Genomic DNA, 57,671 nt, shown 5'->3' on the forward strand with positions numbered 1-57,671 from the left:
AGCAGCAACGACTGACGGACACACCATCCAACGAGACTACGGATGGCCCACAACTGAAGCGCCGAAGCTGGCCTCATATTGAGCCGTCGCCGACAAGCGGCACCTCGCTCATCGGCGGAGTCAGCATCGATGATGAGCTCCAGGGGGCACCGCTGGACAGCGGCGATGATCGGGCTTCCAAAGGAGATCCCCTCGGGCGCTTCCAGCTTCGTTCGAACAGCATCTTGTGCAGTGCTCTGGCTTCATTGAGCGACGCGAACTTGGGACTCAGGGATTGTTCCGCCACACGCGAATCGTGGCAGGGCCCGCGCGAGGTCGGCGTAGTGACTTTGGCCGGGAGCTGCTTTGGCGCGAGTGATCATGGCCCCGTAAGCTTCCGGCGCGTCGGGCAGTCTGTGGACCTGCCCGGTGAAGCACGACGTTGGGGCCATGATCTTCGAGGCCCGCGCCAAAGTGGCTGGCTAAAGTGGCGGAGCCGACCGCCGCAGCCACAACGTGTTCTGACCTCATGCCCTGTGTGCCTGCCTCTTGGGCGGGAGCGGGCGGCCGGCGGTGCCGAGCGGGGCGGAGACATGAGCGCGGGCGCCGACGGCCGCCCGTGCCCGCCCGGAGGAGCGAAGCGACGACGGGTGCTTGATGTGGCAGGGAAAGTCACCGGCCTGCGCGGCCACGCGGAACCGACAACCGCTCCTTCCGGTCGCGGGGCTGGTGTCCCAGTCGTAGACCGGACGTATGGTGCTGCGGCCCCCGGTAGAACCGATGCTGGCGCAGGCCCGTGACCGGTTGCCTCCGCCCGGAGCGCTGCCCGGCGGCTTGGTCCTCCAGCCCAAGTTCGACGGCTACCGCGCCCTGCTTTTCACGCCGAGGGCATCGTCGGGGCGATCACCGGCACCCTGCCCCGCCCGCAAAGCCTCTTGGTGGGCCGCTACGACCAGGACGGAGCCTTGCATCTGGTCGCCCGTAGCACCCAGCTGCGCCCTGAGTCGGCCCGGCGTGTCGCCGGCAAGCTCACCGCTGCGAGGCCTGGGCACCCGTGGGAGGGCGTGCGATTCACCACGTCGTGGGCGTCTCGGACACCACTCGACGTCGTCCTCGTCGAGCCCGCACTGGTCGCGGAGATCGACGTGGACACTGCCCAGGACAGGGGAGCCTGGCGGCATCCTGTGCGGTTCATCCGCCTCCGTGAGGACATGGCGCCACAGGACGCTGCTGCCTCCGGCGAGGGCGCCGTGCCGGCCGCCGGGTGACCGCACGGTCGCAGCTGCCCTGTGCATCTCGAAGCAGCTTCAGGGCGTCGAGAGCGACCCTGGCTCGCGGTTACCTCTCCGCTCTGCCTGAACGGCCTGACGGTGCCCGGAGAACTTCTCCGCGTATTCACCGCAGCCACCCGCAGAAACCCGGTGACAGCCGGACAGCGCCGGACTCTCCGCCCGACCACCAGGAGCGGTCCGGCGCTCTTCTGTGTAGACCTACACCCACCCTGACCAGCAAAAAGCCCTCCCCAAAGGGAGGGCGGAAACGGGCGCCCCCGGCAGGACTCGAACCTGCGGCCAAGCGCTTAGAAGGCGCCTGCTCTATCCACTGAGCTACGGGGGCCGGTGTGGTGGCCTGTCGTGGTGCCCGGGTGCGGGCCGATCCGTGACCTTGCCGGGGACAAGGATAGGACTCCCGGGCCCTTGTCCCTGGCGCTTCCCCTCCGTGGCTCGATGTGGAGGTTCAGTGAAGCGGTCCCGATAATCGCAGGCAGGTGCGAATCGCGCATCGCTTTTGACGTCTCGCGCCCCGGGTGTTGTGCACTCGTTATGCCTGCGTCCCAGTCGCCCCTTCCGCCCCATGTGTCCTGTCGGCGCGCAGACATGCCCATATGCTTCAGAAAGCCTCCAAAATTGGGCATTCTTCGCATGTGCTGACCTTGGACGTACGGCCTCAGCTGCTCGACGCACTCTCCGCCCTGCGCGACCGTGTCGCCGCCGCACGCTTTCCGTTGCCCCTGGCGGGGGCTCCACGGGCGCGTGCCAACCGCGACGAGCTTCTCGCACAGCTCGACGACTATGTGGTGCCCCGGCTGAGAGAGCCCGAAGCACCGCTTCTGGCCGTCGTCGGAGGATCGACCGGCGCCGGAAAGTCGACCCTCGTCAACTCCCTCGTGGGCCGCAGGGTCAGCGAGGCGGGCGTGCTGCGGCCCACCACCCGTACGCCCGTACTCGTCTGCCACCCCGAGGACCACCACTGGTTCAGCGGAATGCGCGTCCTGCCCGACCTCACGCGCGTGTGGGTGCCCCACCAGGAGAGCCCCGACGATCTCGACCCCGTCGTGGAACGCGAGGAGCGGGTGCTGCGCATCGAGACCGCCGACACCCTGCCGCGCGGACTCGCCCTCCTCGACGCGCCCGACATCGACTCCCTGGTCGCCGACAACCGCGTCCTCGCGGCAGAGCTGATCTGCGCCGCCGACATCTGGATCCTGGTCACCACCGCGGCCCGGTACGCCGACGCCGTGCCCTGGCACCTGCTCCGGACCGCCAAGGAGAACCGGGCGACCCTGGTGACGGTGCTGGACCGGGTGCCCCATCAGGTCGTGTCCGAGGTGTCACGGCAGTACGGAGCCCTGCTCACCAAGGCCGGGCTCGGCCACGTCCCCCGCTTCACCGTGCCCGAGCTGCCCGAGTCCGCGTGGGGCGGAGGGCTGCTGCCCGCCACGGCCGTCGCACCGCTGCTGGCCTGGCTCACGTACCAGGTGCAGGATCCGGCCGCCCGAGAGACGGCCATGGCGCGTACGGCCTACGGCGTACTCGACTCGCTGAGGTCCCGTATGCCCCAGCTGGCGGGAGCGGCAGCCGCCCAGTACGCCGCCGCGCTGCGGCTGACGGCCGCCGTCGACACCGCGTACGACAGCGAGTACGCGCGCGTGCGGAACAGGCTGGAGGCCGGGGCCGTCCTCGCCGGCGACGCCCTGACGCGATGGCGCGGCTACCCCCGGGACTGCACCCCGGGGGAACTGCTGGACGCCCTCGTGGAGAGCCTCGGCACCCTGCTGCTGTGTGCCGTCACGGCCGCCGACGAACGCATCGACGAGGCCTGGCGGAGCGAGCCCGCGGCGGAGGCCCCCGGGCTGGCCAACCGGGATCCGACCCTGGACAGCGCCGAGCACCGTATCGGGATGACCGTACGGCGCTGGCGGCGCGAGCTCGAGGAGTACGCCGAGGAGGCGGTGGGCGACCTCGACCGGAGCGCGGCGGTGGACGCGGAGGCGGTGGCCGCGCTCGTCGCCACGGAACTGCTCGGCGGCCCCCGGGCCAAGGGAGCGGGGGAGGGGCTCGCCGAGCGGATCGGGGCGCGGACGGCCCTCCGGCTGCGCGAGCATGCCGCAGGACTGCTATCCGAGTACCTGGACCGGGCGCTGCGCGCGGAACGCGAGCGCCGTGTCGCCCCGCTGGACGCCCTCGACATCCAGGCCGACCCCCAGGCCGAACTCATCGCCGCGCTGTCCGTACTGCAGAAGGAGAGGTGTCCGCGGTGACTGCTGTCACTGACCGCACGGATCACGCCGAGCACCCGGAGGAGCGGGGGGAGTCGGGGGCGGCGAGGGAGCCGGGGGAGGCGGGGACTCCTGAGCGGCTTGCGCGGCCCGAGGGTGCCGACCGCCCTGAGCGGCAGCCGGAGAGCGCTGAGGAGGGGCTTCCGGAAGCCGGTGACGATGCAGCCGGGGACGTGGACGAGGGCGCGGACACAGAGGCCCAGAGCGGGAGCCCGGCCGCCCGCCCCCAGGAGAAGGTCCCGCACGCGCGCGTGGAGGACGACGCCCGCCACGCGCGCGTGCGACATGAGGACCCCGTGCAGCGCTCCGAGTCCGAGGCCGCCTGGGACGACGGGCTGATCGCCAGGCGCGTGCCCGAGGCGGGGGCGGGAGGTCCTCCGCAGACCGCCACGGTCGTGGAGCCGCGCGGCACGTCCGAACGGCAGCCCGCGCCGCTCGCGTACGACGGAGCCCTGCGCTCACGGCTGGACGCGCTGCGTGAGCTGGTGGCTCTGTCACGGACCCGGCTGGACGGCGACACGCTCGCCGAGGCGGGCCGCGTCCTCGACGAGTCGTCAGCACGTCGCAGACTCTCCGGGGAGCACACCGTGGTCGCCATCGCGGGTGCCACCGGCAGCGGGAAGTCGACACTCTTCAACGCGCTCGCCGGGGTGAACCTGTCGGAGACCGGGGTGCGCCGGCCCACCACGGCTGCGCCGCTCGTGTGCATGTGGAGCGACGGCGCCTCCGCCCTCGTCGACCGGCTCGGCATCCCCGGACGGCTGCGCCGACGCCCTCCGCAGAGCCCTGACGGCGACTCGCAGCTGAGCGGACTCGTCCTGATCGACCTGCCCGACCATGACTCCGCGGCCGTGGCGCACCGGGAGCAGGTCGACCGCGTCCTGGCGCTCGTCGACGCGGTCATCTGGGTGGTCGACCCCGAGAAGTACGCCGACGCGGTCCTCCACGAGCGCTATCTGAGGCCCCTCGCGGGGCACGCCGAGGTCATGTTCGTCGTTCTCAACCAGGTCGACCGGCTCCCCGGGGAGGCCGCCGAGCAGGTCCTCGACGATCTACGACGGCTGCTCGACGGGGACGGGATCGCGCTCGGCGAGTACGACGAACCGGGGGCGAGCGTGCTCGCGGTCTCCGCGCTCACCGGGGAGGGCGTGGGGGAACTGCGGGAGGTTCTCGGACAGTTCGTCGCCGAGCGGGGGGCCGCAGCGCGCCGGGTCTCCGCGGACGTGGACGCGGCCGCGGCCCGGCTGCGGACCGTCTACGGGACGGGTCGAGGCATCGGGCTCAGCGAGGAGGCGCGCGAGGAGTTCGCCGGGCGGCTCGCGGACGCGGTGGGCGCGACCGCTGCGGGTGAGGCCGCGGAGCGTGCCTGGCTGCGTAACGCCAACCGAGCCTGCGGCGCACCGTGGTTGCGTCTGTGGCGGTGGTCCCGGGAGCGGCGGCAGTCCGCCACGGGCGGGCCGACGCCGCCCGCGCCGACGGACGAGGAGGCGACCGCGCGGCAGAACGTCGAGCAGGCGGTACGGACGGTGGCCGACCAGGCGGCGGCCGGGCTGCCCGCCCCGTGGGCCCAGGCGGTACGCGAGGCCGCGGTGCGTGGTGCGCACGGGCTGCCCGAGACACTGGACCAGCTCGCCCTGAGCGGCGCCGAGCCGCCCGGACGGCCGCCCCGGCCCGGCTGGTGGCCGGCCGCCGTGATGGCCCAGGTGATGATGACGCTTCTTCAACTGCTCGCGGTGCTGTGGCTGCTGGGACAGGTCGTGGGGCTCATGTCGCTCCACCTCGGCGTGCCTGCGCTGCTGCTGGTGGCCGGCGTCGTGGGCGGTCCCGTCGTCGAATGGTGCTGCCGGGTGGCGGCGCGCGGACCGGCCCGCAGATACGGTCTGGAGGCGGAACGAATGCTGCGGGAGGCGGCGGCCGGGTGCGGGCGGGCCCAGGTGCTGGATCCCCTGGCGGCGGAGCTGCTGCGGTACCGGGAGGTGCGGGAGCAGTACGTGAAGGTCGTGGGGGACGGTGCGGTGGCGCGCTTGGGCTGAGTTCCCGGGGCCCACCGGGCGGAGGCGCTCGTTCGAGTGGCGGGGTTGTCCACAGCCGGTGAACGGTCCACAGCGCGCGGCGAGTTCGGGCCGACGGAGGCAGTCTGATCTCGCGGCGATCGCGACGGACGCGGTCACCGCACCGGCGGCGGCACGCCACAGGACGTGACCGCCGCATCAGACGCAGCCGTACGGGACAGGCCCGTACGCGCACAGTCCCGGCGCCGCAGGCCGGGACGGCGGAGGGGGATTTCATGAACGAGACGTTGGTGTGCGTGGTCGGCAACGTGGCCACGCAGCCGGTCTACCGGGAGTCGCCGGCGGGGCCTACGGCCCGTTTCCGGCTGGCGGTGACGGCGCGGTATCTGGACCGCGAGAAGAACGCCTGGACGGACGGGCACACGAACTTCTTCACGGTGTGGGCCCGGCGTTCACTGGCCACGAACGTCGCCGCGTCCGTGGCGGTGGGTGATCCGCTCGTCGTCCAGGGGAGGCTCAAGTTGCGCACCGAGCAGCGGGACGGACAGAGCTGGCTGTCGGCGGACCTGGACGCGGTGGCCGTCGGCCATGACCTGTCGCGCGGTACATCGGCCTTCCGGCGAGCCTCGAAGCCCGAGCCGCAGCCCGAGCCGGGGGCGCAGTCTGAGCCCACTTGGGAGACGGGACCACCGAGTCGGACCGAGGAGGCGGAGCAGTCCCGACCGCTTTCCCAACCCCGCCCCGAACCAGTAGGCGTGACATGACGTCAGTCGTCATTGGTCCCGCGGTGACCGGAGTGCCGTCCTTCACCGGACAAGTCGTCCGATGACCGAACAGTCCTGGTGGATTTGTCGATACGCACTGCTCATCGATGGTGTGAGCGATAACGATTCCGAGTCGGATCGGTTGTCGGACGCCATCACTGGGAAGAGGGGTGCGCCGCGTCCTTAGGATTCCGGGCATAGCTCCAGGGCTTCCGATTCTGCTGGTGGGACCGCACCCCCCACGTCAATGGGTCCCGCTCGAAGGGGAATTCTGTGTTTTCTTCGCTCTCTGCGTCGTCCGTGCGCAGGCGAGGGGCCGTCCGCCTCGCCGCCGTGACGCTGGTGTCCGGAATCGTCTCGGGTGGCCTGCTGGCCACCGCGGGGACGGCGGCTGCTGACGGGACGCCGCAGAGCGAAGGAGGCGCGACCGCGACCCTGGGCGCCCTCAAGACGTTCGGGACCGCGGTCGTCCACGACGACGGCAAGGACGAGCAGGTGGCCGCGGGACTGTTCGAGATGTCCGTCGACAACGGCGGCACCCTGCAGACCTACTGCATCGACATCCACAACCCGGCGCAGAAGGATGCCAGGTACCACGAGACGTCCTGGAGCGGCACGTCTCTGAACGGCAACAGGAACGCGGGCAAGATCCGCTGGATCCTCGGCAACTCCTACCCGCAGGTCAACGACCTGGCCGCGCTGGCGGCCGAGGCCGGCGCCAAGGGGCTCACCGAGCAGGACGCCGCCGCGGGCACGCAGGTGGCGATCTGGCGCTACTCGGACGGGGCCGACGTGGACGCGGTCGACCCGCAGGCGGAGAAGCTCGCGGACTACCTGGACAAGCACGCGCGGAACCTCCCGGAGCCCGCCGCCTCCCTGACCCTCGACCCGCCCGCCGTGTCCGGCCGCCCCGGTGCGCGGCTCGGCCCGGTGACGGTGCGCACGAACGCCGACAGTGTGTCCGTGACACCGCCGTCGGGCGCCGCGGCCGCCGGAGTGAAGGTCGTCGACAAGGACGGCAAGGCGGTCACGTCCGCGACCGACGGCAGCCGGCTCTACTTCCAGGTGCCGAAGAAGGCGCAGGACGGTGCGGCCGACCTGACCGTGCAGGCGTCGACCACCGTGCCGGTGGGCCGGGCCTTCGCCTCCGACACCCGCAGCCAGACCCAGATACTCGCCGGTTCCAGCGAGTCGACCGTCTCGGCGACGGCCACGGGGACCTGGGCGGCCAAGGGCGCGATACCGGCGCTGTCGGCCGAGAGGAACTGCGCCAAGAGCGCCGTGGACATCACCGCGGTGAACAAGGGCGACGAGCCGTTCACGTTCGAGCTGATGGGGACGGAGCACGCCATTCCGGCGGGACAGACCCAGACGGTGACGGTCCCGTTGCAGGAGGACCAGGCCTACGACTTCACGATCACGGGCCCGGGCGGCGACCGGAAGTGGGTCAAGGGCGTCCTCGACTGCAAGACGGAGAGCAGCACGGGCGGTCTGCGGACACAGACGCTCAGTGACCCCAGTCCCGCGACGGTGGGCGGTACGGGGGCCACGGACACCAACCTCGCCGAGACGGGCGGCACCAGCGCGACTCCCTTCATCGCGGGCACGGCCATAGCCCTGGTCGTCATCGGCGGCGCGGCCCTGGTCCTGATCCGGAAGAAGACCCCCGCCCAGGACTGACGGCGCCTGGGCCGCCCGGCACCGGCTGATCCCGGGCGACGGTGACGTCGACCCCCACAACCCGGTGCCACTTGTCGTGAGCGGGCATGAAAAGGCCCCTCAGCGGCGGGACTCCACCGATGAGGGGCACTCTCAGGGACTTGGCGCCTTCCCGACATGCGCTTCCGGGCAGAGGGAGGTCACCGGCGTTCGCGCGAGCTCGTCGCGGGCGGGACGCTCTGGTCGTACTGGAAGACGTTGTGGGGGTCGTACTTCGTCTTGATCTCGCGCAGTCGGTCGAAGTTGGGTCCCCAGTAGGCGGTTTCCCACTCCTGCATCCCGATGTTCGGCACGTTGACGTAGGCGCCGTTCACGTAGGGCCGCAGCGCCAGGCTGAACTCGGCGATCCAGGCCTGGGCGTCCGAGGTGAGCGGGTCGCAAACGCCCGGGTCTGTTCCACGCTTTCCCCAGCCGACGCCGGGCTCTGCGTAGAAAAGCGCGTCACGGTGCGGGAACGAAGTGCCGCCGCGGGGACTCTTCCTGACGTTTCCGCCGAAGGCCTGGACGAAGTAGTTGCTGTCATCCGTCGGGGCGTCCATCATGAAATCGTTGATGATGTCGATCGCCTTGCTCGGGAACGGCTTTCTGGTGAACTGCGAGTAGAACTTCCAGTTCGCGGGTTCGAGCGCGGTCGGAATCTGGAATCCCGCATATACGTCGCCCCAGTTACCGACCTGCGTAGTGACGCCGGGGCTGCCGATCGACAGGATCGGGTCCAGCAACTGCTTCGCCTCGCCCGGCGTCCCTTCGGGGAGAACCCCGAACAGGAAGATCTGGTTTCTGTGGATCTCGAGCTGGGTTCCGAGGCGGTGGTCGGTGGTCGGTGCCGTTCGCTGATATGCGTCGAAGATGTCGTGGAGGTTCCCGATGTCCGGCCACGTCGCCACCAGATAAGTGACGCTCTTCAGCGGTGCCACTTTGTAGGTGAGTGACGTGATGATCCCGTAGTTGCCGTTCCCCGCCCCGCGGAGCGCCCAGAGCAGGTCCGGGTTCTCGTGCAGATCCGCCCTGATCACCTTGGCGCACTCGGTACCCGACGGGACGACGACCTCAGCCCCCACCAGGCTGTCGCAGGCCATGCCGAGCCAGCGGGTGAGGAAGCCGAAGCCGCCGCCGAGCGTCGCGCCGGACAGACCGACGCTGCCCTCCGTTCCCGTCGTCACCGCGAAGTCCTGCTTCGCGAGCGTGGTCACCGCTTCCAACTGGTTGAGCCCGGCGCCGACCTTCGCGATACGGGAGGCTGCGTCGATGTGCACCGACTTCAGCTCGCTGATGTCGATCACGAGGCCGTTGTCCACGTTCGACCAGCCCTCAAGGCTGTGGCGGCCGCTTCGCACACGCAGTGAGACGTTGTTCTGCCGTGCCCAGGTGAGGGCGTTGACCACGTCCTGGGTGTTCTGGGCGAAGACGACGACCAGCGGGTAGTGGGAGAAGAGCTGGTCCCAGCCGAGGCGCGCATCCGTGTATGTGGGGTCCTTGGGGCGGACGATGCGGCCGGTCAGTTGCGCCGGCGCGCATTTGGTGCCGCCGTGTCCATTGCCCGCAGCGCTCGCCGGCGGGGCCTCCACGGCCGTAATGCCCGGGACGGCGACCGCGCCGGCGCCGGCGGCCGCTGTCGCCTTGAGCAGGCCGCGACGCGAAAAGTCCTGCATGGTCCGTATCCTCTCGACCGGAATACGCCAGTATTCGGCTACGGCAAATCTTGTCTGCCGGCCGGCGCGTTCAATCCGCTGTGGATGATTCCTGCGCCCCGGACAGTAACAGGGGCTGCTCGTTGCAGCGTTGCCCAACACGCTTATCCGGGTGACGGTGAGACATTCAAGAGCACTGTCTGTGGGTGCCTGTTAATCAGTTCGGCCGCGTGATTCCGTGGGCTTTATGTTCGTGCTGGCGGTGCGGCGGTAATTGCTCTGCAGTCGAAGTATTTTTATCCTCCTGATCTGAATTCGCCGCCGTCCTGCTGCTTCTTGGCTGTGTGGGGCCGACCGAGGGCACCCGACAGTGACCACCCGAGACGTCGGCGGGGCGGGAGGTGTCGCCGGAGTCCGCCATACGGACACCTCACGGTGAGTCACGAATCATTGCCTAAATGTTACGTTCCGCAATCGCCTGGGGGCGAGTCGATCAACGCGGCACTCGACGGCGACGGGCAGCGACAGACGGTCTCGGCCACCAGCAGCGAAGCCCCAGGTCAGCGCCCCCGGACCTAGCGGGTTTCCGCTCCGGGGTGGCGGTCAGGCAAGATGGGGTGTATCTGCCCACTGCCAGATTCAAGCTGCCGGACGGTTTCTCTTGGCTGAGTTCATTTACACCATGCGCAAGGCGCGCAAAGCGCACGGCGACAAGGTGATCCTCGACGACGTCACCCTGAGCTTCCTGCCGGGTGCCAAGATCGGCGTCGTCGGCCCGAACGGCGCCGGCAAGTCGACTGTCCTCAAGATCATGGCCGGTCTTGAGCAGCCGTCCAACGGTGACGCGTTCCTCACGCCCGGCTACACCGTCGGCATCCTCCTCCAGGAGCCTCCGCTCAACGAGGAGAAGACCGTCCTGGAGAACGTCCAGGAGGGTGTCGCCGAGATCAAGGGCAAGCTCGACCGGTTCAACGAGATCGCCGAGCAGATGGCGGTCGAGTACACCGACGAGCTGATGGAGGAGATGGGCAGGCTCCAGGAGGACCTCGACCACGCCAACGCGTGGGACCTGGACTCCCAGCTGGAGCAGGCCATGGACGCCCTGGGCTGCCCGCCCGGCGACTGGCCCGTCACCAACCTCTCCGGTGGTGAGAAGCGCCGCGTCGCGCTCTGCAAGCTCCTGCTGGAGCAGCCCGACCTGCTGCTGCTCGACGAGCCCACCAACCACCTCGACGCCGAGTCCGTGAACTGGCTGGAGCAGCACCTGGCCAAGTACGAGGGCACCGTCGTGGCGGTCACCCACGACCGCTACTTCCTGGACAACGTCGCCGGGTGGATCTGCGAGGTGGACCGCGGTCGCCTGCACGGCTACGAGGGCAACTACTCCAAGTACCTCGAGACCAAGGCCACCCGCCTCAAGGTCGAGGGCCAGAAGGACGCCAAGCGGCAGAAGCGCCTCAAGGAAGAGCTGGAGTGGGTCCGCTCCAACGCCAAGGGGCGGCAGGCCAAGTCCAAGGCGCGGCTGGCCCGCTACGAGGAGATGGCGGCCGAGGCCGACAAGATGCGGAAGCTGGACTTCGAGGAGATCCAGATCCCGCCGGGCCCGCGTCTGGGCAGCGTCGTGGTCGAGGTGGACAAGCTCAACAAGGCCTTCGGGGAGAAGGTCCTCGTCGACGGCCTCAGCTTCACGCTGCCGCGCAACGGCATCGTCGGTGTCATCGGTCCGAACGGCGCGGGCAAGACCACGCTGTTCAAGATGATCCAGGGGCTGGAGACGCCCGACGCCGGTTCGATCAAGGTCGGCGAGACCGTCAAGATCTCGTACGTCGACCAGAGCCGCGAGAACATCGACCCGAAGAAGACGCTGTGGGAGGTCGTGTCCGACGGGCTCGACTACATCAACGTCGGCCAGGTCGAGATGCCGTCGCGCGCGTATGTGTCCGCGTTCGGCTTCAAGGGCCCGGACCAGCAGAAGCCGGCCGGTGTGCTCTCCGGCGGTGAGCGCAACCGCCTCAACCTCGCACTCACCCTGAAGCAGGGCGGCAACCTGCTGCTCCTCGACGAGCCGACCAACGACCTGGACGTGGAGACGCTCTCCTCGCTGGAGAACGCGCTGCTGGAGTTCCCCGGCTGTGCCGTCGTCGTCTCCCACGACCGGTGGTTCCTGGACCGCGTGGCCACGCACATCCTCGCCTACGAGGGCGAGTCCAGGTGGTTCTGGTTCGAGGGCAACTTCGAGTCGTACGAGAAGAACAAGATCGAGCGGCTCGGCCCGGACGCGGCCCGTCCGCACCGTGCCACCTACAAGAAGCTGACCCGGGGCTGATCGATCTTGCGGTACCTCTACCGCTGCCCGCTGCGCTGGGCGGACATGGACGCATACGGTCACGTCAACAACGCCGTGTTCCTCCGCTACCTGGAGGAGGCCCGTATCGACTTCCTGCGGCGCCCGGACAAGCAGTTCCAGCAGGGGTCCGTGGTGGCGCGCCACGAGATCGACTACAAGCGGCAGCTGGTCCACCGGCATGAACCGGTGGACATCGAGATGTGGGTCACGGAGGTCAAGGCCGCGTCCTTCACCATCGCCTACGAGGTGAAGGACCCGGGCCAGATCTATGTCCGGGCCTCCACGGTGGTCGTGCCGTTCGACTTCGAACGGCAGCGGCCGCGCCGGATCACCGAGGAGGAACGCGAGTTCCTCCGGGAGTACCAGGACGACGAGGAGGAGGCCGTCGCCGCATGACGGTCCTCCAGCTCGTCGACGACGGGGAGGCGGCGGATCTCGCCGCCTTCCTGGCCAGGCTGCTCCACTACGACCGCGGCGCCGCGGTGCGTCTGCAGGCGACCGGGACGACGCTGGCCGTGTTCGGGCGGCCGCCCTCGTTCGAGGTACTCGCGGTCCGTGCGGTGCGGCTCGCCAAGCCGTACGAGAGCGGGCTGGACGACGGGCTCGACACGACCGTCTCGGCCGGGGAACTCCTGGAGTCCGTCGACGAGTCGGCGGCCACGCTCGCCGTGCCCGCCGCCGTCACCGGACCGCCGTGGGCCGGGGTCCTGCCGCCGCGCGGCGGCTGGCAGCCGGTGTCCGGACTGCCGGCGCCCGACGCGCTGCGGGGGACCGTGGCCGCGGCGGTGGCCGAGTTCCGGTCGCGTACGGAGGAGTTGGCCCCCGAGCAGCGCACACGCGCCGCGCTCGACCGGGTCGGCCGGGAGATCTGGTCCCGCACGGTGGGGGACACGGGTCTTCCGGTGCGGGCCGTGCACGCGGCCCAGTCACTCGGCTTTCTGCGGCCGGTGCCGCAGGCGCCGCGCGACGAGCCCGCGGCGCGGGCGCGGGGCGCCGAGGAGCCGTCGGTCCTGTTCTCGTCGGGGGCGTGGCTCAGGCTGCGGACGCCGTACGGGTCGGTCGCCGTGCGCCGGGCGGGACTGGGCGCCCTGGACGTCAGCGTCCGCTGACAGGGGGGCCGGGGGCGCCCGGAGCGCCCCGGACCGGGGAGCGAGGACGCCCGGAGCATCACTCCGGGGTGTTCACCATCGACGCCGCCGCGTACGTCAGGTAGTTCCACAGCGTGGTCGCGTGCTCCTCGGACAGACCGAGTTCGTCGACGGCCACACGCATACGCCTCAGCCAGGCGTCGTGGGCGGCCCGGTCCACGGTGAACGGGGCGTGCCGCATCCGCAGACGGGGGTGGCCGCGGGTCTCGCTGTACGTGCTCGGGCCGCCCCAGTACTGGATCAGGAAGAGGGTCATGCGCTCCTCGGCCGGGCCGAGGTCCTCCTCCGGGTACATGGGCCGCAGGATCGGGTCCTCGGCCACCCCCTCGTAGAAACGGTGCACGAGACGGCGGAAGGTCTCCTCCCCGCCGACCTGCTCGTAGAAGGTCTGCTCCTGAAGCGTGCCGCGCCGAATCTCTTTCACACGCTCCATGGTCTCAGACGCGGCGACCGAGGTCTCCAGGCTTAGGACCAGCCACCGGCCGGGCTCCCGGCGGACGGTCGCAGGGGAGGATGTTCGCCTCCGGGCCGCCTTCCGCAGCACAGTGGAGACATGGCCGCGCACGCCCTCGATCACGATCTTCAGGACCTCGCCGCCTCGGCGCGGGCGGAACTCGTACGGGAGATCGACGCGAGCGGAGCGTGGGCCGCGGATCCCGTCTGGCGGGAGGCGTTCGAGGCGGTGCCGCGTCATCTCTTCGTGCCGTACTACTACATCGGTGTCACAGGCGGCTACGAACGCAGACGGTGCGACGAGTCCGACCCGGAGCGGCGGGAGCAGTGGGTGCGCGGCGCCTACGAGGACGCGCCGCTGGCCACCCGGGTGCACGAGGGGGAGCTGCTCTCCTCCAGCAGCCAGCCCTCCCTGATGGCACAGATGCTGACCGAGCTGGAGATCGAGGACGGGAACGCCGTCCTGGAGATCGGCACCGGCACCGGGTACAACGCGGCGCTGCTCTGCCACCGCCTCGGTGACGGGCTGGTCACCACCGTCGACCTCGACCTGGAGATCACCGACGCCGCCCGGCGGCAGCTGGCGGACGCGGGGTACCACCCGACGGTGGTCACGGGCGACGGCGCGCGCGGCGTACCGGAGCGCGCTCCCTTCGACCGGATCATCGCCACCTGCGCGCTGCACACGATCCCGGCCGTCTGGCTCGCCCAGTGCCGCCCGGGTGCGCGCATCCTCGCGCCCCTGGCGACCGGGCTGATCGTGATGCGCGTGCGGGACCCCGGTCATGCCGAGGGGCGCTTTCTGCACACGCCCGCCTACTTCGTGCCGCTGCGCGACGGCACCAGGTCCGAGCCGGAGCCCCAGGACCTGGGTGGACTGCCGCGCCGGGCCCGTGGTCACGAGCTGTTCCGGTTCCTGCTGGCCCTGACGCGGCACAGTCTCACCGCGTACGAGGCGTACACACTGTGGGAGCAGGAGCGGCATCCCGGACGGGACCGGTTCGGGGTCACGATCAGCGGCGACCGCTCCTGGTCCTGGCTGGACGACCCGGAGGGGCCGTACGCCTGGCCGTTGTCCTGAAGACCGACCGGACCGACCGGACCGACCGGACCGACCGGACCGACCGGACCGACCGGACCGACCGGATCGACCGGATCGACCGGATCGACAGGACCGACCGGACCGACCGGACCGAAGGGACCGATGAGGCGGGGTCGCGTACGCCTACGAGGACTTCTCACACCCCCGTACGCGTACGGGGGTGTGACCTGTCCCGCACGCGTACGCGGACCGTGGTGCCGCTCAGCCCCGGCGGACCGTGATCGTCGTCCATGCGCCCACGTGCACCCGGTCCCCGTCCTGGAGGGGTACGGGCACGAAGGGCTGGATGGGCTCCTCGCCGCCGTTGACCGTGGTGCCGTTCGTCGAGTTCTGGTCGACGACCGCCCAGGAGCCGTCCGGCTGCTGGACCAGGATCGCGTGCTGGTGCGAGACGCCCGGGTCCTCCGGCGGCACCGACAGGTCGATGTCGGGGGTGTCGCCGGTGGAGTGGCGGCGACGGCCGATGGTGACCTGGTTGCCGGTGAGGGCGCGCTGCTGCTCCGGGGAGTACGCGGGCAGGTTCAGGCCCGCGGCCTCGGGGCCGGAGCGCTGCATCATCGCCATGAAGTACTCGCGGTCCGGACCGATGGTCGCGGTCCAGGTCATCGGCTGCTGCTCGTAGGGACCCGGCGGGGGCGGGGCCTGGGCGGAACCGGGCTGCGGGTAGCCGTAGCCACCGCCCTGGTTGCCGACGGGACCGGGGCCACCGGGAGCCTGGGAGGACGCGGGCGGGGAGATCACCCAGTCGTCGTCACCGCCGCCGAAGGACGGGCCGCCGGACTGCGGCGGGGCGGGCGGCGGGAAACCGCCCTGGGTCGGCGGCGGGCCCTGCGGGCCGGGCCGCTGGAACGCGGTGGGCGCCCCGCTCTGCTGATACGCCCCGGGGCCACTCTGACTGCCAGGGCCACCCGGACCACCGAAACCACCCGGACCACCCGGACCACCGGGACTGCTGGGACCACCCGGCCCACCGGGGCCGCTGGGGCCACCCGGCCCACCGGGGCCGCTGGGGCCACGGAGACCCCGGGGACCCCCGGACGTGGGCGCAGGCGGCGGCGGAACCGGACGTGACGGATCCGCGCCGAACGGGGACGGCCGCGAGGCGTCGTTCCCGAAACCGGACGGACGAGACGAATCGTTTCCGAAGCCCGACGGGCGCGACGGGTCCTGGCCGAAGCCCGTCGGGCCGGACGGCTCGCTGCCGAACGGCGGGCCCGGCGGTATCGGCTCAGCGGGCCGGTTCACCTGGGACGGCCGGGACCGCTCGTAGTCGAACGGGTCGGCCCCGGGGCCGGTCTGACCGCCCTGCTGGTAGCGCAGCCCCGGGTTCGGCGCCGACGGGCGCGGTGCGGCAGGGGTGTACGAGGTCGCCGTGTTGGTCAGGAAGTTCCACCGGCACTCCTCGCAGAAGGGCGCGCCGCCCTCGCGGGGCGTGCGGCACTGCGGGCAGAGTTCCGGCTCGGCGGACAGCGGGCGTCCTCCGGGCCGGCCGCCCGCACCCTGGGGCGGCGAGGCCGGTGGCGGATAGCCGTAACCGGTGGGTGGCGGTGGAGGCGGCGGGGGTACGGCACCGGCCATACGGTGACCGCAGACCTCGCACCAGTCGTCGGAACCCGACTGGTGTCCGTTCGGGCAGGTCGGCATGTCGGCGCTTCCCCCTCTCCTTCCCCGGTCCCCAGGACCGGTGTGGTTCTCCGGCCCCCGGGGGGCCGGGCTCGCTGTTGTCAGGACGTACTACTTCTTTACACGAACAGTCTTTGTGGACCGGGTCTCGAGTGTCATCTCGTCGGCCTCCGCGACCTTTGTCTTCAGTCGCACAGTACCTGTCGCGGCGTCGACCACGTCCACCACCTTCGCAAGCAGTTTCGCAGTATCCGCGTTCCCCGAGGCACTGGCGAGTTGAACCGCCCTGCCCAACTTGGCCGTTGCGCCATCGAAATCGCCCGCTTTGCGCAGGTCTATTCCCTGTTGGATGGCTTGCGCCAGTTCGGCCTGTCCTGTGTAGTGGGCGACTTGGGCGTTGATCGACGTGGAGGCCGTCATGTCGTCGGTCCACACGGCCCGTACGAGTCCCTGGGCGCCGAGGCTCTCCGCGGTGCCGTCGCTGCGCGGGATCACCAGGGACACCCGGGCGGCCAGCATCTCCTGGCCGATGTTCGCGGCCGGGACCTGGACGCACACGTGGTAGTCGCGGGACTCGTCGCCCCAGGACCCCGTGGGGTAGTCGCCGGCGCGCGGTCCAGCCTCCGTCCGCCGGTCCGTCAGGTCCTCGACGGTGGGTGCCACCTGCTTGACGAACTTGATCTCCGTGCCGACCGGTGTCCACAGCCGCAGCGAGACATCCGCCACCTCCTTGCCCATGGCCGTCTCCATCATCCCCGTGAAGTCGGCGGCCAGGCCGGCCGGATCGGCGACGATGTCGGCGGTGCCGAGCAGCGCGGAGGCGATCCCGGTGACCTCCTTGACCTCCCAGTCGGTGCCCACGCCCCGCGCGTCGCAGGTGAAACGGCCGGCGCAGGCGTCCAGTGCGGCCTTCAGGTCCTCGGGCGACTCGTGCTCGTTGCGGCCGTCGGTGAGCAGGATGCCGTGACGTATGGAGACGTCCGCCGAGGACAGCAGCCGGTCGGCCAGCCGCAGCCAGGTGCCGATCGCGGTGCCGCCGCCCGCGCCGAGCTTGCGCAGCGCCTGCTTGGCCTGGTCGCGGGTGGTCGGGCCGGCGACGGCGAGCCGCCCGCCGCCCGGATAGACCTCCTTGGCCACATGGGTGCCGCCGATCACCGCGAAGTGCACGCCGTCGCGCAGGGTGTCGATGGCCGCGGCCGTCGCGTCGCGCGCGTTGCGCATCTTGGTCGGCGGGTAGTCCATGGACCCCGAGCAGTCGACCATGATCGCCACGGCCGCACTCGGGCCCTGCCCCGCCGCCGCGTGCGGATGGGGCGCCCCGAGCGCGCCCGCGGCCGTGCCGCCGCCGGTCGCCGAGACCGTCACGATGGCGTTGACCTCGCGGCCGCCCTCCGGCAGGTACTCGTTCTGGTACACGTCCACCGAGAACTGCGGCACGTTCGACTTCGAGAAATTGGCCATGCCTACTCTGATCCCCCTCGAGGACCCCACCGGTGTGGGGCGATGACTGTTGCGGACCGGTCCCCTCCGGTCCTGCGCGGCCGGTCCGGCCGGCCGTGCGGGCGCCCGGGACACGGGACACCCGTCAGGCGGATCCTGCCCTCTGCGGCAGGGCGGGGAACGGGAGGACCGCCACTGTTACGTTGTCGTGGCCCCCGCCGTCCAGGGCGTGGCCCAGCAGCACCCGGGCGGCGTGCAGCGGCCGGTGCTCCGCGTCGGACGGCACCACCTCGGCCATCTCCTCGGCGGACTCCGCGTAGTTCCACAGACCGTCCGTGCACACGACCACCACACCCGGCCGGTCCGGCTTGAACGCGGCGGTGTGCGGCTCCAGTTCGTACGCGTCCGCGCCGAGCCAGCCCGTGATCGCGTGGGCGCGCTCGTCGGCGTAGGCCTCGGCCTCGCTCATCAGTCCCGCGGCGACCATCTGGGCGGCCCAGGAGTCGTCCTCGGTGAGGCGGGCCGGGGGAGCGCCGCGGTCCACCGGGACCCAGTAGGCGCGGCTGTCCCCGACCCAGCCGACGACGAGCAGGCTCGCGGTGACCACGACGCTGACGAGGGTGCAGGCGGGGGCGTTCTGGTGCGGGGTGTGCTCCTGGGCCGTCTCCGGCTCCGTGGCCAGCGCGTTGACGGCGTGCGAGGCGGCGACGATCGCGTCGTGCATGGCCTGCTGAGGGTGCGTGCCGAGGGGCAGGGCCGCGAGGAGCGACTCGTTCGCGGTCCGGGCGGCCGCGAGGGAGGCGTCGTCGGGGCGGGTCGCCGAGGACACACCGTCGCAGACGACCGCGACGAGCGCGGGCGAGCCGTCGGGCAGCGTGGACCGGGAGAGCGCGAAGGCGTCCTCGTTGCGGTGGTGGCGCAGGCCTCGGTCGCTGACCGCGGCGCCCGGGCCCGACTCCTCCTCCATGTGGTCCCGTTCGCGCGGCTGGGCGTGTCCGCAGTGCTCGCAGTAGCCGTCGCCGTCCACCCTGCCGGTGCGGCAGGCGACACAGAGCTTCGGCTCGGCGGCGGGGGCCGCGGAGGCCGCCGGGGGCGCCGTGCGCGGGTCGACCGGCTGGGGCGCCGCGAGCGGGTAGTCGTCCGGCTCCGACGGACGGTCGAACCGTACGCCCCGGGAGGCGCCCTGGGCCGGGGCCGGCGCGGGCAGATGCGAGTCGGCGGAGTCGGTGCCCGCGAGGTCCGTCGGCAGATGCACCGGGGCGGACGTCTCCGGGCCGCCCGCCGACGGCGCGCTGGGCCAGTCGACCGGGGCGGCCGGCGAGGCCGGGCGCGGCACCGTGCCGTTCATGGTCAGGGTCGGGGCGTCCGACGGCGGGGCGGGCACCACCGACAGGTCGTACCCACAGGCGCCGCAGTAGCGGTCGCCCGATTCGAGGGGCTCCTCACAACTGGGGCACCGTGAAAGGGCCTTCGGCTGGGGCATCTGGGACATCGATCACACCCACGTCCGGGGGCGGTAACAGTTTGCACGTTCCACCAGGTCGATCCTCTCCTCGCCGCCCTGGGCGAGCCTGGCCAGCGTCCGGTACGAGCGCTCCAGGCCGAAGCGGAGGCCGCGCTCGTCGAGATCACTGCCGAGCAGCGCCCGGCCGCCCGCCGCGGACGGCGCGGAACCCTGGCTACCGGAGAGTACCCAGTCCAGGGCGCAGCCGAGGACCTCTGTGGACAACTCCTCGCGGCGTACGGCGTCCAGGCCGTACGCCTCCAGTGCCTGGACCTGCCCCGCGGCGGCCACTAGGTCGTCCAGGAAGGCCGGGTCGGGCCCGTGGTTCGTGCGTTGCCGCAGCCGCGCACGTACGGCGGCGACCCGGGCCGCGGTGTAGTGAATGGACGCCTCCGGCACGGACTCCAGAGTGCGTACGGCCCCCTGGCGGTCACCGGAGGCGAGCTGGACGCGGGCCAGACCGAACGCCGAGCTGACATGGCTGGGGTCGGTGGCCCACACGAGCCCGTAGTACTCGGCCGCGTTGTCGAGCTGGCCGAGGACCTCCGCGCACAGACCGAGCGCCAGCTTCGGGGAGGGCTCGCCGGGGAAGGCGTCGTAGACCGCCTCGAAGGAGAGCGCGGCGGCCTCGTGGTCGCCGGTGACGAGCGCGGTGACCCCGCGGTACCAGACCACCCGCCAGTCGTCGGGGTGGTCCGCCTCCAGAGCCGTGAGCGCCCGCCCGGCGCTGTCCGTCTCGCCCATCTCCAGCCGGGCCCGCAGCTCGCGCAGCCGCAGCTCCGGGGAGGGCGCGGGCGCGGCCTTCAGCGCCGTGATCAGCTCCGCGGGTGCGGAGGTCATGAGACCGGCCAGGAAACCGGCGTTGGGGTCGCCGGCGTCGACCAGGGGCACCGGCAGGGCGAGCGCCGCGGCGGCGGTGTCGACGGCCTTGACGGCCACCGAGAATCCCGGATTCCGGGCACCCGGCGTGCCCGCGCCCGTGTCCCCTCTCGGAGAACCGGCGGGAGGGACGGCGGCAGGGGAGGCGACGGCCCCGGGGTCGACGGCGGCGGCCGGCGTCCCGGTGGTCCCCGCGACCGCGCCCCGGGCTCCGGTCTCCGGGTGCGCCACCGCGGTCCGCGCCGAGCCGCGGCGCCGCGCGGGCACCACCCGCGCCCCGAGCCGCGAGACGTCCCCGTCCAGCCGCGGGAACAACTCGGTGTCCGTGACCTTCAGTCCCGGCCCGAACAGTGTCGACAGGGCGGGCCGGGGGCGGCCCGTCTGGAGGGCGACGACCTCACGCAGCACTCCGGTCAGCTGTTCCGACATCTCCTGCGCGGAGGCGAACCGCCGGGCGGGGTCGGGGTCGGTGGCGCGGACCAGCAGCCGGTAGAAGGACTCGTAGCGGCGGAAGACCTCCACGCCGGCGGGGTCGGGCAGCGAGTCCACGTGGACGGTGGTGTAGCCCGGGAAGTCGAAGGTGAGCACCGCGAGGGTGCGCGCGACCGTGTAGAGGTCGCTCGCCACCGAGGGGCCGACCTCCGCGACCTCGGGCGCCTGGTAGCCCACCGTGCCGTAGATGGCCGACTCGTCGTCGTCCATCCGGCGCACCGCGCCCATGTCGATCAGCTTGAGCTGGTCCTCGGTCTGGATCGCGTTGTCGACCTTGAAGTCGCAGTACAGCAGGTTGCGGCTGTGCAGATGGCCGAGCGCCTCCAGCGCCTCGATGCCGTAGGCGCACGCCTGCTCCACCGGCAGCGGATCGCGTCGTCCGTCGGAGGCACGGCGCTCGTTGGCGATCTCCTTCAGCGACTTGCCGCCGACGTACTCCATGACGATGTAGCCGTCGAGCGAGCCGGTGCGCTGGTCGAGATGCTCCACGAAGTTGTAGATTCGCACGATGTTGGAGTGCTCGATCTCCGCCAGGAACCGCCGCTCGGAGATCGCGGCGGCCATCGCGTCCTGGTCGCCGGTGTCCAGCAGGCCCTTGAGGACGACCCACCGGTCGGAGACCGCGCGGTCCACCGCCAGATAGATCCAGCCGAGCCCGCCGTGCGCGAGACAGCCCACGACCTCGTACTGGCCGTGCACGATGTCCCCGGCGTGCAGCTTCGGCACGAACGAGTACGGGTGGCCGCACTTCGTGCAGAACCCTTCCGTGCGTCCCGCGCGGTCACCGCGTGAGCGCCCCACCGGCACCCCGCAGTCGGAGCGCGAGCAGAACCGCTTGCGCTCGGGCACCTCGGGGTTCTCCAGCACCATCGCCCGGGGGTCCGGCCGCGGCACGTCCGGGACCTGCACCAGGCCGAGACCGAGGCGGCTGCGCCCCGAACTCCCGCTCGTGGAACCGGAGCTGCGCACCGACACCGAGCGGCCGGTGGACCTGCCCGTGAGCCGTCCCGACACCGAGCGCCGGGACTGCGACGAGCGGGAGGACCTCGACGACGTACGGGAACTGGGCCGCGAGCCCTCGCCGCCCGGACCGCCGGAGTCCCGGCCGCCCGCGGAGACACCCGTGGCCACCGAGCCGACCGCGCCCTTCGCCGAGACGACCGGCGCCAGACCGCACGTGTCGCAGTACAGCTCGCCGCCGCCCACGTCCTCGTACGAGCCCTCGCAGCCGGGCCGCTGGCACGTCTGTCCTGCCTGACTCATGCTTCCCCCCTCCGGTCCACCGGTTCGCCCTGCCGGGGCACACGCTGGCCCAGCTGCTCCGCGGCGGCCTGCTGATAGCGCAGCACCGCCTGTTCGGCGACCCTGAGGTCGCAGGGCGCGCTCCACAGCATGCGGCGGGCGGCGTCGTACCGTTCGATCAGCAGCGGGTCCTCCGCGAGCCCGTGCCGGGCGATCTTCGCCTTGTACGCGTCCAGCCGGCCGCGCAGCTCGGCGCGGACCGCGAGCGGCGCGGTGACCGCCGTCAACGACTCGCGGGCGCGCAGCAGTTCGTCCTCGGCCCGCTGCTCCAGGGACTCCAGGAGTGGTGAGAGGCGGTGCCACTGGGCGTGTCTGCGGTACTCGGCCGCGGTCGCCAGCTGTTCCTGCAGCACGGTCGGCGGGCCGCTGACCACGGGCACCTCCGACGCGGCGATCTTCGCCAGCACCTCGCCGCGGGCACTGCGCGCCTCGGCGAGCGTGCGGTCCGCGCGGCTGAGCACATCGCGCAGCTTGACCAGCCTCGCCTCGGCGTCCTGACGCACCGTCAGTACGGCGTCGATCTCCCGGCGTACGTCCTCCAGGGCGCGCGCCTCACGGTCGTAGACCGCGGTGTCCGGCCGGCCGCCGCCGGGGGCCGAACTGCCCTGCGCGGGGGTCCAGTAGGCCAGCGGGTCGGAGACCACCTGCTCGCGCAGGCGCGTCAGGGTGCGGGTGATCCGCTCCAGGTCGTCGCCCGCCGGGTGCTCGCCGGGACGCACCCCGACGGAGTGTGCGAGCCGGCGGGTGCGTTGCAGTTCCGCGGCCAGTAAATCGATCCGGGCGGGCAGCGCCGACCACACCGCGTCGGCTGCGACGACCATGTCCAGCGAGGAGGCGTACAGCTCGTTCATCCGTTCCACGAGCTGGACCAGGGTGAACTGCTCGCTCAGCCTGCCGGTGCCGGCCACCGTCGGCGCGTGCGCCGCCGCCGTGGCGCTGCCCGCCACGGTGACGCTCGACCCGCGCAGCAGCTCGGTCAGTTCGGCCAGGTCCTCGCGGCTGGACCAGCGCCGGCGGGCGCGGATGTCGCGCGCGCTGCGCAGGGCGTCCGTGTAGGCGTCGAAGTACGCCCAGAGCAGGGTGATCGCCGCCTCCGTCGACGTCCAGCGCTCCTTGGTGACGCCGGTCAGTTCGGCGCCTTCGAGGAGTCTGCGGCCCGCGTGGTCCTGCAGGGCGAGGAGCGAGGTCTCTATGGCCTCGTGCTCCGCGCCGAGCCGCGCCAGCGCACGGTCCACCTCGTCCCGGTCCATCACCGGCCCGGTGGGTCCCGTGACGCCCATCGATCACCTCTCGCTCTCGTGGTGCCCGCGCGATGTCCGGTGCGCCGGCCCCGGGTCAACTGTCCAGTGGTACCAGGTCGGTCGGGTCGTCGGTCAGGAGGACGGCGGCCGGGAGGCCGCCGCGTCGGGACCCAGCGTCGCGGACAGCCACTTGGTGTACGAGGCCTGCCAGCCGTTCGTGAGGTAGCCCACGAGCACCTGGTTGACCCGCTGCACCAGGTCCTTGGCCTCCTTGTTCATCGCCACTCCGTAGTACTCGGTCGTGAAGGGCTTCCCCTTGAGTTCCACGGTCGGGTCCTGGGCGGCCTGGCTCGCGGCCAGCGCGCCGTCGGTGACGACCGCGTCGACCTCGCCCAGTTGGAGTTTGACCAGGCAGTCGAGCTGGTTGGGGACCGTGGTGGAGATGTCGGTGGACGCGGGCAGCCGACCGGACTTCCTGTCCTCGGTCAGCCTGGTGCCGGCCGTGGAGCCCGAGGCGGAGCAGATCCGCTTGCCCGCGAGGGACTTGTCGTAGCCGGTGATGCCGGAGGTCTTCGGCGCCAGGACCTGCTGGCCGGTGACGAAGTACGGGTCGGAGAAGCGGACTTCGTCCATCCGGTCACAGGTGATCGTCATGGTGCGCACCACCATGTCCACCTGCTTGCTCTGGATGGCGGGGATGCGCTGGTTGGTGGGAATGGCGTGGAAGCGGACGGCGTTCGGGCTGCCGAGGATCTGGCGTGCGATCTCGTGGGCGAGATCGATGTCGAAGCCCTCCAGGTCGCTGCCGCGGGTGTTGGGGTCGCGGTAGCCCCAGCGGTAGCTGTTCTGGTCGACGCCCACGGACAGATAGCCGCGCCGCTTGATGTCCTGGACCGTGGGGCCCGTGTCGTCGCCGGACGGCGGCAGGCTCATCCGCTCGGGGTGGCCGCCGCAGTCGTCCGCCTTGGCCTGGGTGGCCTCGGCGAGGCCCGGGCCGCCGGTGCCCGTGGAGCCGTCCCGGCTCGCGTGGGCGAGTGGCAGCGACAGCGCGAACGCCAGGGCGAGGGCGCAGGCGACGACCATCGCGCCCACCCCGCCCCAACCCCTCAGGCTCGCCCTCAGGCGGCGTACGGCCATCGCCGCTCCCCCTCTCACCGGTACTCCGAAAGCCTGCGCCCGATGCCCAGCACCGCGCCCGCCGCGCCCAGCACGGCGAGAACCGCGGCGCCCAGCGGGAGTCCGGTCATCGCGCCCCGGCCGCCGCCCGCCGCCCGCTCGAACTCGCTCTTCTCATGATCCAGCGCCTTCGCCAGGTTCGCGTCCACGCTGTCGAAGCACTCGCCGGTCGGCTGGTCCGCCTTCGAGCCGATGATCTTGTTCAGGGCCGCCTGGTAATTGCCGTCGTCGTCGGCGGACCGCGCCTGTGCGTGCCGCTGCTGCCAGACCTTCATATTGCCGGTGGCAGCCGTCACGGGCGCCCCGCCCGCCTGGTCGTCGGCGAGAGACCCGGCCTCGGTGAGCGTGGCGGACAGCGTCTTCATGTCCTGCTGGAAGGCGTAGTCGTAGGCGTCCTCGACCTTGCCGTCCGGCAGTTGTTTCGTCTCGGCGCCACGGCTGACCAGCGTCAGGTTCTCGTTGCCGCGCGCGTTCAGGGAGGCGATCCGCGCGTCGTGCAGCACGGTCAGCGAGCGGACACCGTGTTCGTAGGAGGAGTCGAGCCGGGCGCGGGCGACGCTGTGGCCGGCCACCAGCCACAGCAGCACGATCGCGGCGGCGGCGGTGGAGGCGACCAGGCCCTGGTTCAGCACCCGGTTCGTGCGCAGGAAGTGGCGGCGCTGGGCCCAGCCGAGGGCGGCCAGCGCGAGCGCACCGAGGACGATCGCGAACCAGGGGTAGGGGGTCGCGTCCGCGTAGTCGGAACGCAGCCGCTGGTTCTCCTTGGTGTACAGGTCCTGTGCGGTCGGCAGCATCTGCTGCTGCATCACGTCGTTGGCGGCCCGCAGATAGGCGCCGCCGACCGGGAAGCCCTGCCGGTTGTTGGCACGGGCCCGCTCGATGAGCCCCTTGTACTGCGGGAGCAGCTTGTTGAGCTTGGCGATGGTGTCCGCGGCGGGGGAGCCGGGCTCGGTGCCGGCGGCCGCCGTGACGAGCCCGGCGGCGGCGGTCTCGACGTCCTTCTCGTACCGCCGGGTGGTCGCGGCCGGCTCCTGGCCGCCCGACAGGAAGCCGCTGGAGGCAGTGGTGTTGGCGTCCGCGAGGGAGCGGTAGATGTCGGCGGCGGAGGCACTGAGCGGCTGGCTGCTGTGCAGCACGTCGTCCGCGGCGTTCGAGCGGTCCGTCATCTGCCAGGCGGTGACGGCCCCGAAGGCGACGACGAGCACGGCGAGCACGGCGCCGATGACCCGTAGCCGGCCGGGCTCGGTGGTGGCGGCGGCCCGCAGCCGGTCCACGCCCTCGGCGAAGGCCGCGCGGCGCGGTGCGGGCAACGGCGCCGCGGCCGGTGTGACGGGTGGCGTCGCGGGCCTCACCGGTGGCGCGCCGACCTGCTGCGGATGTGTCACTTGACCTCCCCCATGGTCATCCGTCGGTCACCTCCGCCCGGGGCGCGAGTACGGGCACGGGTGCACGGCGGCAAGTATCGCCGCCGGAACCCGCATCCGAACAGGCCTTTATACGATCTTGTTTCCGGATCGCAGTGTTTGTGCGGAACGCCGGGCTCGCCGGGGCCGGCCGGACCACCCCCTCCCAGGAACACGCGATGCGCGGGCGTTCGGTTCCCTGGGCCGGTCAGGCGCCCGCCCCGCGTTCGTCGTACGCTCCATGCGCCCCCTCTGCGCCTTCTGCCTCCTCTGGCGCCTCTGCCCTCTCTTCGTAGTACGCCCGCACGCGCGCATGCGTCTCGGGCGGCGCCCCCACGTGGTCCAGGCCGAGCAGTGCGGCACCCAGCACCGGGCGGGCCGTGACCACCCGGGGGTCCGCCTTGGGCGCCCGGGCCGCCAGCAGCTCCCTGATCCGGTCGTCCAGTTGGGGATGGCGGGCGGCCAGGATGCTGCCGCCGAGCAGCACCGGGGCCTCCTCGTCGAGCAGGTCCAGCCGGGTCAGCGCGACCGTGGCCATCGCGACCACCTCCTCCGCGAGCCGGTCGACGATCGCGCGGGCCACCGGATCGCCCTCACCGGCCGTGGCGAACAGCACCGGCGTCAGCTCATGGCGCCGTTCGTGCGTGATGTGCTCCAGATGGAGCGCCTCGATGAGCGTGTACATGGAGCCGAGTCCGAAGTGCGCGGGCAGGGTGCGGGCCAGGGCCGTGGGTCCGCCCCGGCCGTCCTCCGCGCGTGCCGCCCACCACAGGGCCTCCTCCGCCAGGCCCCAGCCGCCGCCCCAGTCGCCGGATATGCGGCCGAGCGCGGGGAAGCGGGCGGTGCGCCCGTCAGGACGCATGCCCGCGCAGTTGATGCCCGCGCCGCACACGACCGCCACCCCCCGGGGCTCGGCGACACCGGCCCGCAGGACGGCGAAGGTGTCGTTGCGCACCTCGACGGTTCTGCCCCACCCCCGCGCGTGCAGCGCCGCCGCCAACTGCTCCTCCTCCACCGGGAGGTCCGCGTTGGCGAGACAGGCCGAGACATGGCCGGCCGAGTCGGCCCGGGCCGCGGCGAAGGCCCGTGCCACCGCGTCGGCCAGGGCGTTCACGGCCGTCTCCACACCCACGGCCGGCGGCCGGAACCCCCCGCCCCGCGCGGTGCCGAGCACCCGGCCGTCCGCGGCCACGACGGCCACGTCGGTCTTGCTGTTGCCCGCGTCGATGGCGAGGACGCTTGCGGTCAGGCCCACGCGAGGTGCTCCCGGTTGTGCGCGATCAGCTGGTCGGTGAGGGCGTCGGCGTAGGCGTACTGGCCGATGAGGGGGTGGGCGAGCAGCGCCCGGAAGACGCGGTCGCGCCCGCCGCGCAGGGCGGCCTCCAGTGCCAGTTCCTCGTACGCGGCCACGTTCGCCATCAGCCCCGCGTACAGCGGGTCCACCTCGGGCACCGGCAGGGGGGCCGGTCCGTGCGGCCCGACGGCGGCCTGCACCTCGATCACCGCGTCGTCCGGCAGGAAGGGCAGCGTGCCGGTGTTGTACGTGTTCACCACCTGGTACGGCGAACCCCCGCCCGCCAGCAGGGACGCGGCGAGGTCCACGGCCGCCTCCGAGTAGTAGGCGCCGCCCCGCTTGGCCAGCAGCGCCGGCTTCTCGTCGAGCGCGGGGTCCGCGTACATCCCCAGCAGCTCCCGCTCCATGGCGGCGACCTCCGCGGCCCGGGACGGCTTGCCGCGCAGCTCCTGTACGACCTCGTCGTGCGCGTAGTAGTAGCGCAGGTAGTACGAGGGGACCACGCCCAGGCGGTCGACGAGGGAGCGCGGCAGGTGCAGATCGTCGGCGATCGAGTCCCCGTGCTCGGCGAGCAGCTTGGGCAGCACGTTGTCGCCCTCGGGGCCGCCGAGACGCACACCTGTCTCCCAGGTGAGGTGGTTGAGCCCCACATGGTCGAGATGGACATCGGCGGGCGTGACACCGAGCAGCGCGGCGAACCTCCGCTGGAAGCCGATCGCCACGTTGCACAGCCCGACCGCTCGGTGGCCCTCCTGGAGGAGGGCACGGGTGACGATGCCCACCGGGTTGGTGAAGTCGACGATCCAGGCACCGGGGTTGGCACGGCGGACGCGGTCGGCGATGTCGAGGACCACCGGCACCGTGCGCAGCGCCTTGGCGAGGCCGCCCGCGCCGGTCGTCTCCTGGCCGACGCAGCCGCACTCCAGCGGCCAGGTCTCGTCCTGCTGCCGCGCGGCCTGGCCGCCGACGCGCAGCTGGAGCAGCACGGCGTCGGCGCCCTCGACCGCCCGGTCCAGGTCGTCGGTCGTGACGACGCGCCCCGGATGCCCCTGCCGGGCGAAGATGCGCCGGGCCAGCCCGCCCACCAGCTCCACGCGGTCGGGGGCCGGGTCGACGAGGACCAGCTCCTCCACGGGGAGGGTGTCCCTCAGTCGTGCGAATCCGTCGACGAGTTCGGGTGTGTAGGTCGAGCCTCCGCCGACCACGGTGAGCTTCAATGTTCTAGCCCTTCACTCCGGTGAGCGTGACACCCTCGACGAACGCCTTCTGGGCGAAGAAGAACACGAGGATCACAGGGGCCATGACCAGCACGGTGGCGGCCATGGTGAGGTTCCAGTCGGTGTGGTGCGCCCCCTTGAACGACTCCAGGCCGTAACTGAGCGTCCACGCGGCCGGGTTCTCCGAGGCGTAGATCTGCGGTCCGAAGTAGTCGTTCCAGGCGTAGAAGAACTGGAAGAGCGCGACGGCGGCGATGCCCGGCCGTGCCATGGGCAGGACGACCCTCAGCAGGGTCCGCAGGTCGCCGCAGCCGTCCACCTTCGCCGCGTCCAGGTACTCGTTCGGGACGGTCATCAGGAACTGGCGCAGCAGGAAGACGGAGAACGCGTCGCCGAACGCCATCGGGATGATCAGCGGCCACAGCGTGCCGGACAGGTCCAGCTGCTTGGCCCAGAACAGATACATCGGGATGATGATCACCTGTGGTGGCAGCATCATCATCGAGATCACCAGCATCAGGGACAGATTGCGGCCCCGGAAGCGGAACTTGGCCAGGGCGTAGGCGACCGGGATCGACGACACGACGGTCAGGACGGTGCCCAGGCCCGCGTAGATCAGGGTGTTCTTCCACCAGGTGAGGAAGCCGGGCGTGTCGAAGACCTTCTTGTAGTTGCCCCACTCCCAGGTGTGCGGGATCAGATCGCGGCTGAGTGCCTGGCTGTCGCTCATCAACGAGGTCAGGAACACGAACACGAAAGGCAGGGTGAAGAAGAGGGCGGTGGCCACGCCGAGGGAGTGGACCGCGATCCACTCCAGCAGCGCCTTGCGGCGGGCGGTGCGCGCGGCGGGCGAAGCGGCCCGCCTCAACTCCGCGGGCCGGTCGAGTACTTGGGTCATGGTCAGTCACCTGCCAGGTTGAGGCCGCCCCGGCGCCGCATCAGGAACGCGGTGAACACCATCGACAGGGCGAAGAGCACGAGCGCGACCACACAGGCGGAGCCGTAGTCGAAGCGCTGGAAGCCGAGGTTGTAGACGAGCTGGGGCAGGGTGAGCGTGGACTTGTCGGGGTAGCCCGGCTCGAACTGGGTGCCGGCGCCCTGGATGACGCCCGAGGCGACCTTCCCCGCGATCAGCGGCTGCGTGTAGTACTGCATGGTCTGGATCACGCCGGTGACCACGGCGAACATCACGATGGGGGAGATGTTCGGCAGGGTGACCCAGCGGAAGCGCTGCCACGCCGACGCGCCGTCCAGCTCGGCCGCCTCGTACTGCTCCTTCGGCACGTCCAGCAGCGCGGCCATGAAGATGACCATCAGGTCGCCGACGCCCCACAGGGCGAGCAGGGTGAGGGCGGGCTTGGACCAGGCGGGGTCGTTGAACCAGCCCGGCGCCGGGATGCCGATCTTGTCGAGGATCGAGTTGACCGGTCCGGTACCGGGGTTCAGCAGAAAGGCGAAGGCCATGGTGGCGGCCACGGGCGGGGCGAGGTAGGGCAGGTAGAAGAGGGTGCGGAAGACACCCGTAGCGGTCTTGATCTTGGTGATGAGCAGGCCCACGCCGAGTCCGAAGACGACCCGCAGACTGACCGCGACGACCACGAGCCACAGGGTGTTGCGCAGCGCCGGCCAGAACAGGGGGTAGTCCCGGAAGACGTACGCCCAGTTCTTCGTCCCGCTCCAGGTCGGCGGCCGGAAGCCGTCGTAGTGCATGAAGGAGAAGTAGACCGTCGAGATCAGCGGATACGCGAAGAAGACCGCGAAGCCGATCAGCCAGGGCGACATGAAGGCAGCCGTGCGCAGGGCCGCCCGGCGGCGTTTGGACGCGAGGGTGAGGGCGGTCATCGTCACTTCGCCTGCGCGATGTCCGTGTCGATCTGCCGGGCCGTGCTCGCCAGGCCGGCCTTGAGGTCCTTGGCCTTGCCGCTCTCGTAGTCGTAGCCGAACTGCTGGATGGTCACGAGGTACTGGCCGCCGTTGACGGAGGCGGGCGTCGTCGTGGAGTCGGGGTTGGCCGCGATGTCCAGGAACGTCTTGAAGCGCGGGTCGTACTTCAGCTTGGGGGACTTCAGCGCGGCCAGCGTGGAGGGCACGTTGTGGATGTCGTTGGCGAAGCCGACCACCGCGTCCGTGTCCGTGGTCATGTACTTCACCAGTTCCCAGGCCGCGTTCTGCCTCTTGCTGGTGGCGGCGATGCCGGCGATGGTGCCGGTGATGTAGCCCTTGCCGTACTGGGACGCCTGGTCGTCGGGCACGGGCAGCGGGGCGACCCCTATGTCGAACTTCGCCCCCGCGTCCAGGGCCATGCCGAGGCGCCACTCGCCGTCGAGCTGCATGGCGACCTGGCCCGTGTGGAAGGGGTGCTTCGGGCCCCACTCGTCACCGAGCTCGGAGCGGTACTTCTCCAGCTTCTGGAAGCCACCCAGTTCGTCCACGAGCTTCTTCTGAAGGGTGAAGCCCTGGGTGAACGCCTGGTCCTTGGCGAGGTTCGACTTGCCCTGCGCGTCGAAGTACGTCGGGGAGAACTGCGCGAAGTAGTGCTCGGTGGTGGTCTCCCAGCCGTGGTAGTCCGGCATGAACCCCAGCTGCTTGTAGCCGTCGCCCTCGGGGATCGTGAGCTTCTTCGCGTCGGTCTCGAACTCGGACCAGGTCTTGGGCGCCCCGGCGATGCCCGCCTTCTTGAAGGCGGTCTTGTTGTAGTAGAGCCCGTAGGCGTCGCCCAGCAGCGGCACCGTGCAGCGGTTGCCGTCGAACCGGGTGTACTCGTTCATCGGCTTCGGGAAGGTCGTGGCCGGGTCGATGCCCGACTTCTTGAAGAACGGGTTCAGGTCGACCAGGGCCCCGGACGAGCAGAACTTGCCCACGTTGTTCGTGGTGAAGGAGGAGATGACGTCGGGTGCCTTGTCGCCGCCGGAGCGCAGCGCCTGGTTGATCTTGTCGTCGGTCATGTTGGCGACGACGTTGACACGGATGTTGGGATGCGCCTTCTCGAACCCCGAGACCAGCGCGTTCACGGCCTTGGTCTCGGAGGGTGCGCTCCAGGCGTGCCAGAAGTTGATGGTGGTCTCCTTGGACGCGTCGTCGTTCGCGCCGGAGGAGGACTGGCCGGTGCAGGCGGTGGTGAGCAGGGCGACGGATGCGGTCAGGGCAAAAGCCGTCTTTCGGATCACTTCGGGCATGACAGGATCTCCCTGGGGCGGGCGGATGTGAGGCGACCGGGGCGGGTGTCGGGGCCGGGTGAGGTGCGGTTGCTCAGCGCGAGGTGTCGAAGACCTCGTCGCGGGTGGTCGCGAGGGCGCTCTCCAGCGCGCCGCGCAGCACGGGGTGTTGGCGTACGTCGCCGACGACGAGGCGCGGCCGGGACGCGGCCAGCTCCTCCAGTTCGGCCTGGAGCAGGGCCCGCAGCGGCTCGCCGCCCGCGGTGAGCGAGGTGCCGCTGAGGACCACGAGTTCGGGGTCGAGCACGGAGACGAGCGCGGCGAGACCCGTGGCGAGTCGGGTCGCGTACGTCCGGAGCAGGCGCCGGTGGGGGCCCGAGGCATGGTCGGCGCCCAGGGCGACGAGGGTGGCGGCGACCTCGGTGTGCGGCCCGGTGGGCACGTCCTCGATACCGAGTTCGCGGGCCAGCCCGGGCAGCGCCTGGGAGCCGGCCAGTTCCTGGTAGCCGCCGCTGCCCGCCCGGGTCACCTGGCGGACCAGGGGTGCGCCGGGCACCGGCAGAAAGCCGACCTCGCCGGCGCCGCCGGTCCAGCCGCGGTGCAGCCGTCCGCCGAGCACGAGGGCGGCGCCGAGACCGCCCTCGTTCCACAGCAGGACGAAGTCGCCGTGGCCCCGGGCCGCGCCCAGCCGCTGCTCGGCGAGCGCGACGAGGTTGACGTCGTTCTCGTACTCGACGGGCATCGGCAGGGCGGCGGCGAGTTCGTCGAGCAGCGAGGGGGAGTGCCAGCCGGGCAGGTGGGAGGCGTAGCGGAGGCGGCCGGTGGTGGGGTCGAAGGCGCCGGGGGTGCCGATGACGACCCGGTGGACGTCGGCGACGGTGAGCCCGGCGGCCTTCACGGCGCCGCCGAGGGCGTCGGTGACCTGCTGGACGACGGGCTGCGCCGGTCGGCGGCCGGGGGTGGGCAGTTCGAACTCGCCGACCGTTCTGCCGGTCACGTCGGCGACGGCGGCGAGGAGGCGCTCGGGGGTGACGTCGAGGCCGGCGACATGGGCGGCGGCCGGATTCACCACGTACAGCTGGGCGTTGGGGCCGGGTCGGCCCTCGCTGGTGCCGGTCATCAGGACCAGCCCGGCGGCTTCGAGACGGGCGAGGAGCTGGGAGGCGGTGGGCTTCGACAGGCCGGTGAGCTTGCCGATCCGGGTGCGGCTGAGCGGGCCGTGCTCCAGGAGCAGGTCGAGGGCGGCGCGGTCGTTCATGGCGCGCAGCACACGCGGGGTGCCCGGCGTACCGGCGGATCCTGCCATGTGTGTCGCCACCTGCCTTTCAACGGACCAGCTTCTCAGCGGGGCCGTCGGGAAGTCCACCGGGTGATCGTCGCCGGGGCCCGTCCCTGGCCGGGAGGTCCTTCGTAGATCACTGTTAGGAAAGTTTCCAATTGGTGAGAGGAAAGTAGGCCCGGTGTCGTGGGGGCGTCAATACCGCCACGGGCGGCAATCAAGTCGTTACCTGAACGCGTCAGGAGGCGGCTCCCGGAGTGTCCGGGAGCCGCCTCCTGACGTACGTACGACCGCTACTTCGCCGGCGGCCGGACCGGCGGGATCGGGGTCGCCGCCTCCGACTGGGGCGAGGCGGTGTTCGCATACACCGACGGGGCCGCCGCCGTGGCCGTCGGGTCGGGTGTCACCACCTCGTCCACCGTGGCCGTGGCGCCGCCCACGATGCGGATGTCCGCCTCGTCGAAGGCCCGCTTGACGCGCCAGCGCAGCTCGCGCTCCACCGTCAGCGCCTTGCCCGGCATCGTCTTCGCGCTGAGCCGGATCACCATCGAGTCCAGCAGCACGCTGTCCAGGCCGAGCACCTCGATCGGGCCCCACAGCAGCTCGTTCCAGGGCTCGTCCTTGCTCATCCGCTCGGCCACCTGGTCGAGGGCCGCCTTCACCCGGTCCAGGTTCTCGCTCGCACGGACGGTCACGTCCACCCCGGCCGTCGCCCAGCCCTGGGAGAGGTTGCCGATGCGCTTGACCTCGCCGTTGCGGACGTACCAGATCTCGCCGCTGTCGCCGCGCAGCTTCGTCACCCGCAGACCGACCTCGATCACCTCTCCGGAGGCCACACCCGCGTCGATGACGTCGCCCACGCCGTACTGATCCTCCAGGATCATGAACACGCCGGACAGAAAGTCCGTCACCAGGTTGCGCGCGCCGAAACCGATCGCCACACCCGCGACACCGGCGGAGGCGAGCAGCGGCGCCAGATTGATCTGGAAGGACGCCAGCACCATCAGCGCCGCCGTGCCCATGATGAGGAACGACGCCACCGAGCGCAGTACCGAGCCGATCGCCTGCGAGCGCTGCCTGCGGCGCTCCGCGTTCACCAGCAGACCGCCCAGCGCCGTGCCGTCCACCGCCTGGGCGGTCCGGCTCATGCGGTCGATCAGCTTGGTTATCGCGCGCCGCACCATCACTCTCAGCACCGCCGCGATCACCAGGATCAGCACGACCCTGAGACCGATCGCGAGCCACGTGGACCAGTTCTGCTCGACCCAGCTCGCGGCGTTCGTCGCGCTCTGCTGGGCGTCCTGGAACGTGGGCACCGCCGGTGCCGTCGTCTGCGAGGGCGACGGGGACGGCGTGGCGCCGGCAGTCGATAGAGCGGGCAAGGACACGACAGGGACCTCCAGGTGCAATACAGCGTCCGCCTCCGGTCTCCGTGGCCTAGGTCACGGAAAGGTCACCGGAGGGCAGGAGCACCACACTAACGGTGCATCGTGTGGGGATCCGGCCGATGTGCCGAGGAGAGACAGTGCTCACTGGGGAAGTAAGGGGGCGCGCAATGGGGGATGCTTCCGGTGTGGTCGAAAACACTCCCAGCCCGTTACCGGGACATGGTGGCGCTTCCACCAGGCATGAGGGGAGACTGACTGCAGATCGTCCCGGCGCGAGCCACGCGCCGCCGGCGTACAAGGAGGCATCCGTGCCGCACGTCCTGGTCCTCAACGCGTCGTACGAGCCACTCGGCGTCGTACCGCTCCGCCGCGCGCTCGTCCTCGTCCTCGAGAACAAGGCCGTAAGCCTCGAGGAGTCCGGCGCCTTCATGCACAGCGCAACCGTTACTGTCCCCGCACCCAGCGTGGTCCGGCTCAAGCGATTCGTGCGGGTTCCCTACCGGGGGCCCGTTCCTCTCACCCGGCGCGCGCTCTTCGCACGCGACGGGGGCCGGTGCATGTACTGCGGTGGCGTCGCAACCAGCGTCGACCACGTCATTCCGCGCAGCCGCGGTGGTCAGCACGTCTGGGACAACGTGGTGGCGTCCTGTCGCCGCTGCAACCATGTCAAGGCCGACCGGCACCTCTTCGAGATCGGCTGGCGGCTCCGTCACAAGCCAGCTCCACCCACCGGCCTGGCCTGGCGCATCATCGGTACCGGGCATAGGGACCCGCGCTGGCTGCCCTATCTGCAGCCGTACGGCGCGGACGACGCCTTGGCCCGGATCGACGGCATTTCCGCCTGACGGTCCGGGCTTCTGCGTTCTCCGGGGCGAGTGCCCCGGCAGGCAACGTCTGCCCGTGCAGCAGCGGCGTCCGGCGCGCCGGGCGTCGCGGCGGTGTGAACGTTGCCTGTTGGGGTGCAGGCGGCTCAGCCGACCGCCCCGGGGCCACCGGCGGCCGGCCGTACCTCGCCGGCCGCCCCGCACCCCTGCTCCGGCCCCGGGAGTCCCCTGCGCTCCCGGGACCGGACGTGTGGTGTGCCCGGTCCGGTGCGGGCGTCCGGTGAGGTGCGGCCCCGCGCGGGCGTCCGGCGCGCCCCGGCCCGACGCGGGCGTCAGGCGTGCCGCAGCTCGGACGGGCTGAGGGAGCGGCGCAGCAGCGGCAGGGACGTGGCCGCCGCCAGCAGGCAGGCCGCGTACACCACGACCGGCACCAGCAGCGGGACCAGCGGCAGCGACGTCCCGGCCGTGTCGGCCAGGAGCGCGTACCAGACGGCGATGCCCATGCCCCCGAGGCCCGCCAGGGCCACCGAGGGCGCGAGGGGCAGGGCGGTCTCCAGGAGCAGCGCCCGGGTCAGTACGGGGGCCGGGACACCGGCGGCGGCCTGCGCGGCGAGCCCCCGGCGCCGGGTGGCCAGCGACTCGGCCGTGCCCACGGCCAGGCCGCAGAGCGTGATCACCAGGGCGAGCCCCAGCGTGGCCCCGGTCAGGTCGAGGCCGGTGACGTAGAAGGAGACGTCCATGGCCAGTGACCGCGCGCCGCGCTCGTGCAGGGTCTCCAGCAGCACCTGCCGTACGCCCATGAACCCGGTCCCGACGACCGTCACCAGCAGGACGGCCGCATGGGTGCGGGCGGCGGTCCAGGGCTCGTCGCGCAGCCGTTCGGCCGCGATCAGCACCGCCGGGTCGCCGGTGCGTTCCGCGAGCCGCCGGCCGATGCGCCGGGAGGTGACCCCGCTGAGCCAGACGGCACACGCCCCGGTACCGATCACCACGGACAGCACCAGCGCCGGGGCCGTGTCGAAGCCGCCGAAGGAGGACGGCGCCACGAGGATCCCGGCTACCAGGAGACCCGACGCCGCCAGCGGGAGCAGTGGTCCGGGGCCCCGGCCGGCGCGCGGGCGCACCCGGCGCACTCGGCCCAGCGGCTCCGCGACCACCCGCCGCAGCGCCACCACGCCCACCAGCGCGCCCAGCACCGGCACGGCCGCGGTGAGCAGGGCGCACACCACCCACAGCAGGGCCGGTGCGGCCGGCCACAGCCGCAGCAGGAGCGGCACGGCGACGACCGTGGCGAGGACCGAGCCCCCAGACACGCGAGGCCCGCCTCCAGCGCGGCGATCCGCCGCACCTGGCCGGGCGCGGCACCGGCCAGCCGCAGCCGGGCCAGCCGCCGGTCACGGTGCACGGCGCCGATCCGGGCGCACTGCGCGAGGAAGCCCAGCACGGGCACGAGCAGCAGGAGCAGGGTGAGGACCACGCCCCCGCGCTCGCCCGGATCGTTCAGCAGTCCGTTCCCCAGGGCGATGTCGTACTGTCCCCGCAGCGAGGCCACCGCGGCGGCGGCCAGCCCCAGCCCCGTGGCGAGCCCGGCGCCCACCGCGGTCAGCAGCACCCGCCACCCCTCCCGCCGGTCCGAGCCGCGGGTCAGCAGCCAGGCCAGACGCAGTTCACCGCTCATCGCGCCGCCTCCGTGGCCCCGGCCCCGACGACACCGTCCCGCAGGGTCGCCTCACGGTCCGCGTACGCCGCCACCTGGGCGTCGTGGGTGATCAGCAGCACCGCCGTGTCCGACGCCCGGGCCGTGTGCGCGAGCGCGGTCATCACCTGCTCCGAGGCCAGGGAGTCCAGGGCGCCGGTGGGCTCGTCCGCGAACACCACCTTCGGCCCGGTCACCAGGGCCCGCGCGAGGGCCACGCACTGCGCCTGCCCCCCGCTCATCTCGCCGGGCCGCAGATCCCGCTGCCCGAGCACGCCGAACCGCTCCAGCCAGTCGCCGGCCCGCTCCCGCGCCTCGCGGCGCGCCGCGCCCGCGATCAGCAGCGGCAGCGCCACATTGTCGACGGCGGTCAGCTCGGGGATCAGCTGCCCGAACTGGAAGACCACCCCGAACTCCGTGCGCCGCAGCTCGCTCAGCCGGGTCTCCGGGAGCTCGTTCAGGCGTTCTCCCGCGTACTCGACCGTGCCCGAGTCCGGGCGGACGATCCCCGCGAGGCAGTGCAACAGGGTGGACTTGCCGCTGCCGCTGGTCCCGGTCACGGCGAGGATCTCGCCCGCGTGCAGTTCGACGGAGGCGCCGCGCAGGGCCGGGGTGGGGCCGTGCGCCTTGTGCAGGTGACGGCCGGTCAGGAGGGGTGGCGTCATACGGTGTCGACCTCCGCGGTCAGGGTGGTGAGCCGGGCCGCCGTGGTGGTCATCCAGCGGAGGTCGGCGTCGAGGTGGTTGAGGGCGTAGTCCGCCGAGAGCACGGTCGCGAGATCGGCGCCCGGCGCGGTCTTCACCGCGGTCAGCTCCCGCATCCGCGCCTTGTGCGCGTCGCGCTGCGCCGTGAGGTAGGCGGCCGGGTCCGCCGACGCGAGGATCGCCACGACGACCTTGGCGAAGATCTCGTTCGAGACGAACGGCGCTGGAGGAGTGATCTCCCCGGCCCAGCGGGCCAGTTCGCGCGCGCCGGCGTCGGTGGAGCGGTACAGCGTGCGTTCCGGGCCACCGTCGGAACCGGTTCCCTCGACCTCGGCCAGGCCGTCGCGGACCAGGCGCTGCAATGTCGTGTAGACCTGCCCGTACGCCAGCGGCCGCGCCTGCGGGAACCGCTCGTCGTGCCGCCGCTTGAGGTCGTAGCCATGGCTCGGCCCCGCGACGAGCAGCCCCAGCAGGAGGTGACGGGTGCTCATGAAGATCAGTATGTACTCACTACATGTACTGAGTGAATAGTGAGCCGCGAAATTTCGGGCGAAGGAGCGTGCGCCGACCCCGGACAAGCGGGTACGGTCTGTGACGAAACGCACGATGTCCGTCCTCGTACGTCTGCGGACGCGCCCGCTGGGTAGGCCAGTTCTCACCCGCATCCGTCGTACGACGACAAGGAGGCCCCCGTGGCCGTACCGGTACACCCCCCGCTTCCGGCCCTGTCCAAACGCGTCTTCGAACGCGAGGACTCCGACGCCCTGTTGTGCGTCCTGAGCGCGGAGGTCGCCTGCTCCGAGGCGCCGCTCACCAGTGAACCGCCGCTGCCCGACGCCGGACCGCTCACCAGCGAACCCCCGCTCGCCGACACCACGCCGCTGACCAGCGAGCCCCTGGCCGCCGGTCCGGACCCCACGGGGTTCTAGATGGCGCCGGCCGACCCCGGGCGCGACGGGACGCCACTGGCCCGGCTCGCCGCGCTGCACGGCGTCGCCACCTCCTACCAGCCCGCCCCGGACCGTACGGCCAAGGCGTCGGACACCGCGGTCACCGCCGCCCTCGCGGCGCTCGGCGTCGACGCGAGCACCCCCGACGCCGTACGGGACTCCCTGGCCGCCCGCGAGAGCGAAGTGCGCGGACGCCTGCTGCCGCCCACCGTGGTCGGCTGGGGCGGACGCCCGCCGGCCGTCTTGGCCTCCCTTCCTGAGGGCACCCGGCTGAGGGTCGAGACCGAGCAGGGGGAGACCCGCGACTCGGCCGCGCGACTCCCGCCCGGGGTCCATGCTCTGTGGGTGACCGCGCCCGACGGACGGACCGCCGAGGCCCATCTCGTCGCCGCGCCCGACCGGCTGCCCGAGCCGCCCGGGCGCTCCTTCGGACTGCTCGTCCAGCTCTACTCCCTGCTCTCCCGCCGCTCCTGGGGCATGGGCGACCTCGGTGACCTCACCGAGCTGACCGCATGGGCGGGCCGGACGCTCGGCGCCGGATTCGTCCAGCTCAACCCGTTGCACGCCGCCGTCCCCGGCCCGCCCACGGACCCCTCCCCCTACCGCCCCTCCTCGCGCCGCTACCCGGACCCCGTGCATCTGCGCGTCGAGGACGTCCCCGAGTTCCCGTACACCGAGGACCAGGCCCGGCTGCGGGCGCTGCTGGAGCGGGCCGCGCGGCTGCGGGAGTCCGTCCTCGACAAGGGCGCGCTGATCGACCGCGACGCCGTGTGGGACCTCAAGCGCGAGGCGCTCGAACTCGTGCACGCCGTGCCTCTCGGGCCCGGGCGGCGGGCCGCGTACGCCGACTTCCTCGCCGAGGAGGGCAAGGCGCTGGAGGACTACGCCACCTGGTGCGCGCTCGCCGAGGTGTACGGCTCCGACCGGCACGCCTGGCCCGCCCGGCTGCGCGATCCGCGCTCGCCCGAGACCGCCCGCGCCCGTGCCGAGCTGATGGACCGCGTCGACTTCCACACCTGGCTCGCCTGGCTGACCGACGCCCAGCTCGCCACCGCCCAGCGCACCGCGCGCGACGCCGGGATGGCCGTGGGACTGATCCACGACCTCGCCGTCGGTGTGCACCCGGGCGGCGCCGACGCCTGGGCGCAGCAGGACCATCTCGCGGCCGGCATCTCGGTGGGCGCCCCGCCGGACGCCTTCAACCCGCGCGGCCAGGACTGGGGCCTGCCGCCCTGGCGCCCCGACCGTCTCGCCGCCTCCGGGTACGCCCCCTACCGCCGGCTGCTGCGCGCCCTCTTCCGGCACGCGGGCGCCCTGCGCATCGACCATGTCATGGGCCTGTTCCGGCTGTGGTGGGTGCCGCAGGGGCAGCCGCCCACGGAGGGGACCTACGTCCGCTACGACGCCGAGGCCATGCTCGCCGTCCTGGTCCTGGAGGCCGCCCGCGCGGGGGCGCTGGTCATCGGGGAGGACCTCGGGACGGTGGAGCCGGGCGTGCGGGAGACGCTGCACGAACGCGGGGTGCTCGGCACCTCCGTCCTGTGGTTCGAACGGGACTGGGAGGGCACCGGGCAGCCGCTGCCGCCCGAACGCTGGCGGGCGGACTGCCTGGCCACCGCCACCACCCACGACCTGCCGCCGACCGCCGCCCGGCTCACCGGCGAGCACGTGGAACTGCGCGACCGGCTCGGTCTGCTGACCCGCCCCCTGGACCAGGAACGCGCCGCGGCGGCCGCCGACGCCCGCGAATGGCTCGCTCTGCTGACCCGGCTCGGCCTGCTGACGGGGACGAGCGGCGGGGATCCCACGGCCGCGGAGGAGCTGGAGGTGCAGGCCGTCCACCGGTTCCTGCTGCGCACACCCGCCCGGCTGATCGGGGTCTGGCTCCCGGACGCGGTGGGCGACCGCCGTCCGCAGAACCTGCCGGGCACCTGGGACGAGTACCCCAACTGGCGTCTGCCGATGGCGGACGCCGAGGGACGCCCGATCACCCTGGAGGAACTGGCGGCCGCACCGCGGCTGCACGCGCTGATGGACGTGGTGCGGGAGGGGGACACCGCCCCGGACGGGAATCCGGGGTGACCGGGTGAAGCCGTGACAGGCCCTAGCGGACCCCGGGCGCGCGGCCTGTCCGGGCGTTCGCTACTTTTGCACCGTGGACAAGAAGAACGCCCTGCGCGCCGGCGCCCTGGCCGCCGGTACGACGCTGATGATGCTGCTCATGTCGTCCCCCGCGCTCGCGCTGACGCGCGACGACGGCGATGACCCCGGCAAGGGCCTGAGTGTGGCCGAGACGCTGGGGCTGTTCGTCGTGGCGCCGATCGTGCTGTTCGCGATCATCGCGGGCCTCGTCATGGCCACCGACAAGACCCGCAAGCAGGCCAAGCAGGGCTGAGCCCCCTTTCGGGCAGCCGCGGTCCGTCCCGGGCCAGTAGGCCGTCCGCCCTTCCGCACGTCCCGTCGAGGGAGTCCACGCACCGGTGCGCGGACTCCCTCGACGTGTTACAAGTGGGCAAGCGGCATCGACCGACAGGTACGGACACGCCCTCGTCGACCCGCGGATGCCGGCAGGCGTCCGTCGGCCGACGACCCTTGGCACCAGGAGGTCGCCATGGCAGGCAAGACCCGCACCCCTGTTTCCGGCGACGGCGGCGCCACCGGTGTCATCGTCGTCGGCGCCGGTCCCACCGGCCTCCTCCTCTCGGGTGATCTCGCCACCGCCGGCGTCCCCGTCACCCTGGTCGAGAAGCGGCCCCACCGGATCAGCAACCTCTCCCGCGCCTTCGGCGTGCACGCCCGTACCCTGGAGCAGCTCGACGCCCGAGGCCTCGCCGACGAGCTGGAGGCGCGGGGACAGGCCCTCTCCGAGTTCCGGCTCTTCGGCCGTCTGTCCGTCCGGCTCAGCCGCATCCCCTCCCGCTTCAACCACATTCTCGTCGTCCCGCAGTACGAGGTGGAGAGGGTGCTGGAGCGGCGGGCGGCGGAGGCCGGGGTGCGGTTCGTGTACGACACCGAGGTCACCGGACTGGTCCAGGACGCCGACGGGGTGACCGTCCAGGTGCGCGGCGCCGGGGGCGAGCCCGGGCAGATGCGCGCCGCGTACGCCGTCGGCGCCGACGGACTGCACAGTGCCGTCCGCCGGGCGATCGGCCTGCCCTTCCCCGGCCGGTCCGTGATCCGTTCCCTCGTCCTCGCCGACGTCCTGCTCGACGAGAAACCCGAGCAGGTGATCACCGCCAACGCCGTCAGCGAGGCCTTCGCCTTCGTCGCGCCCTTCGGCGACGGCTACTACCGGGTCATCGGCTGGCGCAGGGGCCGCGACCTGCCCGACACCGCGCCGATCGGTCTCGACGAGGTCCGGGAGATCGTCCGCCTCGCGCTCGGCCGCGACTACGGCATGCGCGACGCCCGCTGGATGTCCCGCTTCCACAGCGACGAACGGCAGGCGCCCGCCTACCGCGTCGGCCGAGCCCTGCTCGCCGGGGACGCCGCGCACGTCCACAGCCCGGCCGGCGGCCAGGGCCTGAACACCGGCCTCCAGGACGCCGCGAACCTCTCCTGGAAGCTCGCCGCCGTCCTGCGCGGCCACGCCGGCCCCGAACTCCTCGACACCTACCAGTCCGAGCGTCACCCGGTGGGCAGGGCCGTGCTGCGCAGCAGCGGCGGACTCATCCGGATGGCGATAGCCCGGCACCCCTGGAGCATGGCCCTGCGCGCCGTGCTGGTCGGCCTCTTCAACCATGTCGGCCCGGCACAGCGGCGCGCGATCGGCCAGATCACCGGAATCGGGTACCGCTACCCCGCCCCGCGCGGCGCCCATCCGCTGACCGGCCGGCGCGCCCCGGACATCGCGCTGACCACCGGACGTCTCTACGAGGTCCTGCGCGGCGGCAGGTTCGTGCTGATCGCCCCGGACGGCGTCGAGGCGCACGGCCGCAAGGACCGGCTCGCGGTGGAGCACTGGGCGAGCGGACGCCGTACGGCCGTGCTCGTGCGGCCCGACGGATACATCGCCTGGGCGGCCGAGGCGCCCGACGCGGACCGGATCGAGGAGGCGCTGGTCAGCTGGACGGGCCCGAGCTGACCGTGACGGTCAGCAACTGACGCAGCAGCTCGGCCAGTTGGCCGGTCTGCCGCGCGTTCAGGGCGGTCAGGGCCTTCGCCTGGACAGCCAGGCCCGCGCCGACCGCCTCGTCGATCAGCCGGAGCCCCTCCCCGGTGAGCGTCACCCGCAGACCGCGCCGGTCGTGCGGGTCGGGGGAGCGGCGCAGCAGTCCGGCCGCCTCCAGCTTGTCCAGACGGCCGGTCATGCCGCCCGTGGTGAGCATGAGGGTGGCCGACAGCCGGCGCGGCGAGAGCGTGTAGGGCTCGCCGGAGCGGCGCAGGGTCGCCAGCACGTCGAACTCGCCGCGGGAGATCCCGTAATCGGCGTACGCCTTCTCCATCCGGTCGCCCATCGCCCGCGACAGCCGGAAGATCCGCCCGAAGACCTCCATCGCGGCGGTGTCGAGGTCCGGCCGCACGGCGGCCCACTGCTCGATGATCGCGTCGACGGGGTCCCGGGGGGTCTGGTCCATGCGGAGAGTATCCGTCCGTCTCGAGGTCGCTTGCAAGCAAGTGGGTCGGCACTGAGTAAGTCACTGCCCAATGACTTGACGGTGATTAGCTTGGCACTAAGTTAATCAGTGCTGAGCCAATACCGGCTGAGCCGACCCACCGGGCCGAACCACAAGGGGGTCTCATGAAGCGGTACGCCACGGTCCTGCTCACCGGCCTCGCGCCCGTCTCCTGGGGCACGACCTACGCCGTCACCACCGAGTTCCTGCCGGACGGGCGGCCGCTGTTCACCGGCCTGATGCGCGCGCTGCCCGCCGGACTGCTGCTGCTCGCGCTCGGCTGGGTACTGCCGCGCGGCGCCTGGTGGTGGAAGGCGCCGGTGCTGGGCGCGCTCAACATCGGCGCCTTCTTCCCGCTGCTGTTCCTGTCCGCGTACCGGCTGCCCGGCGGTATGGCGGCCGTCGTCGGATCGGTCGGGCCGCTGTTCGTGGCCGGACTCTCGGCACTGCTGCTCGCGGAGCGGCCTACCGTCCGCACGCTGCTGACGGGCGCCGCCGCGGCCCTCGGGGTCAGCCTGGTCGTCCTGAAGGCCGCCGGCGCGCTCGACCCGGTCGGGGTGCTCGCCGCGCTCGCCGCCACCGCCTCCATGTCCACCGGCACCGTGCTCGCCAAGCGCTGGGGCCGCCCGGACGGCGTCGGCCCGCTCGCCCTCACCGGCTGGCAGCTGACCGCGGGCGGGCTGCTGATCGCGCCGATCGCGCTGCTCGTCGAGGGGGCACCGCCCGCACTCGACGGGCGGGCCCTCGGCGGCTATCTCTACCTCGCGCTCGCGAACACCGCGGTCGCGTACTGGCTGTGGTTCCGGGGCATCGGGCGGCTCACCGCCACCCAGGTCACCTTCCTCGGCCCGCTGTCCCCGCTGACCGCCGCCGTCGTGGGCTGGGCGGCGCTCGGCCAGGCGCTCACCCCCGTACAACTCGCCGGGACGGCCCTGGCGTTCGGTGCGACGGTCCTCGGCCAGCGCCCGACCACCGCACCGGCCGCCGCAGCGACCGCCGCACCGGCCGGCGCCGCCCGGAAGAGGGACGTACCGTGGACGGCGGCCCCCGCCGACGCCGACTGAGCACGTACGAGAGAGACCGAGCACGCGCACGGCAGAGGGCGCCCGGCAGGAGCCGGACGCCCTCGTCGCTCAGGTCGGGGCGGCAGCCGCTATGCCCGGGCGGCGGCCGCGTCCGCGGCCTGTGCCCGGAGCGCGCGCTCGACGCCCGCGCGCGACTCCAGGATCAGCCGGCGCAGCGCCGGGGGCGGCTCCGCGGCGGCCAGCCACGCGTCGGTCTTCGCCAGCGTCTCCTCGGACACCTGGACCGCCGGGTAGAGGCCGACCACGATCTGCTGGGCCATCTCGTGGGAGCGGGAGTCCCAGATGTCCCTGACCACCTCGAAGTACCGGTCGGTGTACGGGGCGAGCAGCTCGCGCTGGTCCGTCTGCACGAAGCCCCCGATCACCGCCTCCTGCACGGCGTTGGGCAGCTTGTCGGACTCGATGACCGACGCCCACGCCTCCGCCTTGGCCTCGGCGGTCGGACGGGCGGCGCGGGCGGTGGCCGCGTGCCGCTCACCGGCCGCCGTCTTGTCCCGCGTCAGCTCGCCCGCGATCTCCGGCTCGTCGAAGCGGCCCACGGCCGCGAGCCGCTCCACGAACGCCCAGCGCAGCTCGGTGTCGACGACCAGGCCCTCGATCGTCTGCGAACCCTCCAGCAGCGCCTCCAGCAGGTCCAGCTGCTCCGGCGTCCGGGCGGTCGCCGCGAAGGCGCGCGCCCAGGCGAGCTGGTGGTCGCTGCCCGGCTCGGCGGCACGCAGATGGGCCAGGGTCGCCTCCGTCCACCGGGTCAGCAGCGCCTCGCGCGCGGACGGGTCGGCGTACAGGTCGATCGCCAGCTTCACCTGGCGGTGCAGCGACTGCACGACACCGATGTCCGACTCCTTGGAGATGCCGGACAGCACCAGGGAGAGGTAGTCGCGGGTCGCGAGCTCGGCGTCCCGCGTCATGTCCCAGGCCGAGGCCCAGCCCAGGGCACGCGGCAGCGAGGAGTCGAAGTCGCCCAGGTGCTCGGTGACGAAGGCGAGCGACTGCTCGTCCAGCCGGACCTTGGCGTACGACAGGTCGTCGTCGTTGAGCAGGATCACGTCCGGACGGCGCCGGCCCGCCAGCTGCGGCACGGCGGTCAGTTCGCCGTCCACGTCCAGCTCGATCCGGCCGTCCTCGGCGCGCAGCAGTTTGCCGCTGGCGGCGTCGAGGACGTACAGGCCGACGGCGATGCGGTGCGGACGCAGCGTCGGCTCGCCCTTGGCGCCGACCGGCAGCGCCGGGGCCTCCTGGCGGATGGCGAAGGAGGTGATGACGCCGTCCGCGTCCGTCTCCACCTCGGGACGCAGGACGTTGATGCCCGCCGTCTCCAGCCACTTGCTCGACCAGGTCTTCAGATCCCGGCCGGAGGTCTTCTCCAGGGCGCCCAGCAGATCGGACAGGCGCGTGTTGCCGAACGCGTGCTGCTTGAAGTACGCCTGCACGCCCGCGAAGAACGCGTCCATGCCGACGTAGGCGACGAGCTGCTTGAGGACCGAGGCACCCTTGGCGTACGTGATGCCGTCGAAGTTGACGAGGACGTCGTCCAGGTCGTTGATCTCGGCCATGATCGGGTGGGTGGACGGCAGCTGGTCCTGCCGGTACGCCCAGGTCTTCATGGAGTTCGCGAACGTCGTCCAGGAGTGCGGCCAGCGGCTCTCGGGGTGGTACGCCATACAGGCGGCCTCGGCGTAGGTGGCGAACGACTCGTTCAGCCACAGGTCGTTCCACCACTCCATGGTGACCAGGTCGCCGAACCACATGTGGGCCAGCTCGTGCAGGATCGTGGCGGCCCGGGACTCGTACGCCGCGTCCGTCACCTTCGAGCGGAAGACGTACTGGTCGCGGAAGGTGACCGCGCCCGCGTTCTCCATCGCGCCCGCGTTGAACTCCGGCACGAACAGCTGGTCGTACTTCTTGAACGGGTACGCGTAGTCGAACTTCTCCTGGAACCAGTCGAAGCCCTGCCGGGTCACCTCGAAGATCGCGTCGGCGTCCAGGAACTCCGCGAGCGACGGCCGGCAGTAGATGCCGAGCGGGACGGTGCGCCCGTCCTTCTCGTAGACGCTGTGCACGGAGTGGTACGGGCCGACGATGAGGGCGGTGATGTACGTCGAGATCCGCGGCGTCGGCTCGAAGACCCAGACGTCGTCCTCGGGCTCCGGAGTCGGCGAGTTGGAGATGACGGTCCAGCCGGTGGGCGCCTTCACGGTGAACTGGAAGGTGGCCTTCAGGTCGGGCTGCTCGAACGAGGCGAACACACGCCGCGCGTCGGGCACCTCGAACTGGGTGTAGAGGTACGCCTGCTCGTCGACGGGGTCGACGAAACGGTGCAGGCCCTCGCCGGTGTTGGTGTAGGCGCAGTCGGCGACCACGCGCAGGACGTTGCGGCCCTGAAGGAGGCCGGGGAGGGCGATCCGCGAGTCCTTGAAGACCTCGGCCGGGTCCAGGGCGTCGCCGTTGAGGGTCACCTCGTGGACCGTCGGGGCCACCAGGTCGATGAACGACTCCGCGCCGTTCTCCTGGGAGTCGAAGCGCACCGTGGTCACGGACCGGTAGGTGCCGCCCTCCTGCGCGCCGGAGAGGTCGAGATCGATCTCGTACGAGTCAACGGTGAGCAGCTTCGCCCGCTGCTGCGCCTCTGCGCGAGTCAGGTTTGTGCCAGGCACGCGGTCATCTCCTCGTTATGTGTGGGTTGCGCCATCCTTCCATGTCACCACGGTGTTGGGCGATGACCCAGGGGTCCACCACGGGGCCGGGAAAGGCAAGGGGCGCGCACCCGGCGGTGCGCGCCCCTTGTGGCGTGGGAGCCGGCTACTCGCTCAGCTCCGCCGCCACCAGCTCGGCGATCTGCACGGCGTTCAGCGCCGCGCCCTTGCGGAGGTTGTCGCTGGAGACGAACAGCGCCAGCCCGTTGTCCACCGTCTCGTCGCGGCGCATGCGGCCCACGTACGACGGGTCCTGGCCGGCCGCCTGCAACGGGGTCGGGATGTCGGAGAGCGCCACGCCCGGCGCGCCGGCCAGCAGCTCGGTGGCGCGCTCCACCGACAGCGGACGCGCGAAGCGGGCGTTGATCTGGAGGGAGTGGCCGGTGAAGACCGGGACACGCACACAGGTGCCGGAGACCTTCAGCCCGGGGATCTCCAGGATCTTGCGGGACTCGTTCCGGAGCTTCTGCTCCTCGTCCGTCTCGTTCAGGCCGTCGTCGACGAGGTTGCCGGCGAAGGGCACCACGTTGAAGGCGATCGGGCGCTTGTAGACCCCCGGCTCGGGGAAGTCGACCGCCCGGCCGTCATGGGTCAGCTTGTCGGCGTCGGCGACCACCTTCTGAGCCTGGCCGTGCAGCTCCGCGACGCCCGCGAGGCCCGAGCCGGACACCGCCTGGTAGGTGGTGGCGACGAGCGCCTCCAGGCCGGCCTCCTCGTGCAGCGGCTTCAGCACCGGCATCGCGGCCATCGTCGTGCAGTTCGGGTTGGCGATGATGCCCTTCGGGCGGTTCACCACCGCGTGCGGGTTGACCTCGGAGACGACCAGCGGCACGTCCGGGTCCCTGCGCCAGGCGGAGGAGTTGTCGATCACGACGGCGCCCTGCGCGGCGACCTTCTCGGCCAGCGCCTTCGAGGTCGCGCCGCCCGCGGAGAACAGCACGATGTCCAGTCCGGTGTAGTCGGCCGTGGCCGCGTCCTCCACCGTCACGCCGTCCAGGACCGTCCCCGCGGAGCGGGCCGACGCGAACAGGCGCAGCTGCGTCACCGGGAAGTTGCGCTCCGTGAGGATCCTGCGCATGACCGTGCCGACCTGACCGGTGGCTCCGACGATTCCGACCCTCACGGCGACTCCCTCTGCGTGTGTGCTGCGTGCGTAGTGCCTGGCCGAGGCCTTTCCATCATGCGGCCGACCCCGGCCCGGCTGTCCAATTCTTTGCGCGGTCCGCCCGAGGAATGGGACGCGCTCGGTCGGACCGCGGTTGCGGATGTTCTGCTTCCACCCCCGCTGACCTGGAGAAAATCATCCGGCAGGGGCTCCGCGCCGCAAGCTGTGCTGCCGCGTCCCTGCCCCCGCCCGATCGGCTTACACGACGGTGTGACATACACCTCTGCCCCGCATCGCGCACCTCGCCCGTACCACGGCGAAGGGCGGGCGCCCGTCGCGGTGCGACAGACGCCCGCCCTCACCGCGGGCAAGGACCGCCGGGTTACGGCGTGACCTTCTCGATCTTCACGCTGCCCACGCCCGCGACCGTGCCGCGCGCGTCGACCAGCTGGACCTGGCCGAAGAACTCCCGGCCCTCGGGGGCCGCCGCGGCCGCGCTGACCGACCCGGAGACCGTCGCGGAGTCACCCGTGCCGAGCTTCACCGGCGCCGAGCCGTCGACCGTGACCTGGCCGAGAGCGGGGGAGAAGAACACGTCCCGGTAGTCGTAGGCCGTCGAGCCGGACGGGACCGAGTAGCCCACGACCTGGACGGTGTAGGTGCCGGCGGCGGGCGAGGCGATGTGCACCGACTCCTCGGAGTCGCCGTCCGCCGACTGCGCGACCTGCTTGCCGCTCGCGTCGTACACCGTGAGGTCCAGGTCCGCGGCCGTGTCGGACACATTGCCGATGGCCACGTCCAGCGAGGTGGCGCCCGTGGGCACCTCGACCGTGCTGGTCTGGGTCTCGCCGCCCTTGATGGACGGACGGGCCGTCTTCGAGGAGCCGAGCGGGCCGCCGACCAGCTTGCCGTCCAGCGCCGCGTAGCCGTTGGTCACCTTCCAGGAGGCGGTGGCCGGGGTGCCGACCTTGGCCTCGGGGACGGTCACGGTCTGCGGGTCGAAGGCCGCGCCGAGGACGGTGACGTCCAGCTTGTAGGGGTTGTCGAGCATCGGCGACGTACGGCGCGCCTCGACCTCGATCTCCCAGACACCGGCCTGCGGGTCGGCGTACGAGCGCACGTCGGGCTTGCAGCCGTTGCCGTCGAAGTAGTTGTTGTAGCAGTTGGGCGTCGAGGTGTTGTCGACCGGAACGCCGTACGGGTGGATCGAGATGAACCGGGTCTGGCTCTTGTCCTTCAGCCCGCTCATCGCGACCTCCAGCGACTTCGCGCCCGCGGGCACGGTCAGGAAGTACGACCGGGTGCTGTTGCGCTGCACCGAACTCGACGCGGAGTAGGTGTACTTGACCGGCGTGGAGACCACGACCGTGGTGAGGATCTGCTTGTCGAGGCCCTCGGTCCTCGGGTCGTCGACCTCCAGGATCGCGCTCTTGATGCCCGCGGACCTCGGAGCCGCCTGGACCTTCACGGTCACCGGCTGGTTCAGCGGCAGCTTCACCTCGTCCGAGCCGAGGATCCGGAAGGTGCCGCCGTAGTTGTTCTCGAAGTGCAGCTCGTGGCGGACTGCCTGGTCGGGGCCGGACGTACGGGTGATCGTGATGTCGTACGTCTTCTTCTCACCGGCCTTCAGCCCGCCCTCGCGGTCGTACAGGCCCGTGCCGAAGCCCGGGGTCTTCAGCGCGTAGTCGATCGCGGTGTCGACCGGGGCCTTGACCACGTAGTTCATGGGCTGGGCGGCGTGGGCGGTCGCGTCGTGGCGGATCGCGTCCCAGGCGTCGACGATGTTGATGCTGCCCGCGCCCTCCTCGTACGCCTGCGCACCCTTGATGTGGTCGGCGGTCGAGGTCAGGGCCGTGCGCAGCTTCGCGGGCGACAGGTCGATGTTCTTCTGCTTGGCGGCCGACAGCAGCAGCGCGGAGGCGCCCGCGGCCTGCGGGGACGCCATCGAGGTGCCCTGGAGCATCGAGTAGCCGGCCGGCAGCGAGTAGCCCGCCTCGGCGACCGGGGAGCCCGGCAGCCAGGTCTGGGTGGTGTTGATGGCGGCGCCGGGCGCGACGAGGGTCGGCGTGAAACCGCCGTCCTCGCGGGGGCCGCGCGAGGAGAACGGCATCAGCTGGTACTCGGTGTCCACCTGCGAGCCGTAGTTGGCGGCCCAGGTCTCCTTGGAGATGCCCGCGCCGACCGAGATCACCTTGTCCGCGAGCCCCGGGTCGCCGATGGTGTTGGCGCCGGGCCCGGAGTTGCCCGCGGAGATCACCAGCTGGACGCCGTAGGTGTCGATGAGGCGCGTGTACAGCTCGGCGCGCGCGTTGTTGCCGTCGTTGAGCGCCGGGAGCCCGCCGATGGACATGTTGACGATGTCGACGCCGCGGTTGACGACGAGGTCGATCATGCCCTCGGTGAGCGCGACGTTGGTGCAGCCGCCGGTCCAGGTGCAGGCGCGGGAGGAGACGATCTTCGCGCCGGGGGCGGCGCCGTTCATCTTGCCGCCGAACAGGCCGTTTGCGGAGGTGATGCCCGCGACGTGCGTGCCGTGCTCGGACTCGATGACGCCGATGTTGACGAAGTCGGCCTTCTTGCCGACCCAGGAGCCGCCGAAGGGGTCCATCGGCACGTCCTTGCGGATCTGCACGACGAACGGCACACGCTCGACGACATCGGTCTTCGGGTCGTCGGTGCCGAAGTAGCCGACCTGGTAGCCGTCCTTGTACGGCTTCATCGGCGTGTCGTCGCTGAAGTCGTGGTTGTTGTTCAGGTCGACGGTGACCGTGCCGGCCGCCGGGTCGTACAGCACGCCCCAGCTGTCGGTGGTGTCGCCGTCGCGGTTGAGGTCGCCCTTCTCGTCGCCGCCGGTGGTGGCGGACTCCTTGAAGGTGCTGATCTCGTACGAGCCCGCCGGCGCCGTCCAGGTCTGGCCGCCGTAGGAGAAGGTGGCCCCGGAGACCGGGGTGACCATCGGGCGCCAGGTCGCGTCACTGTCGACGATCGGGTCCGTCGAGGTCACCCAGTCGACGATCTTGCGTTCGCCGGTGGTGGTCTTCTGCAGCGCGGGGTGGCCGAGGTCCACGCCCGAGTCGAGGATGCCGATGGTGACGCCCCGGCCGTCCGCCTTCGGGTGCTCCTCGACGAAGTCGACCGCGCCCGTCTCGAAGGAGGGGTTGTACGGGTTCTCGGCGGGGGTGTTCCTGTTCGGGCCGGTGTAGCCGGCCGTCGCCTTGCCCGACGTGTTCTTGGCGGTGTCCGCGCTGGGGGTCGGGTCGTCGAGCGGGATCTCCTGCCGCAGGTCGATGGCGTGCACCGAGGACAGCTTCGCGGCGGCGGCGATGGCCGAGTCGGCCTCGGCGGTCGGGACGGTGGCGCGGACGTAGCCGAGCTTGTCGTAGCTGCGGCCGACGGAGCCGCCGCGCACCGCGTCCAGCTCCTTGGCGACCTGCTCGGTCTGCCCGGGCGCCGTCGCGATCATCATGGTGACGTTCTTGGCGCCGTCCGCCTTGGCCTCCGCGAGGAGGTCCGCGTCGTCCGAACCGAGCTTGGCGCTCGCGGACTTGACGGTCGGGTCGGTCCCCGCGGGGGTGTGGTCCGCGGCGAGGGCCAGGGGTATCGGCCCGGCGGCGGAGAGCGCGGCCACGAGACCCGCGGCGATCGCTGTGCGGGCCACGCGTCTGGCGCCCGATATCGGGGCGCGGTGAGGGTCGGGGGTCATCGGCATCCCTTGTTGGTAAAGGACCGTGGGTGACGCGGCCGGAAACCGGAGATGGACCGGTCCTGACCGCGGTCGTCCGGATGTCGGGTCCGGGAGACCGCTCAGCTTTACCCAAGGGGCATATGTTTGGGGAGAGTTGACCGAGACGGGATGGAGTCATGGCACAATCCCGCCATACGTCATCGGGGACTTAGTGGAGCACGCCGGACATTTCTGTGAGCCGACTGTGCGTTCTGCGCGCGTAGTGGACGCCCTGAGCGCTCACGCGTGAGCACCCGGTGACGGCACCCGTCCCGCATCCGCCCGCGCCCGTGCCGACCTCGCCGCGCACGGGTAACGTCCCTGTGTGCGCAAGAAGTTGAGGGTGGCGGCCTACGCCATCTGTGTTCGCGACGGCAAGCTTCTGCTCGCGCGGGGGTGGGACGGCGACGGTACGCCCGAGTGGACCCTGCCCGGCGGCGGTATGGAGCACGGCGAGGATCCCTACGACACCGTCCTGCGGGAGGTGGAGGAGGAGACCGGCTATCTCGTCGAACCCATCGGTCTGCTCGGTGTGCACTCCTTCCGCCACGACCTCCTCGACCGCTTCGGCCGGGCTGTCGACCACCATGGCCTGCGGATCGTCTACGAGGGGCGGATCACGGGCGGTGAGCTCCGCAACGAGGTCGGCGGTTCCACCGACCTCGCGGCCTGGCACGAGCTGACCGCCGTGCCGGAGCTCAGGCGGGTCGGGCTCGTCGACATAGGGCTCACGCTGTGGCGGGAGCGCCCGGCCGCCGGCCGGCCCGTACTCCCGGAAGGATGAGGCCCCTACCCCGCGAGATGAACAGGGAGTGACCGCCCCCCGGCCGTCCGGGGAGCCGGCGTGAACGCGCGGGGTAGTCCAAGACACACGTACGGTGATCGGCGCCGCCCGTTGTGTTCGTGTTCGCGCGCAGGTCACCCCCGATGCCAACGATCCAGAGCGAGCGGGACGTTCGCGACAGCGACGGCCCCGCGGCCACTGCTGACGTGTTCGCACTCGGGGAGACCGCGCCATGACGCGTATACGCTCTGTCGCCACGGCGGCTGCTCTGGATCGTCGCGCCCTGCTCGCCGCCGGGGCGGCCTCCCTCGCCACGGGCGTCGGACTCGCCCTGCGGCCCGAGGAGAGCCGGGCCGCCGGCCGGCCGGCGCAGGGGGAGGCGCCCGTCGCCGTCTCCCGGCAGGCGCCGGCCACGCCCCTCGCCCCGTACACGAAGGGCACCACGCTCGCCACGGTCGCCGCCCCCCGCAACAGCTCCGGCTACCGCCGCCTCGGCGACGGCCCCGGCTGGAGCCGGGTCGTGCGCGGCGAACTGGCCACGCCCAAGTCAGGGCGCGCCGGGCGCCGTACCGCGCTCGCCGCGTTCGTGCAGCTCACCGACCTGCATGTGATGGACAGCCAGCACCCGCTGCGCACGGAGTTCCTGCAGGCCGCCTACCCGCACTCCTGGCGCCCGCAGGAGGCGCTCACCGTGCACGGGGCGATCTCGCTGGTCGAGCGGGTCAACGCACTGCGCGGCGGGCCGGTCACCGGCAGCCGGCTGCAGTTCGCCATCACCACCGGGGACAACACCGACAACAACTCCCGCCTCGAGCTGGACTGGTACCTGAAGGTGCTCAGCGGCGGCCGTGTCGCCCCCAACTCCGGCGACCCGCACCACTACGAGGGGGCCCTCAACAGCGGCCTGAGCCTGTACTGGCAGCCGGACTCCGCCGTCCGCGACCAGTACAAGCAGCGCGGCTTCCCGCGTCTGGAGGACTTCCTGCGGGCCGCGATCCGCGAGGTGCGCAGCCCCGGCCTGAACCTTCCCTGGTACTCGACCGTCGGCAACCACGACTCCATCCTGGTCGGCTGCTTCGGGCACGGCGACTCCTACCTCACCCAGTTCGCGACCGGCGACCGCAAGCTGCTGAGCGTGACCGCGGCCGAGGCCCGCAAGCTCCAGCAGAGCATCAACGACGGCTCCGACCCCAAGGGTCTGGGCCTGCGCGACCTGCTGAAGTCCCACACCCGTGCGATGCGCCGGGTCACCCCGGACGAGCGGCGCGCCCTGTTCACGCCCGCCGAGTACGTCAAGGCCCACCTCGACCCGGCGTACACCGGCCCCGGCCCGGTCGGCCACGGGTACACGCAGGCCAACGTCGCGGAGAACACGCAGTACTACTCCTTCCGCGTCTCCGACCACGTGGTCGGCATCAGCCTCGACACCACCGACCCCCAGGGCAACTTCAGCGGCTCGATCGGCGCGGCCCAGATGGCCTGGCTGGAGCGCACCCTGAACGCGCACAAGGGCGAGTACGCCATCGTCTTCAGTCACTACACCAGCACCTCGATGCCCACCCCGCACCCGGACCCCGCCCGCCCCGGCGAGAAGCGCTACAGCGGCGACGAACTGCTCGCCCTGCTCGGCCGGCACCGCAACGTGGTGGCCTGGGTCAACGGCCATGTGCACCGCAACCGCATCACCCCGCACACCGGCAGCGGCGGCCATTCCTTCTGGGAGATCTCCACCGCCTCCCACGTCGACTACCCCCAACTCGCCCGCATCATCGAGCTGGTGGACAACAAGGACGGCACGCTGTCCCTGCACACCACCCTGATCGAGTCCGCCGCCCCGCACCGCACGGATTTCACCGACCTCTCCCAGACCGGCCTCGCCGCCCTCTACCGCGAACTCTCCTTCAACGCCCACGAGGGCTCCCTCACCCTCCAGGGCAACCCCGGCGACCGCAACACGGAGCTGCTGCTGAAGCGAGGCTGAAACCCGCGGCGGCCGGCTCACCCGGTCGGATCACCAGCTCCGCACGCTCGACGGCCGGCTCGCGTGGGCCCGTCGAGCGGTGCGCGGTCGTGGCCGTGGGGTGCGGGGCCCGCGAAGCGGAAGGAGAGGGCGGTCGGGAAGCGGTGGCCCCGGTCCCAGGCCGCGTCGGGTCCGTTGCGGTCACCCGGGCCGTGCCGGAACCTCCGCGCGTTCCAGGAGGGCGCCGACCACGGCCCGGCCCGTGCGTGTACCCCACAGGGACGGGTGCAGCAGGCACAGGCCCACCGAGCAGGCGGCCGGGGCCGGGAAATACAGCACCGCATGTCGACGATCCCGACCACCGGGCCGCCGCCTTCCCCGGTCACCACCGGGATCCGCTTGTCCTGCCGGTCGGCGCCGGTCGGCAGGCTGTGGTACAGGCTCTGCAGATCGGCCGGGCCCGAGGGCAGGCCGATGGCCGCCCGGAGGTGCTCCGCGCTTGCCTCGAACGGGTCCAGTACGCCCGGTTCGTCGGCGGGCACGGGCCTCGCACAGGGTGTAACGTCGTCCGTCGCCCGTCGTGATCTCCTTGGCGAGCGGCTCGGTCATCCGGTCGTCGTCACACCGGGGCCATGCCCCGGACCAGCGAATTCCGGTCCCCGCCCACTCCCTGTGACACGGCTCGCACGCTCCGGGATCATCGAATTACGGTGTAAACCCATCTGACCCGGACATGAGACACGCCGTTCATCTGGATGAAACATCTGTGCCGCCTCATATCGGACAACCCGCAGTTCACGGGGGATGGCTCGAGATGTGTGCAAGGCGGGTGGTCGCGTGCGACTGAGGCACCAACTGCGCGTGCTGTCGGTGTACGACGGTTTCTTCTCCGGGGGCGCCCGGATCCTTCACAGCGATGTCGTCCTGGGGCTCCAGGAGGGCGGTCAGCACCACCGGGTGCTGAGTGTCCACGCAGAGGTGCTTCGCGAGGCGACACGGCAGGCGATGGAGGACGACGCCTGCTATCGCTCGCTGACCGCGTCCGGGGTGGAGGTCAGCTCCCTGGGCCGCGTCTCCGGGCTGCCGGGGGCCCTGGACACCGACCCGCCCCTGTTCACCGGGCCGGAGCTGGCGACGACCGCCCGGGCCATGGCGGGCGCCGACGTCATCCTGTCGCTCAAGGAGCAGCCGCTCGCCCTGCTCAACCAGGCGGGCCTACCGCGCCGCCCGGTGATCGTCTCGCTGCACCGCTCGGACCCGGAGAACCAGGGCGGGGCGCTGGACGAGCTGAAGGCCGCCATCGCCGACGGCACGGTCGTCGCCTGCGTCTGCTGCGCCGAGTCGACCCGGGCCGCCTACGAGGCCGCCGGGATCCCGTCCGAGGTGCTGCACGTCATCCCGAACGGGGTCGATCTGCTGCGCTTCCGTCCCGACCCGGCGCGGCGGCTCCGGCTGCGCGACACGCTCGGCATCCCGGACTCCGCACCGGTCGTCGTCTTCGCGGCCCGCTACGACGCCATGAAGAACGTCCCGCTCTTCCTGCGTGCCGCCCGGGCCTGGCTGCGGCAGGAGCCCGACGGGCATGTGCTGATGTGCGGCGCGGGCATGGCGGCCGGCCAGCCCGGGCTGCACGCCGACATCGACGCGGCGTTCGAGGGCGACCTCGCGCTCGCGGACCGGCTGCACCTGCTGGGTGTCCGGGGCGACATGGAGACCGTGTACGCGGCCTCCGACGTGGTGGCGCTGACCTCGGCCTGGGGCGAGGCGGCTCCGCTGTGCCTGATCGAGGGCATGATGTGCGGCGCCGTCCCGGTCGCCACCGATGTCGGCGACAGCGCGGCGATCGTCGCCGGGCACGGTTTCCTCACTCCACCGGACCCCGACGCGATCGCGTCGGCCTGGGCGGGCGCCGCCGCCGCCCGCGCCGACCTCGCCCCGGTCCTCGAGCGCAGCCGCGAGCGCTTCAGCCGCACCCGCATGATCGCCTCGTACGCCACGCTGATCGACCAGGTCCACACGGAGTCGTTCCGGCCGCCGCTCCCGGAGCCTCCGCTGTCCGAGCCGCTCTGACGGACCCGGCGCACGGGGAGGGGCCGCCCGCGGGCGGCCCCTCCCCTCCCCTCCTGACGTCCGGTCCCCGCCCTACCGCGGCAGCACAATGACGTACGCGGCCGGATCGCGGTCCGCCGACGCCATCAGGGCGGTGCGGACCACCGTCGCCTGCTGCTCGGGCGCGTCCCGCAGCTTCTTGGGCGTGATGTGGACGACCGTGATCCCGAGCCGCTCCAGGTGCTCACGCTTGCGGGCGTACTCCGACCACAGCGCGTCGTCGTCCGGCCGGTCGCCCTGCCGTGGGGCGCGGGTGTCCAGCTCCACCGCCACGGCCTGCTCGGGCCAGTACGCGTCCAGACCGCCGAGGTGGGGGCCGCCGGGGAGCCGGAGATCCACGTTCCACACCGGGTCCGGAAGGCCGTGGTCGCGCACCATCCGGTACAGGCGCTCCTCGGCGATCGCCCGGCCCTCCGCCAGCAGTGAGTCCACCGCCTCCACCACGTGCGGCCGGCTCAGCAGCCGCGCCTGGTTCAGCTCGCGCACCACCGCGGCCGGTTCGCAGTGGCCGCCGCGCACCGCCTCGGTCAGCAGCCGGCGCACCGTCTTGGCGTCCGGCAGCTGGGCCACGGCGTCGGCCAGTGCGCGAGGGACCGGCGCGACGGACAGACCGGCCACCACCCGGGGGGCGGGCAGCAGCGGGGTGCGGATCACCCGCGCGCAGCCGATGCTGCGCAGCCGCCGCGACCGCGGGACCAGGACGTCGATGTGCTTCAGGGTGGGCAGCGCGGGCGGGCAGGAGAAGCCGTGCAGGCCCAGCGCCGCCAGGCCCGTGATCATCGCGTCGGGGTAGCGCATCGGGGCGTGCGGGCCGTTCGGGCCCGGCTGCGACGGGACACCGGCGGCCGGGGTGCCGAGCGGGGAGCGGCTCGCGTAGAGCAGGACCGCGTGCAGTTGTTCCTCGACGGTCGGCGGTCCCTGGTGCAGCAGGAACACCCCTGGCAGGAACTGTTGCCAGGGGCCTCCGGGCCGGGCGTGCTCGACGGTCTCGGCGGCCGTGACGCCGTGGGCGCGCAGCTGAGCGGTGGTCAGCACCCGGCGCTGGACCTCCGACAGATGGCGGAGGGGGCGGGGGGAGAGCGGGGTGTTGTGGTTCATGAACGGGGGGTTCCCGCGCCCGATCCGTCCGATAACCGCTGTTACATGCTCGTCGACAAATCCGGACAATATACAGCTAAAGTACGGACGTTCGACTGCCGAAAGAGGCAGGTCCGGGCCGGGGGAGCGACGGGTTACGGGTTCCGATACTCGTATTTCGTAACTGTCGTTCCCCGTCGCTCCCGATCCCTAGCGGCCCGCCTCCGCGTCGCACAC

The 57,671-nt window shown here is 71.8% G+C and carries 42 protein-coding genes, 1 tRNA gene and 1 pseudogene (1 of these 44 running past the window's edge); 18 read left to right on the top strand and 26 right to left on the bottom strand.

Annotation, left to right across the window (positions count from 1 at the left end; genetic code table 11):
* Nucleotides 1-917: 917 nt before the first annotated feature.
* Complete coding sequence (locus ACFY2Z_RS21035; RefSeq protein WP_390745624.1) at nucleotides 918-1,247, top strand: hypothetical protein; 330 nt, start codon at nucleotides 918-920, stop codon at nucleotides 1,245-1,247.
* Between the two features lie 276 nt (nucleotides 1,248-1,523).
* Here the strand turns inward: ACFY2Z_RS21035 and ACFY2Z_RS21040 are convergent.
* Nucleotides 1,524-1,596 (bottom strand) — tRNA-Arg (locus tag ACFY2Z_RS21040).
* A gap of 307 nt (nucleotides 1,597-1,903) precedes the next feature.
* Between ACFY2Z_RS21040 and ACFY2Z_RS21045 the strand changes: the two genes are divergently transcribed.
* The 4 genes from ACFY2Z_RS21045 to ACFY2Z_RS21060 all read left to right on the top strand — a co-directional run bounded on the left by ACFY2Z_RS21045 (nucleotide 1,904) and on the right by ACFY2Z_RS21060 (nucleotide 7,994).
* Nucleotides 1,904-3,520, top strand: coding sequence for a dynamin family protein (locus ACFY2Z_RS21045; protein ID WP_390745625.1), 1,617 nt, complete (start codon nucleotides 1,904-1,906; stop codon nucleotides 3,518-3,520).
* Entirely contained in the window at nucleotides 3,517-5,571 is a 2,055-nt protein-coding gene (locus ACFY2Z_RS21050; protein ID WP_390745626.1) for a GTPase, read from the top strand. Before ACFY2Z_RS21045 ends, ACFY2Z_RS21050 begins: the two co-directional genes overlap by 4 nt.
* A 254-nt stretch (nucleotides 5,572-5,825) precedes the next feature.
* Nucleotides 5,826-6,314: a single-stranded DNA-binding protein gene (locus tag ACFY2Z_RS21055; protein WP_390745627.1), complete on the top strand. Its 489-nt coding sequence runs from the start codon at nucleotides 5,826-5,828 to the stop codon at nucleotides 6,312-6,314.
* Between the two features lie 300 nt (nucleotides 6,315-6,614).
* Nucleotides 6,615-7,994, top strand: coding sequence for a Cys-Gln thioester bond-forming surface protein (locus ACFY2Z_RS21060; protein ID WP_390745628.1), 1,380 nt, complete (start codon nucleotides 6,615-6,617; stop codon nucleotides 7,992-7,994).
* Nucleotides 7,995-8,173: 179 nt separating this feature from the next.
* Here the strand turns inward: ACFY2Z_RS21060 and ACFY2Z_RS21065 are convergent, their stop codons facing one another.
* Nucleotides 8,174-9,826, bottom strand: a complete 1,653-nt coding sequence (locus ACFY2Z_RS21065) for an FAD-binding oxidoreductase (RefSeq protein ID WP_390745629.1) — start codon at nucleotides 9,824-9,826, stop codon at nucleotides 8,174-8,176.
* Between the two features lie 499 nt (nucleotides 9,827-10,325).
* Between ACFY2Z_RS21065 and ettA the strand changes: the two genes are divergently transcribed.
* From ettA to ACFY2Z_RS21080, 3 genes are read left to right on the top strand one after another with little or no spacing between them, the layout of a single operon-like run.
* Complete coding sequence (ettA, locus tag ACFY2Z_RS21070; protein WP_390745630.1) at nucleotides 10,326-11,990, top strand: energy-dependent translational throttle protein EttA; 1,665 nt, start codon at nucleotides 10,326-10,328, stop codon at nucleotides 11,988-11,990.
* A gap of 6 nt (nucleotides 11,991-11,996) precedes the next feature.
* The gene (locus ACFY2Z_RS21075; protein ID WP_390745631.1) at nucleotides 11,997-12,407 is read left to right on the top strand and encodes an acyl-CoA thioesterase; all 411 of its coding nucleotides are present in this window, start codon (nucleotides 11,997-11,999) and stop codon (nucleotides 12,405-12,407) included.
* The gene (locus ACFY2Z_RS21080; RefSeq protein ID WP_390745632.1) at nucleotides 12,404-13,120 is read left to right on the top strand and encodes a hypothetical protein; all 717 of its coding nucleotides are present in this window, start codon (nucleotides 12,404-12,406) and stop codon (nucleotides 13,118-13,120) included. The genes ACFY2Z_RS21075 and ACFY2Z_RS21080 overlap by 4 nt, the downstream gene beginning before the upstream one ends.
* A gap of 58 nt (nucleotides 13,121-13,178) precedes the next feature.
* On the opposite strand, the gene ACFY2Z_RS21085 is transcribed toward ACFY2Z_RS21080, so the two are convergent.
* The gene (locus tag ACFY2Z_RS21085) at nucleotides 13,179-13,592 is read right to left on the bottom strand and encodes a globin (RefSeq protein WP_390745633.1); all 414 of its coding nucleotides are present in this window, start codon (nucleotides 13,590-13,592) and stop codon (nucleotides 13,179-13,181) included.
* Between the two features lie 120 nt (nucleotides 13,593-13,712).
* Between ACFY2Z_RS21085 and ACFY2Z_RS21090 the strand changes: the two genes are divergently transcribed.
* Nucleotides 13,713-14,693, top strand: a complete 981-nt coding sequence (locus tag ACFY2Z_RS21090) for a methyltransferase domain-containing protein (protein ID WP_390745634.1) — start codon at nucleotides 13,713-13,715, stop codon at nucleotides 14,691-14,693.
* A gap of 222 nt (nucleotides 14,694-14,915) precedes the next feature.
* Here the strand turns inward: ACFY2Z_RS21090 and ACFY2Z_RS21095 are convergent, their stop codons facing one another.
* The 14 genes from ACFY2Z_RS21095 to ACFY2Z_RS21160 all read right to left on the bottom strand — a co-directional run bounded on the left by ACFY2Z_RS21095 (nucleotide 14,916) and on the right by ACFY2Z_RS21160 (nucleotide 34,107).
* Nucleotides 14,916-16,358 carry an FHA domain-containing protein gene (locus ACFY2Z_RS21095; protein WP_390745635.1) on the bottom strand — a complete coding sequence of 481 codons (1,443 nt, stop codon included), beginning with the start codon at nucleotides 16,356-16,358 and terminating at the stop codon, nucleotides 14,916-14,918.
* Nucleotides 16,359-16,448: 90 nt separating this feature from the next.
* On the bottom strand, nucleotides 16,449-17,798 hold the full coding sequence (locus ACFY2Z_RS21100; protein ID WP_390745636.1) for a VWA domain-containing protein: 1,350 nt from the start codon (nucleotides 17,796-17,798) through the stop codon (nucleotides 16,449-16,451).
* Between the two features lie 124 nt (nucleotides 17,799-17,922).
* A complete protein-coding gene (locus tag ACFY2Z_RS21105; protein ID WP_390745637.1) occupies nucleotides 17,923-19,269 on the bottom strand; it encodes a protein phosphatase 2C domain-containing protein in 1,347 nt (448 codons plus the stop codon).
* A 3-nt stretch (nucleotides 19,270-19,272) separates the two neighbouring features.
* Entirely contained in the window at nucleotides 19,273-21,915 is a 2,643-nt protein-coding gene (locus ACFY2Z_RS21110; protein ID WP_390745638.1) for a tetratricopeptide repeat protein, read from the bottom strand.
* Complete coding sequence (locus tag ACFY2Z_RS21115) at nucleotides 21,912-23,234, bottom strand: hypothetical protein (protein WP_390745639.1); 1,323 nt, start codon at nucleotides 23,232-23,234, stop codon at nucleotides 21,912-21,914. Before ACFY2Z_RS21115 ends, ACFY2Z_RS21110 begins: the two co-directional genes overlap by 4 nt.
* A 93-nt stretch (nucleotides 23,235-23,327) precedes the next feature.
* Nucleotides 23,328-24,332, bottom strand: coding sequence for a glutamate ABC transporter substrate-binding protein (locus tag ACFY2Z_RS21120; protein ID WP_390745640.1), 1,005 nt, complete (start codon nucleotides 24,330-24,332; stop codon nucleotides 23,328-23,330).
* Between the two features lie 14 nt (nucleotides 24,333-24,346).
* Nucleotides 24,347-25,756, bottom strand: coding sequence for a hypothetical protein (locus tag ACFY2Z_RS21125; RefSeq protein WP_390745641.1), 1,410 nt, complete (start codon nucleotides 25,754-25,756; stop codon nucleotides 24,347-24,349).
* Between the two features lie 226 nt (nucleotides 25,757-25,982).
* A complete protein-coding gene (locus ACFY2Z_RS21130) occupies nucleotides 25,983-27,029 on the bottom strand; it encodes an N-acetylglucosamine kinase (RefSeq protein ID WP_390745642.1) in 1,047 nt (348 codons plus the stop codon).
* Nucleotides 27,020-28,285 carry a 6-phospho-beta-glucosidase gene (locus tag ACFY2Z_RS21135; RefSeq protein ID WP_390745643.1) on the bottom strand — a complete coding sequence of 422 codons (1,266 nt, stop codon included), beginning with the start codon at nucleotides 28,283-28,285 and terminating at the stop codon, nucleotides 27,020-27,022. The genes ACFY2Z_RS21130 and ACFY2Z_RS21135 overlap by 10 nt, the downstream gene beginning before the upstream one ends.
* Before the next feature lie 4 nt (nucleotides 28,286-28,289).
* Nucleotides 28,290-29,183 (bottom strand): carbohydrate ABC transporter permease, encoded by an 894-nt coding sequence (locus ACFY2Z_RS21140; RefSeq protein WP_390745644.1) that lies wholly within the window; start codon nucleotides 29,181-29,183, stop codon nucleotides 28,290-28,292.
* Between the two features lie 2 nt (nucleotides 29,184-29,185).
* The gene (locus ACFY2Z_RS21145) at nucleotides 29,186-30,127 is read right to left on the bottom strand and encodes a carbohydrate ABC transporter permease (protein WP_390745645.1); all 942 of its coding nucleotides are present in this window, start codon (nucleotides 30,125-30,127) and stop codon (nucleotides 29,186-29,188) included.
* Between the two features lie 2 nt (nucleotides 30,128-30,129).
* Nucleotides 30,130-31,461 (bottom strand): ABC transporter substrate-binding protein, encoded by a 1,332-nt coding sequence (locus ACFY2Z_RS21150; protein WP_390745646.1) that lies wholly within the window; start codon nucleotides 31,459-31,461, stop codon nucleotides 30,130-30,132.
* A 73-nt stretch (nucleotides 31,462-31,534) separates the two neighbouring features.
* Complete coding sequence (locus ACFY2Z_RS21155; RefSeq protein WP_390745647.1) at nucleotides 31,535-32,746, bottom strand: ROK family protein; 1,212 nt, start codon at nucleotides 32,744-32,746, stop codon at nucleotides 31,535-31,537.
* 266 nt (nucleotides 32,747-33,012) lie between these two features.
* Nucleotides 33,013-34,107, bottom strand: coding sequence for a mechanosensitive ion channel family protein (locus tag ACFY2Z_RS21160; RefSeq protein WP_390745648.1), 1,095 nt, complete (start codon nucleotides 34,105-34,107; stop codon nucleotides 33,013-33,015).
* A 308-nt stretch (nucleotides 34,108-34,415) separates the two neighbouring features.
* On the opposite strand from ACFY2Z_RS21160, the gene ACFY2Z_RS21165 reads away from it, so the two are divergent.
* Nucleotides 34,416-34,952 carry an HNH endonuclease gene (locus ACFY2Z_RS21165; protein ID WP_390745649.1) on the top strand — a complete coding sequence of 179 codons (537 nt, stop codon included), beginning with the start codon at nucleotides 34,416-34,418 and terminating at the stop codon, nucleotides 34,950-34,952.
* 311 nt (nucleotides 34,953-35,263) lie between these two features.
* Here the strand turns inward: ACFY2Z_RS21165 and ACFY2Z_RS21170 are convergent.
* The 3 genes and pseudogenes from ACFY2Z_RS21170 to ACFY2Z_RS21180 form a co-directional block, all read right to left on the bottom strand.
* Nucleotides 35,264-36,609: pseudogene (locus ACFY2Z_RS21170) on the bottom strand (ABC transporter permease).
* Complete coding sequence (locus ACFY2Z_RS21175) at nucleotides 36,606-37,292, bottom strand: ABC transporter ATP-binding protein (RefSeq protein WP_390745650.1); 687 nt, start codon at nucleotides 37,290-37,292, stop codon at nucleotides 36,606-36,608. The pseudogene ACFY2Z_RS21170 and the gene ACFY2Z_RS21175 overlap by 4 nt, the downstream one beginning before the upstream one ends.
* Entirely contained in the window at nucleotides 37,289-37,822 is a 534-nt protein-coding gene (locus tag ACFY2Z_RS21180) for a PadR family transcriptional regulator (protein ID WP_390745651.1), read from the bottom strand. Before ACFY2Z_RS21180 ends, ACFY2Z_RS21175 begins: the two co-directional genes overlap by 4 nt.
* 201 nt (nucleotides 37,823-38,023) lie before the next feature.
* Between ACFY2Z_RS21180 and ACFY2Z_RS21185 the strand changes: the two genes are divergently transcribed.
* The 4 genes from ACFY2Z_RS21185 to ACFY2Z_RS21200 all read left to right on the top strand — a co-directional run bounded on the left by ACFY2Z_RS21185 (nucleotide 38,024) and on the right by ACFY2Z_RS21200 (nucleotide 42,365).
* Nucleotides 38,024-38,260, top strand: coding sequence for a hypothetical protein (locus ACFY2Z_RS21185; protein WP_390745652.1), 237 nt, complete (start codon nucleotides 38,024-38,026; stop codon nucleotides 38,258-38,260).
* A complete protein-coding gene (malQ, locus tag ACFY2Z_RS21190) occupies nucleotides 38,261-40,363 on the top strand; it encodes a 4-alpha-glucanotransferase (RefSeq protein ID WP_390745653.1) in 2,103 nt (700 codons plus the stop codon).
* Nucleotides 40,364-40,436: 73 nt separating this feature from the next.
* Entirely contained in the window at nucleotides 40,437-40,676 is a 240-nt protein-coding gene (locus ACFY2Z_RS21195; RefSeq protein ID WP_390745654.1) for a hypothetical protein, read from the top strand.
* A 216-nt stretch (nucleotides 40,677-40,892) separates the two neighbouring features.
* Nucleotides 40,893-42,365 (top strand): FAD-dependent monooxygenase, encoded by a 1,473-nt coding sequence (locus ACFY2Z_RS21200; RefSeq protein ID WP_390745655.1) that lies wholly within the window; start codon nucleotides 40,893-40,895, stop codon nucleotides 42,363-42,365.
* Here ACFY2Z_RS21200 and ACFY2Z_RS21205 read toward each other — a convergent pair.
* On the bottom strand, nucleotides 42,343-42,858 hold the full coding sequence (locus ACFY2Z_RS21205; RefSeq protein ID WP_390745656.1) for a MarR family winged helix-turn-helix transcriptional regulator: 516 nt from the start codon (nucleotides 42,856-42,858) through the stop codon (nucleotides 42,343-42,345). The two genes, ACFY2Z_RS21200 and ACFY2Z_RS21205, sit on opposite strands and share 23 nt — an antisense overlap.
* A 164-nt stretch (nucleotides 42,859-43,022) precedes the next feature.
* Between ACFY2Z_RS21205 and ACFY2Z_RS21210 the strand changes: the two genes are divergently transcribed.
* The gene (locus ACFY2Z_RS21210) at nucleotides 43,023-43,961 is read left to right on the top strand and encodes an EamA family transporter (protein WP_390745657.1); all 939 of its coding nucleotides are present in this window, start codon (nucleotides 43,023-43,025) and stop codon (nucleotides 43,959-43,961) included.
* An 89-nt stretch (nucleotides 43,962-44,050) separates the two neighbouring features.
* On the opposite strand, the gene pepN (ACFY2Z_RS21215) is transcribed toward ACFY2Z_RS21210, so the two are convergent.
* The 3 genes from pepN (ACFY2Z_RS21215) to ACFY2Z_RS21225 form a co-directional block, all read right to left on the bottom strand.
* A complete protein-coding gene (pepN, locus tag ACFY2Z_RS21215) occupies nucleotides 44,051-46,636 on the bottom strand; it encodes an aminopeptidase N (protein WP_390745658.1) in 2,586 nt (861 codons plus the stop codon).
* Between the two features lie 145 nt (nucleotides 46,637-46,781).
* Entirely contained in the window at nucleotides 46,782-47,798 is a 1,017-nt protein-coding gene (locus tag ACFY2Z_RS21220; protein WP_390745659.1) for an aspartate-semialdehyde dehydrogenase, read from the bottom strand.
* 364 nt (nucleotides 47,799-48,162) lie between these two features.
* Nucleotides 48,163-51,483, bottom strand: coding sequence for a S8 family serine peptidase (locus ACFY2Z_RS21225; protein ID WP_390745660.1), 3,321 nt, complete (start codon nucleotides 51,481-51,483; stop codon nucleotides 48,163-48,165).
* Between the two features lie 346 nt (nucleotides 51,484-51,829).
* Here ACFY2Z_RS21225 and ACFY2Z_RS21230 point away from each other — a divergent pair, with 346 nt between their 5' ends.
* The 3 genes from ACFY2Z_RS21230 to ACFY2Z_RS21240 all read left to right on the top strand — a co-directional run bounded on the left by ACFY2Z_RS21230 (nucleotide 51,830) and on the right by ACFY2Z_RS21240 (nucleotide 56,318).
* On the top strand, nucleotides 51,830-52,288 hold the full coding sequence (locus ACFY2Z_RS21230) for an NUDIX hydrolase (protein WP_390745661.1): 459 nt from the start codon (nucleotides 51,830-51,832) through the stop codon (nucleotides 52,286-52,288).
* A 232-nt stretch (nucleotides 52,289-52,520) separates the two neighbouring features.
* On the top strand, nucleotides 52,521-54,269 hold the full coding sequence (locus tag ACFY2Z_RS21235) for a TIGR03767 family metallophosphoesterase (protein WP_390745662.1): 1,749 nt from the start codon (nucleotides 52,521-52,523) through the stop codon (nucleotides 54,267-54,269).
* A gap of 840 nt (nucleotides 54,270-55,109) precedes the next feature.
* Nucleotides 55,110-56,318, top strand: a complete 1,209-nt coding sequence (locus tag ACFY2Z_RS21240; protein ID WP_390745746.1) for a glycosyltransferase — start codon at nucleotides 55,110-55,112, stop codon at nucleotides 56,316-56,318.
* Between the two features lie 72 nt (nucleotides 56,319-56,390).
* On the opposite strand, the gene ACFY2Z_RS21245 is transcribed toward ACFY2Z_RS21240, so the two are convergent.
* Both ACFY2Z_RS21245 and pepN (ACFY2Z_RS21250) read right to left on the bottom strand, forming a co-directional pair.
* Nucleotides 56,391-57,455 (bottom strand): hypothetical protein, encoded by a 1,065-nt coding sequence (locus ACFY2Z_RS21245; protein WP_390745663.1) that lies wholly within the window; start codon nucleotides 57,453-57,455, stop codon nucleotides 56,391-56,393.
* A gap of 189 nt (nucleotides 57,456-57,644) precedes the next feature.
* Nucleotides 57,645-57,671, bottom strand: the end of a protein-coding gene (gene pepN, locus ACFY2Z_RS21250; protein WP_390745664.1) for an aminopeptidase N. 2,559 nt of this gene lie beyond the right edge of the window; 27 of the gene's 2,586 nt are visible here — the last part of the coding sequence; its start codon lies off the right edge, out of view; the stop codon is at nucleotides 57,645-57,647.

It is taken from the genome of Streptomyces sp. NPDC001222, assembly GCF_042896945.1.
Lineage (GTDB): Bacteria > Actinomycetota > Actinomycetes > Streptomycetales > Streptomycetaceae > Streptomyces > Streptomyces gibsoniae.

Excerpts from the sequence above, each read along its gene's own strand:
- malQ (WP_390745653.1), top strand. The coding sequence starts at position 38,261 with ATGGCGCCGGCCGACCCCGGGCGCGACGGGACGCCACTGGCCCGGCTC.
- ACFY2Z_RS21140 (WP_390745644.1), bottom strand. The coding sequence starts at position 29,183 with ATGACCCAAGTACTCGACCGGCCCGCGGAGTTGAGGCGGGCCGCTTCG.
- ACFY2Z_RS21110 (WP_390745638.1), bottom strand. The coding sequence starts at position 21,915 with ATGAGTCAGGCAGGACAGACGTGCCAGCGGCCCGGCTGCGAGGGCTCG.
- ACFY2Z_RS21150 (WP_390745646.1), bottom strand. The coding sequence starts at position 31,461 with ATGCCCGAAGTGATCCGAAAGACGGCTTTTGCCCTGACCGCATCCGTC.
- ACFY2Z_RS21055 (WP_390745627.1), top strand. The coding sequence starts at position 5,826 with ATGAACGAGACGTTGGTGTGCGTGGTCGGCAACGTGGCCACGCAGCCG.
- ACFY2Z_RS21080 (WP_390745632.1), top strand. The coding sequence starts at position 12,404 with ATGACGGTCCTCCAGCTCGTCGACGACGGGGAGGCGGCGGATCTCGCC.
- ACFY2Z_RS21175 (WP_390745650.1), bottom strand. The coding sequence starts at position 37,292 with ATGACGCCACCCCTCCTGACCGGCCGTCACCTGCACAAGGCGCACGGC.
- ACFY2Z_RS21225 (WP_390745660.1), bottom strand. The coding sequence starts at position 51,483 with ATGACCCCCGACCCTCACCGCGCCCCGATATCGGGCGCCAGACGCGTG.
- ACFY2Z_RS21105 (WP_390745637.1), bottom strand. The coding sequence starts at position 19,269 with ATGTCCCAGATGCCCCAGCCGAAGGCCCTTTCACGGTGCCCCAGTTGT.
- ACFY2Z_RS21200 (WP_390745655.1), top strand. The coding sequence starts at position 40,893 with ATGGCAGGCAAGACCCGCACCCCTGTTTCCGGCGACGGCGGCGCCACC.
- ACFY2Z_RS21245 (WP_390745663.1), bottom strand. The coding sequence starts at position 57,455 with ATGAACCACAACACCCCGCTCTCCCCCCGCCCCCTCCGCCATCTGTCG.
- ACFY2Z_RS21155 (WP_390745647.1), bottom strand. The coding sequence starts at position 32,746 with ATGGCAGGATCCGCCGGTACGCCGGGCACCCCGCGTGTGCTGCGCGCC.
- ACFY2Z_RS21095 (WP_390745635.1), bottom strand. The coding sequence starts at position 16,358 with ATGCCGACCTGCCCGAACGGACACCAGTCGGGTTCCGACGACTGGTGC.
- ACFY2Z_RS21085 (WP_390745633.1), bottom strand. The coding sequence starts at position 13,592 with ATGGAGCGTGTGAAAGAGATTCGGCGCGGCACGCTTCAGGAGCAGACC.
- ACFY2Z_RS21100 (WP_390745636.1), bottom strand. The coding sequence starts at position 17,798 with ATGGCCAATTTCTCGAAGTCGAACGTGCCGCAGTTCTCGGTGGACGTG.
- ACFY2Z_RS21235 (WP_390745662.1), top strand. The coding sequence starts at position 52,521 with ATGACGCGTATACGCTCTGTCGCCACGGCGGCTGCTCTGGATCGTCGC.
- ACFY2Z_RS21145 (WP_390745645.1), bottom strand. The coding sequence starts at position 30,127 with ATGACCGCCCTCACCCTCGCGTCCAAACGCCGCCGGGCGGCCCTGCGC.
- ACFY2Z_RS21120 (WP_390745640.1), bottom strand. The coding sequence starts at position 24,332 with ATGGCCGTACGCCGCCTGAGGGCGAGCCTGAGGGGTTGGGGCGGGGTG.
- ACFY2Z_RS21115 (WP_390745639.1), bottom strand. The coding sequence starts at position 23,234 with ATGGGCGTCACGGGACCCACCGGGCCGGTGATGGACCGGGACGAGGTG.
- ACFY2Z_RS21210 (WP_390745657.1), top strand. The coding sequence starts at position 43,023 with ATGAAGCGGTACGCCACGGTCCTGCTCACCGGCCTCGCGCCCGTCTCC.
- ACFY2Z_RS21180 (WP_390745651.1), bottom strand. The coding sequence starts at position 37,822 with ATGAGCACCCGTCACCTCCTGCTGGGGCTGCTCGTCGCGGGGCCGAGC.
- ACFY2Z_RS21205 (WP_390745656.1), bottom strand. The coding sequence starts at position 42,858 with ATGGACCAGACCCCCCGGGACCCCGTCGACGCGATCATCGAGCAGTGG.
- ACFY2Z_RS21090 (WP_390745634.1), top strand. The coding sequence starts at position 13,713 with ATGGCCGCGCACGCCCTCGATCACGATCTTCAGGACCTCGCCGCCTCG.